This is a genomic window from Serratia sp. PF-27 (genome assembly GCF_030053255.1).
GTDB classification, from domain to species: domain Bacteria; phylum Pseudomonadota; class Gammaproteobacteria; order Enterobacterales; family Enterobacteriaceae; genus Serratia; species Serratia bockelmannii.
In genome coordinates, this window is the sequence record NZ_JASGBT010000015.1 from 987,385 (window position 1) to 1,045,055 (window position 57,671).

51 protein-coding genes (1 of these 51 running past the window's edge) are annotated in these 57,671 nt (G+C 59.8%); 38 read left to right on the plus strand and 13 right to left on the minus strand.

The window, feature by feature from the left end; translation table 11 throughout:
- From cheZ to flhD, 12 genes are all read right to left on the minus strand, one after another.
- Positions 1 to 570 (minus strand): protein phosphatase CheZ (gene cheZ / locus QMZ29_RS09590; protein ID WP_283225762.1); only part of this gene is annotated, 570 nt, incomplete at its 3' end.
- Positions 571 to 580: 10 nt separating this feature from the next.
- Entirely contained in the window at positions 581 to 970 is a 390-nt protein-coding gene (gene cheY / locus QMZ29_RS09595) for a chemotaxis response regulator CheY (protein ID WP_004934862.1), read from the minus strand.
- A gap of 102 nt (positions 971 to 1,072) precedes the next feature.
- On the minus strand, positions 1,073 to 2,122 hold the full coding sequence (locus QMZ29_RS09600) for a protein-glutamate methylesterase/protein-glutamine glutaminase (RefSeq protein ID WP_089195992.1): 1,050 nt from the start codon (positions 2,120 to 2,122) through the stop codon (positions 1,073 to 1,075).
- The gene (gene cheR, locus QMZ29_RS09605; RefSeq protein ID WP_025159837.1) at positions 2,122 to 2,994 is read right to left on the minus strand and encodes a protein-glutamate O-methyltransferase CheR; all 873 of its coding nucleotides are present in this window, start codon (positions 2,992 to 2,994) and stop codon (positions 2,122 to 2,124) included. Before cheR ends, QMZ29_RS09600 begins: the two co-directional genes overlap by 1 nt.
- A 37-nt stretch (positions 2,995 to 3,031) precedes the next feature.
- Complete coding sequence (locus QMZ29_RS09610; RefSeq protein WP_038629515.1) at positions 3,032 to 4,648, minus strand: methyl-accepting chemotaxis protein; 1,617 nt, start codon at positions 4,646 to 4,648, stop codon at positions 3,032 to 3,034.
- Positions 4,649 to 4,724: 76 nt separating this feature from the next.
- A complete protein-coding gene (gene tsr, locus QMZ29_RS09615; protein WP_164063083.1) occupies positions 4,725 to 6,395 on the minus strand; it encodes a methyl-accepting chemotaxis protein in 1,671 nt (556 codons plus the stop codon).
- 195 nt (positions 6,396 to 6,590) lie between these two features.
- Positions 6,591 to 7,091, minus strand: coding sequence for a chemotaxis protein CheW (cheW, locus tag QMZ29_RS09620; RefSeq protein WP_025303271.1), 501 nt, complete (start codon positions 7,089 to 7,091; stop codon positions 6,591 to 6,593).
- 32 nt (positions 7,092 to 7,123) lie between these two features.
- Entirely contained in the window at positions 7,124 to 9,145 is a 2,022-nt protein-coding gene (gene cheA / locus QMZ29_RS09625) for a chemotaxis protein CheA (protein ID WP_049295861.1), read from the minus strand.
- Complete coding sequence (gene motB, locus QMZ29_RS09630) at positions 9,142 to 10,218, minus strand: flagellar motor protein MotB (protein WP_043138656.1); 1,077 nt, start codon at positions 10,216 to 10,218, stop codon at positions 9,142 to 9,144. Before motB ends, cheA begins: the two co-directional genes overlap by 4 nt.
- On the minus strand, positions 10,215 to 11,105 hold the full coding sequence (gene motA, locus QMZ29_RS09635) for a flagellar motor stator protein MotA (RefSeq protein WP_015378266.1): 891 nt from the start codon (positions 11,103 to 11,105) through the stop codon (positions 10,215 to 10,217). The genes motB and motA overlap by 4 nt, the downstream gene beginning before the upstream one ends.
- 145 nt (positions 11,106 to 11,250) lie before the next feature.
- Positions 11,251 to 11,835, minus strand: a complete 585-nt coding sequence (gene flhC / locus QMZ29_RS09640; protein ID WP_016927281.1) for a flagellar transcriptional regulator FlhC — start codon at positions 11,833 to 11,835, stop codon at positions 11,251 to 11,253.
- Positions 11,835 to 12,185: a flagellar transcriptional regulator FlhD gene (gene flhD / locus QMZ29_RS09645; RefSeq protein ID WP_004934891.1), complete on the minus strand. Its 351-nt coding sequence runs from the start codon at positions 12,183 to 12,185 to the stop codon at positions 11,835 to 11,837. The genes flhC and flhD overlap by 1 nt, the downstream gene beginning before the upstream one ends.
- Before the next feature lie 1,338 nt (positions 12,186 to 13,523).
- On the opposite strand from flhD, the gene ydgT reads away from it, so the two are divergent.
- The 3 genes from ydgT to curA all read left to right on the plus strand — a co-directional run bounded on the left by ydgT (position 13,524) and on the right by curA (position 15,473).
- Positions 13,524 to 13,739: a transcription modulator YdgT gene (gene ydgT / locus QMZ29_RS09650; RefSeq protein WP_025303274.1), complete on the plus strand. Its 216-nt coding sequence runs from the start codon at positions 13,524 to 13,526 to the stop codon at positions 13,737 to 13,739.
- Positions 13,740 to 13,936: 197 nt separating this feature from the next.
- On the plus strand, positions 13,937 to 14,356 hold the full coding sequence (gene uspC / locus QMZ29_RS09655) for a universal stress protein UspC (protein ID WP_025303275.1): 420 nt from the start codon (positions 13,937 to 13,939) through the stop codon (positions 14,354 to 14,356).
- Positions 14,357 to 14,441: 85 nt separating this feature from the next.
- A complete protein-coding gene (gene curA, locus QMZ29_RS09660) occupies positions 14,442 to 15,473 on the plus strand; it encodes an NADPH-dependent curcumin/dihydrocurcumin reductase (protein ID WP_197769123.1) in 1,032 nt (343 codons plus the stop codon).
- Positions 15,474 to 15,507: 34 nt separating this feature from the next.
- Here the strand turns inward: curA and pcp are convergent, their stop codons facing one another.
- Entirely contained in the window at positions 15,508 to 16,155 is a 648-nt protein-coding gene (pcp, locus tag QMZ29_RS09665) for a pyroglutamyl-peptidase I (RefSeq protein ID WP_282981321.1), read from the minus strand.
- A 97-nt stretch (positions 16,156 to 16,252) separates the two neighbouring features.
- Here pcp and QMZ29_RS09670 point away from each other — a divergent pair, with 97 nt between their 5' ends.
- The 35 genes from QMZ29_RS09670 to QMZ29_RS09840 form a co-directional block, all read left to right on the plus strand.
- A complete protein-coding gene (locus tag QMZ29_RS09670; RefSeq protein WP_043138664.1) occupies positions 16,253 to 17,185 on the plus strand; it encodes a LysR family transcriptional regulator in 933 nt (310 codons plus the stop codon).
- A 512-nt stretch (positions 17,186 to 17,697) separates the two neighbouring features.
- The gene (locus QMZ29_RS09675; protein ID WP_025303279.1) at positions 17,698 to 20,037 is read left to right on the plus strand and encodes a type VI secretion system Vgr family protein; all 2,340 of its coding nucleotides are present in this window, start codon (positions 17,698 to 17,700) and stop codon (positions 20,035 to 20,037) included.
- Between the two features lie 10 nt (positions 20,038 to 20,047).
- Positions 20,048 to 20,437 (plus strand): DUF3592 domain-containing protein, encoded by a 390-nt coding sequence (locus QMZ29_RS09680; protein ID WP_025303280.1) that lies wholly within the window; start codon positions 20,048 to 20,050, stop codon positions 20,435 to 20,437.
- 100 nt (positions 20,438 to 20,537) lie between these two features.
- A complete protein-coding gene (locus tag QMZ29_RS09685; RefSeq protein WP_025303281.1) occupies positions 20,538 to 21,038 on the plus strand; it encodes a hypothetical protein in 501 nt (166 codons plus the stop codon).
- A gap of 171 nt (positions 21,039 to 21,209) precedes the next feature.
- Positions 21,210 to 23,762: a DUF2169 family type VI secretion system accessory protein gene (locus tag QMZ29_RS09690; RefSeq protein WP_261427401.1), complete on the plus strand. Its 2,553-nt coding sequence runs from the start codon at positions 21,210 to 21,212 to the stop codon at positions 23,760 to 23,762.
- Positions 23,759 to 24,826 carry a pentapeptide repeat-containing protein gene (locus QMZ29_RS09695; protein ID WP_282980958.1) on the plus strand — a complete coding sequence of 356 codons (1,068 nt, stop codon included), beginning with the start codon at positions 23,759 to 23,761 and terminating at the stop codon, positions 24,824 to 24,826. The genes QMZ29_RS09690 and QMZ29_RS09695 overlap by 4 nt, the downstream gene beginning before the upstream one ends.
- Before the next feature lie 30 nt (positions 24,827 to 24,856).
- Positions 24,857 to 25,492: a DUF3540 domain-containing protein gene (locus tag QMZ29_RS09700; RefSeq protein WP_025303284.1), complete on the plus strand. Its 636-nt coding sequence runs from the start codon at positions 24,857 to 24,859 to the stop codon at positions 25,490 to 25,492.
- A 16-nt stretch (positions 25,493 to 25,508) separates the two neighbouring features.
- Positions 25,509 to 25,901 (plus strand): DUF4150 domain-containing protein, encoded by a 393-nt coding sequence (locus QMZ29_RS09705; protein ID WP_004934933.1) that lies wholly within the window; start codon positions 25,509 to 25,511, stop codon positions 25,899 to 25,901.
- A gap of 48 nt (positions 25,902 to 25,949) precedes the next feature.
- Positions 25,950 to 26,450, plus strand: a complete 501-nt coding sequence (gene tagV, locus QMZ29_RS09710; RefSeq protein ID WP_025303285.1) for a type VI secretion system accessory protein TagV — start codon at positions 25,950 to 25,952, stop codon at positions 26,448 to 26,450.
- A gap of 29 nt (positions 26,451 to 26,479) precedes the next feature.
- Positions 26,480 to 27,010: a type VI secretion system lipoprotein TssJ gene (tssJ, locus tag QMZ29_RS09715; protein WP_049209066.1), complete on the plus strand. Its 531-nt coding sequence runs from the start codon at positions 26,480 to 26,482 to the stop codon at positions 27,008 to 27,010.
- A 40-nt stretch (positions 27,011 to 27,050) separates the two neighbouring features.
- On the plus strand, positions 27,051 to 28,397 hold the full coding sequence (gene tssK, locus QMZ29_RS09720; protein ID WP_025303287.1) for a type VI secretion system baseplate subunit TssK: 1,347 nt from the start codon (positions 27,051 to 27,053) through the stop codon (positions 28,395 to 28,397).
- A 21-nt stretch (positions 28,398 to 28,418) separates the two neighbouring features.
- The gene (locus QMZ29_RS09725; RefSeq protein WP_049272050.1) at positions 28,419 to 29,621 is read left to right on the plus strand and encodes a DotU family type VI secretion system protein; all 1,203 of its coding nucleotides are present in this window, start codon (positions 28,419 to 28,421) and stop codon (positions 29,619 to 29,621) included.
- On the plus strand, positions 29,621 to 33,256 hold the full coding sequence (gene tssM / locus QMZ29_RS09730; protein ID WP_025303289.1) for a type VI secretion system membrane subunit TssM: 3,636 nt from the start codon (positions 29,621 to 29,623) through the stop codon (positions 33,254 to 33,256). The genes QMZ29_RS09725 and tssM overlap by 1 nt, the downstream gene beginning before the upstream one ends.
- Positions 33,257 to 33,274: 18 nt before the next feature.
- Positions 33,275 to 33,994, plus strand: a complete 720-nt coding sequence (gene tagF, locus QMZ29_RS09735) for a type VI secretion system-associated protein TagF (RefSeq protein ID WP_025303290.1) — start codon at positions 33,275 to 33,277, stop codon at positions 33,992 to 33,994.
- A gap of 23 nt (positions 33,995 to 34,017) precedes the next feature.
- Entirely contained in the window at positions 34,018 to 35,049 is a 1,032-nt protein-coding gene (gene tssA / locus QMZ29_RS09740) for a type VI secretion system protein TssA (protein WP_261427405.1), read from the plus strand.
- A 120-nt stretch (positions 35,050 to 35,169) separates the two neighbouring features.
- Positions 35,170 to 35,706, plus strand: coding sequence for a type VI secretion system contractile sheath small subunit (tssB, locus tag QMZ29_RS09745; RefSeq protein WP_016927260.1), 537 nt, complete (start codon positions 35,170 to 35,172; stop codon positions 35,704 to 35,706).
- A 3-nt stretch (positions 35,707 to 35,709) separates the two neighbouring features.
- Entirely contained in the window at positions 35,710 to 37,215 is a 1,506-nt protein-coding gene (tssC, locus tag QMZ29_RS09750; RefSeq protein WP_016927259.1) for a type VI secretion system contractile sheath large subunit, read from the plus strand.
- A 57-nt stretch (positions 37,216 to 37,272) separates the two neighbouring features.
- Positions 37,273 to 37,779: a type VI secretion system amidase effector protein Tae4 gene (locus QMZ29_RS09755; protein ID WP_261427407.1), complete on the plus strand. Its 507-nt coding sequence runs from the start codon at positions 37,273 to 37,275 to the stop codon at positions 37,777 to 37,779.
- A complete protein-coding gene (locus QMZ29_RS09760) occupies positions 37,776 to 38,216 on the plus strand; it encodes a T6SS amidase immunity protein Tai4 family protein (RefSeq protein ID WP_261427409.1) in 441 nt (146 codons plus the stop codon). Before QMZ29_RS09755 ends, QMZ29_RS09760 begins: the two co-directional genes overlap by 4 nt.
- Before the next feature lie 195 nt (positions 38,217 to 38,411).
- Positions 38,412 to 38,894, plus strand: coding sequence for an Hcp family type VI secretion system effector (locus tag QMZ29_RS09765; protein WP_004961372.1), 483 nt, complete (start codon positions 38,412 to 38,414; stop codon positions 38,892 to 38,894).
- A gap of 81 nt (positions 38,895 to 38,975) precedes the next feature.
- Complete coding sequence (locus QMZ29_RS09770) at positions 38,976 to 39,770, plus strand: lysozyme inhibitor LprI family protein (RefSeq protein WP_043138771.1); 795 nt, start codon at positions 38,976 to 38,978, stop codon at positions 39,768 to 39,770.
- Positions 39,748 to 40,122, plus strand: a complete 375-nt coding sequence (locus QMZ29_RS09775) for a T6SS amidase immunity protein Tai4 family protein (RefSeq protein WP_049206018.1) — start codon at positions 39,748 to 39,750, stop codon at positions 40,120 to 40,122. The genes QMZ29_RS09770 and QMZ29_RS09775 overlap by 23 nt, the downstream gene beginning before the upstream one ends.
- Before the next feature lie 61 nt (positions 40,123 to 40,183).
- Positions 40,184 to 40,945, plus strand: a complete 762-nt coding sequence (locus tag QMZ29_RS09780; protein WP_043138696.1) for a DUF4225 domain-containing protein — start codon at positions 40,184 to 40,186, stop codon at positions 40,943 to 40,945.
- Between the two features lie 531 nt (positions 40,946 to 41,476).
- The gene (gene tagH / locus QMZ29_RS09785; protein ID WP_060433402.1) at positions 41,477 to 43,216 is read left to right on the plus strand and encodes a type VI secretion system-associated FHA domain protein TagH; all 1,740 of its coding nucleotides are present in this window, start codon (positions 41,477 to 41,479) and stop codon (positions 43,214 to 43,216) included.
- On the plus strand, positions 43,216 to 43,989 hold the full coding sequence (locus QMZ29_RS09790) for a PP2C family protein-serine/threonine phosphatase (RefSeq protein ID WP_025303297.1): 774 nt from the start codon (positions 43,216 to 43,218) through the stop codon (positions 43,987 to 43,989). The genes tagH and QMZ29_RS09790 overlap by 1 nt, the downstream gene beginning before the upstream one ends.
- Positions 43,990 to 44,017: 28 nt before the next feature.
- Positions 44,018 to 45,004, plus strand: coding sequence for a hypothetical protein (locus QMZ29_RS09795; RefSeq protein WP_060433404.1), 987 nt, complete (start codon positions 44,018 to 44,020; stop codon positions 45,002 to 45,004).
- Between the two features lie 15 nt (positions 45,005 to 45,019).
- The gene (locus tag QMZ29_RS09800; RefSeq protein ID WP_043138708.1) at positions 45,020 to 45,841 is read left to right on the plus strand and encodes a type VI secretion system accessory protein TagJ; all 822 of its coding nucleotides are present in this window, start codon (positions 45,020 to 45,022) and stop codon (positions 45,839 to 45,841) included.
- Between the two features lie 2 nt (positions 45,842 to 45,843).
- The gene (locus tag QMZ29_RS09805) at positions 45,844 to 46,419 is read left to right on the plus strand and encodes a type VI secretion system baseplate subunit TssE (protein WP_043138711.1); all 576 of its coding nucleotides are present in this window, start codon (positions 45,844 to 45,846) and stop codon (positions 46,417 to 46,419) included.
- A gap of 4 nt (positions 46,420 to 46,423) precedes the next feature.
- Complete coding sequence (gene tssF, locus QMZ29_RS09810) at positions 46,424 to 48,310, plus strand: type VI secretion system baseplate subunit TssF (RefSeq protein WP_060433406.1); 1,887 nt, start codon at positions 46,424 to 46,426, stop codon at positions 48,308 to 48,310.
- Positions 48,307 to 49,377 (plus strand): type VI secretion system baseplate subunit TssG, encoded by a 1,071-nt coding sequence (gene tssG, locus QMZ29_RS09815; RefSeq protein ID WP_049206010.1) that lies wholly within the window; start codon positions 48,307 to 48,309, stop codon positions 49,375 to 49,377. Before tssF ends, tssG begins: the two co-directional genes overlap by 4 nt.
- Before the next feature lie 56 nt (positions 49,378 to 49,433).
- Complete coding sequence (gene tssH, locus QMZ29_RS09820; protein WP_261427415.1) at positions 49,434 to 52,088, plus strand: type VI secretion system ATPase TssH; 2,655 nt, start codon at positions 49,434 to 49,436, stop codon at positions 52,086 to 52,088.
- Positions 52,089 to 52,137: 49 nt separating this feature from the next.
- Entirely contained in the window at positions 52,138 to 53,583 is a 1,446-nt protein-coding gene (locus tag QMZ29_RS09825; RefSeq protein ID WP_173890294.1) for a serine/threonine protein kinase, read from the plus strand.
- A 142-nt stretch (positions 53,584 to 53,725) separates the two neighbouring features.
- Positions 53,726 to 55,654, plus strand: a complete 1,929-nt coding sequence (locus QMZ29_RS09830) for a type VI secretion system Vgr family protein (protein WP_025303305.1) — start codon at positions 53,726 to 53,728, stop codon at positions 55,652 to 55,654.
- A 54-nt stretch (positions 55,655 to 55,708) separates the two neighbouring features.
- Complete coding sequence (locus QMZ29_RS09835) at positions 55,709 to 56,149, plus strand: DcrB-related protein (protein ID WP_261427418.1); 441 nt, start codon at positions 55,709 to 55,711, stop codon at positions 56,147 to 56,149.
- Positions 56,150 to 56,151: 2 nt separating this feature from the next.
- Positions 56,152 to 57,671: the start of an RHS repeat-associated core domain-containing protein gene (locus tag QMZ29_RS09840; protein ID WP_261427419.1), read on the plus strand. It continues 2,902 nt past the right edge of the window; 1,520 of the gene's 4,422 nt are visible here — the first part of the coding sequence; its start codon is at positions 56,152 to 56,154; the stop codon falls past the right edge of the window.

Sequence of the window (57,671 nt, forward strand, 5' to 3'; positions counted from 1 at the left end):
CTGCGGGCCGTTCAGCAGGCTGTCGTTCGGCCGTTTTTCCTTCACCGGCTGCTCCGGCATGTTTTCCATCAGCACCATCAGCAGCTGCTTTTCGATCTCCTGCACCACATCCATCATGCGCTTGATCACCTGACCGGTCAGATCCTGGAAGTCCTGCGCCATCATGATTTCCAGTAGCTGGGCATTGGTGAAGGCCGTATGGCCCGGCACCTGATCCAGATACTGGCGCGTGTCGTTGACCAGAGAACGCGCGTCATCCAGTTCGATGGGATTGGCGAACCACTCGTCCCAGCGCCCTTTCAACGCGTTGGCGCCGGATTCCAGCTCCGCCTGGCGCGGTTGCGCCGCTTCCACGCAGTTCAACGCCCGTTCCGCCGCCTGCGCCGTCATGGTTACGACATAGTCAAGACGGTCGCGCGCATCCGGGATCGCCTCTGCCGCCTGGGCGATCGCCTGATCGAGCCCCAGTTCGCGCATGCTGTCGCGCAGCATTCGGGTCAGTTGGCCGATGCGGGAAATGATCTCTCCCGCGGTCGCTGCATCGCTGGCAGGCATTGGAATGTCTCTCATCGCCCTCTCCTTACATGCCCAATTTTTCAAAAATCTTGTTGAGCTTTTCTTCCAGCGTCGCCGCCGTAAATGGTTTCACTACATAACCGCTGGCGCCGGCCTGCGCCGCCGCGATGATATTTTCTTTCTTGGCTTCCGCCGTCACCATCAGTACCGGCATCGCGGCCAGCGCGCTATCGGCGCGAATGGTCTGTAACAGTTCGAGTCCGTCCATGTTCGGCATGTTCCAATCGGACACCACGAAGTCGAAACCGCCGGCGCGCAGCTTGTTCAGCGCATCCGCGCCATCTTCAGCTTCTTCGACGTTGTTGAAGCCCAGCTCTTTCAGCAGATTTCTGACGATGCGGCGCATGGTGGAAAAGTCGTCCACAACCAGAAATCTGAGGTTTTTGTCTGCCATTGTTACTCCTGAAATAGTTAACCGTTTAATGATGCAAAACCGCAGGCCGCCGCGCGGCGAACCAGGGTCATATCGCCGCCGGGTAAACCCTGCGGACTAAAATTAAATGCGCAATGCCTGGCCGCCGGAAATCTGCGCCAACATGCGCTGGCTCATCCTGTCCAACTCGACCACTTCGCTGACGCCGCCGCTGGCGATCGCCTCGCGCGGCATGCCGAACACCACGCAGCTCGCCTCGTTCTGCGCCAGGGTATACGCCCCGGCGCGGTGCATCTCCAGCATCCCCGCCGCACCGTCGTTCCCCATGCCGGTGAGGATCACCCCCACCGCATTGCGGCCGGCATATTGCGCCACCGAACGGAACAGCACGTCGACAGACGGACGATGGCGGTTGACCGCCGGGCCGTCATGCAGCTTCACCTGATAGTTGGCGCCGCTGCGCGCCAGCTCCAGGTGGCGGTCCCCCGGTGCGATGTAGGCATGGCCCGGCAGCACGCGCTCGCCGTCCTCCGCTTCTTTCACCGTGATCTGGCACAGTTTGTTCAGCCGTTCGGCGAACGAACGGGTGAAACCGGGCGGCATGTGCTGGGTGATCAGCAGCGCCGGGCTGGTGGCCGGCAGCGGCTGCAGTACCTGGCGGATCGCTTCGGTACCGCCGGTGGAAGCGCCGATGGCGATCAATTTTTCACTGCTCAGCAGCGGCGCGTGGCTGAGGATCGCCGGCGCCGGGCTGTTGGAACGCTGCGGCAGGCGCGCTCTGGCGGCGGTGCGGATCTTCTCGGCAATCAGTTCGCTGTAGGCCAACATGCCCTCACGGATACCGAGCTGCGGTTTGGTGACGAAGTCCACCGCGCCCAGCTCCAGCGCGCGCAGCGTGATCTCAGACCCTTTACCGGTCAGCGAAGAGACCATCACCACCGGCATCGGTCGCAGGCGCATCAGCTTTTCGAGGAAATCCAGCCCGTCCATGCGCGGCATCTCGACGTCCAGCGTCAGCACCTGGGGATTAAACTTTTTGATCAGATCGCGCGCCACCAGCGGATCCGGCGCGGTCGCTACCATTTCCATGTCGGCGTGGCCGTTCACGATTTCCGTCATCAGCTGGCGCATCAGTGCCGAATCGTCTACGCATAACACTCTGATTTTACTCATTACCTCTCCTTGGTCAGCCCATACACGGTCTGCCCACGCAAGTAGAAATCCCGGCTGATCTGGCTGAAATTCTCGGAGTGGCCGGCAAACATCAGCCCCCCCGGCTTAAGCAAGGGAACGAAGCGGCGCAGGATGCGCTCCTGCGTCGCCTTATCGAAATAGATCATGACGTTGCGGCAAAAAATGGCGTCGAATTGCCCCGGCAGCGCCCACTCCGGCGCCAGCAGGTTCAGCGGCTGGAAGTTGACCCGCGCCGCCAGCTCCGGCCGCACGCGCACCAGCCCCTGATGCGGCCCGGTGCCGCGCAGGAAATAGCGCTGCATTTGGGTCGGCGTCAGGGTACGCAGATCTTCCTGGCGGTATACGCCCGCCTCCGCTTTTTCCAGCACCTGCGTATCGATGTCGCTGGCCCAGACCTGGCAACTGCCGGCCCGCTGACCCAATGCATCGCTCAGCGTGATGGCGATCGAATACGGTTCTTCGCCGGTCGAGGCCGCGGTGCTCCAGACGCTGTAGCCGTTCGGCCGCGAGCGCGCATGCTCCGCCAGGATCGGGAAGTGATGCGCCTCGCGGAAAAAGGCCGTCAGGTTGGTGGTCAACGCGTTGATGAACGCCTGCCACTCCGCGCTGTTCGGATCGCTTTCCAGCAGCGCCAAGTAGTCGCCGAAATCGTGCAATCCCAACAGCCGCAGCCGGCGCACCAGGCGGTTGTAAACCATCTCGCGCTTATGCTCCGCCAGCACGATGCCGGCGCGTTGATAAATCAACTGGCTGATACGGCGAAAATGCACGTCCGACAGCGGCAGACGCTGCACCATTTGCGTCAACATCGACGCTGTATCCCGGTTAGAAGTTGACGGCGCCTGTTTCATGCCGCCTCACCGGAGAAAAACGTGCTGCTTATGCGGTTTAACAATCTTGGGCTTCCTTTACCACGGGTGAAACTGCGTTGCTGCTGTTACCTGGCGCGACGAAGTTATCGTCCGCCAGACGGAATACCGCGACCGCGTCGGCCAGGGTAATGGCCTGCTCTTCCAGCGCGGTGGCGGCAGAAGCGGACTCTTCCACCAACGCGGCGTTCTGCTGGGTGACCTGATCCATCTGGGTCACCGCCTGCGTCACCTGCTCGATGCCGCGGCTCTGTTCATCCGACGCCGACGCGATCTCGCCCATGATGTCGGTCACGCGGGTCACCGAACGCACAATGTCCTGCATGGTGGCGCCGGAGTTTTCCACCAGCACCGAGCCGTGCTTGACGCGGCTGACCGATTCGTCGATCAGCCCCTTGATCTCTTTCGCCGCCTGCGCGCTGCGGCTCGCCAGGTTGCGCACTTCGCCGGCGACCACGGCGAAACCGCGCCCTTGTTCACCGGCGCGCGCCGCTTCCACCGCCGCATTGAGCGCCAGAATGTTGGTCTGGAAGGCGATGCCGTCAATCACGCTGGTGATGGCGCCGATTTTCTGCGAACTGTTGGCGATATCGTGCATGGTAGTCACAACGTCACCGGCCAGCTCGCCGCCCTTGGCCGCGGTGGCCGAGGCGTCACGTGCCAGCTGAGAGGCCTGCCGCGCATTGTCGGCGTTCTGCTTCACCGTCGCGGTCAGCTGTTCCATGCTGGCGGCGGTCTCTTCCAGCGAAGCGGCCTGCTGCTCGGTGCGGGAAGACAGATCGTTATTGCCTTCGGAGATTTCCTGCAGGCCGATCAGAATCGACTCCGCCCCGTCGCGCACCGCGCCGACGGTGCCGATCAGCGACTGCTGCGTGCGTTGCAGGCTGGCGAACAGCATGCTGATTTCATTGCGGCCGTACACCTGAATCGGCGTCGCCAAATCGCCGGCGGCGATGCGTTCAAAGTGGCTGCGGATTTGGTTCAACGGCTGTACCAACATGGTGCGCAACCACCACATGGCGCTGCCGGTCACCACGATCAGCATCAAGACCGCCCCCGCCAGCATCAGGCCCGCCAGCGTGAAGGAGAACTGGTTGGCGTCCCTGGCTTCGCTGATGTCGCCGTTGACCAACTGCAGGTACTGCACGAAGTCGGCCTCGAACAGGTCCTGGGTTTTCTGCGTCGGCTGATCCATAAACGCCTGCAGCTCGCCCTTTTCCAGGAAACCGATCAGTTCACGCAGCGCGCCGCGCAGCCGCTCGTAGCTGGCCTTGGTGGTGGCCGTCTGCTGGCTTTGCTGTTCACTGCTGCGTTCAACCGCCATGAACTGATTGAAATAGAGATCGGCCTTCTGCAGCGAACTGCGGGCGCTGCTCATCAGTTCGTTCACCTGCTCCTGCGGCAGCTTCAGCGCCGCGCGGGTGCCGGCGCGGTTCAGCGTATTGCGCGCCTGCAACAGCGACACCCAACTCAGGCTGAGCGAATCGCGCTGCTGGCTGCCGAGGGTGATGATGTCGAGGTTGTGGTTATCGGAGCGAAACGCGGAATACGACAGGCCGCTGCTGGCCAACTGCAGAACGCAGAAGGTCATCAACAACAGGAATAAGCTGGTAGAGATACGGATTCGGTTAAACACTGTGAACCTCCTTGCAGCCGGCCGGCGACCGGCCTACGTAGGGAAAAGGGCCCCTGCGAGAGAGGCCCGATACCGGTCAGAACGTTTCCCAGTTATCCTGCAGATCGCTGGCGTTCATTTTCTTATGATTGATTACCGGTGTTACCGTCGCCTTGCTGGTGACAGGCGCTTTAAACTCTTCCTGGCCTTCCGACCTCAGGCGGAATACCGCCACCGACTGGGTCAGCATGCTGGCCTGTTCTTCCAGCGCCGCCGCCGCCGAGGCGGATTCTTCCACCAACGAGGCGTTCTGCTGGGTGACGCGGTCCATTTCCGCTACCGCCTGTCCAACCTGATCGATACCGCGGCTCTGCTCGTCCGACGCCGAGGCGATTTCGCCCATGATGTCGGTCACGCGGGTGACGGCATTGACGATGTCGCCCATGGTTTCACCGGCGCTTTCGACCAGCACAGAGCCCATATCGACGCGGCTGACCGAATCTTCGATCAGGCCTTTGATCTCTTTCGCCGCCTGCGCGCTGCGCTGCGCCAGGTTACGCACTTCGCCGGCCACCACCGCGAAGCCGCGGCCCTGCTCGCCGGCACGCGCCGCTTCCACCGCGGCGTTCAACGCCAGGATGTTGGTCTGGAAGGCGATACCGTCGATCACGCCGGTGATATCGGCAATTTTCTGCGAGCTGCCGGCGATGTCATGCATGGTCTGCACCACGTTGGCCACAACCTTGCCGCCTTTCTGTGCGGTTTCGGAGGCGCTCAACGCCAGCTGTGAAGCCTGACGGGCGTTTTCGGCGTTCTGTTTCACCGTCGCGGTCAGCTGTTCCATGCTGGCGGCGGTCTCTTCCAGCGACGCGGCCTGCTGCTCGGTGCGGGAGGAGAGATCGTTGTTGCCCGCAGCGATTTCTGACGCGCCGCTGTAGATGGCATCCGCGCCCTGACGTACGCCGCTGACGGTTTCAATCAGTTCGCCTTGCATGTGTTTCAGGCTGGCCGCCAGCACGCCCATTTCGTTGCGGCTGTTGACGACGATCTGCTGAGTCAGGTCGCCGGCGGCGATCTGTTTGATGTGATCGATCATGCGGTTCAGCGGGCGCACCAGGATGTGATGGATACCGGTCCAGACCAGCACGATCACCGCCAGCACCACCACCAGGATCACGATCAGCGTCCAGATGGCCGAGTTATAGGAGCTGTTGCTGCCGTCGACTGCGATTTGATAGAGCTTGCCGTTTTGCTCCAGGTAAACGTTGTAGCTCTGCTCAAAGTTGTCCTGGTAGCTCTGCGTAGGCTGATCGAAGAACGCGTTGATCTTGCCTTCGCCCAGCAGTTGGATCAGCTCGGAGAGCGCACCGTACAGAATGTCGTATTGCTGTTTAACGCGTTCCGCCGACTGGGGGTCCTGACGCGGATCCTGCGGGATTTTTTCGTACGCGGCATAGTGTCTTTCCGCTTCGCCCAGCTCTTCTTTCGCCTTGGCCAGCAGTTCATCAATGGTGGCGCCGCTGCCGATCTTGTTGGTATCCATCATGTAGCGAATACCGGCACGGTTCAGGGAGTTGCGCGCCTGCAGCAGGTCAACGCGGCTTTCACTCAGCTGCAGCTGCTGCTGGCGGATAGTTTGCAGGACGGTAAAGTTTTCCTTATCGCTTTTCAGCGAGGAGAAAAAGAGTCCGCCCGAAATCAACTGCAAGGCGCCAAACAGCACCAACACCAGCAACAGGCTGGTGACCACCTTCATACGATTTAACATGATTTCCCTTGTTGAAGCCCGCGCAGACAGGCTCTGATGACGTTGAATGTGAGAGTTATCGGCGCCGCGCGGCAAAACTTTATGCGGGAAAGTAACTATTTTTAGTGGGGGTTACAGGTACGGTCTGCGGCATCGCGACAGGTCAGGAAGAGTGATGGATGAAGGGGGCAGCGCCCTGCCCCCTGGGATCATGAATCAGACGCTTTTCGCCACGCTGTCGACCAGCGACATCTCTTCGCTGCTCAGCAGCTTTTCGATATCCACCAGGATCAACATGCGCTCGCCCAGCGAACCGAGGCCGGTCAGGTATTCAGTCGCCAGCGTCACCGCGAACTCCGGCGCCGGACGGATCTGCTCGGCGGTCAATGACAGCACGTCGGAGACGCCGTCAACCACGATGCCCACCACGCGCTGGCCAAAGTTCAGTACGATCACCACGGTGTTCTCATCGTAAGACACGCTTTGCTGCGAGAATTTCACCCGCAGATCGATGATCGGGACGATCACGCCGCGCAGGTTAGTGACCCCCTTGATGAACGCCGGGGTGTTGGCGATGCGGGTCACCTGATCGTAGCCGCGAATTTCCTGCACCTTGAGGATATCGATGCCGTACTCCTCGTTGCCCAGGGTGAAAATCAGAAACTCTTGCCCTACCGTTTCGCCAGCCAACTTGCTGACGGCTGCCAATCCTGCCATATCATTCACCTTTTAAATCAATAAACTCATTATTATGCGGCGGCGTCCGTCAGACGCTTTTCACGGTTCAAGGTTTGCAACGCCGAGACATCGACGATCAAGGCTACGCTGCCGTCGCCCAAAATGGTCGCGGCGGAGATGCCCGGCACTTTGCGGTAGTTGCTTTCCAGATTCTTCACCACCACCTGATGCTGGCCGATCAGCTGATCCACCAGCAACGCATAGCGGCGGCCGGCACTTTGCAGGATGACGACGATGCCCTGCGTGGCGTCGGTTTTGGCGCCTTCCACTTCAAATACCCGATACAGTTCTACCAGCGGCAGGTATTCGCCGCGCACCTGCAGCACGCGTTCGCCGCCGGCCAACGGATGAAGATCTTCCGCCTGCGGCTGCAGCGATTCCATCACCGCGTTCAGCGGCAGAATGAAGACTTCGTCGTTCACCTTGACCGACATGCCGTCAAGGATCGCCAGCGTCAACGGCAGCAGGATGCGGATGGTGGTGCCTTTACCGGCCTGTGAACGGATCTCGACGTGGCCGCCCATCTCCTGAATATTCCGTTTCACCACGTCCATGCCGACGCCACGGCCGGAAACGTCGGTCACCTGCTCGGCGGTAGAGAAGCCCGGAGCAAAGATCAGCATGCCAACCTCTTCGTCGCTCATGCTGTCGCTCACCGCCAGCCCTTGCGACGCGGCCTTGGCGAGAATTTTTTCGCGGTTCAGGCCGGCGCCATCGTCGATGACCTCAATACAGATGTTGCCACCCTGATGTTCGGCCGACAGCACCAGATTGCCCACCGCCGATTTACCGGCGGCGATGCGGGTGGCCGGTTCTTCGATACCGTGATCGAGGCTGTTGCGCACCAGGTGCGTCAACGGATCGATAATCCGTTCGATCAGGCTCTTGTCCAGTTCGGTGGAGCTGCCCTGCAGCGTCAGTTCCACCTGTTTGTTCAGCTTGCCGGCCAAATCGCGCACCAGGCGCGGGTAGCGGCTGAAGACATATTCCATCGGCATCATGCGGATCGACATGACCGACTCTTGAAGATCGCGCGCGTTACGCTCCAGCTGGCTCATGCTGTTCAGCAGATCGCCGTGGTTCACCGGATCCAGCGTGCCGGAGCGTTGCGCCAGCATCGACTGGGTGATCACCAGTTCGCCCACCAGGTTGATCAGCTGATCCACTTTTTCCACCGCCACGCGAATGCTGGTGGATTCGCTCGCCTTGGCGCGCGCTTTTGGCGCTTCCGCCGCTGCGGCGGCCGGTTTAGTGGCAGGCGGCACGGCGCTGGCGACCGGCGCTGGCGCAGGTTCCGGCACGGCGAGCGCTTCCGGTAAGCTCGCTTCCACGGCGGCCGGTTCGCTCTGCGTCGGCGTCGAGAAGCTGATTTGTTCCGGTTCCAACACGAAGCACAGCACGGCGCTGATGTCGTCTTCGCTGGCGGAGGTGAGCAACGTCACGTCCAGACTGTGTTCCGTCTGATGCGGGTCTTTAACCTCGCCGAGGTTGCCCAGCTCTTCCAACATCAAGGGGATTTCACTGGCTTTTAGCCCGTTCAGGCTGATGCGCATGCCGCCTTCGATCGCCGCCGGCGCGGCTGCGTGCTGAACAACGGGCTGCTGAACGGCCGGTTGAACCGCGGGCGCCTCCTGCTGCTGTTGCGCTTCCAACGCCAGCTGGCGCAGCGCCTGGCAAATGTATTCAAAGCTTTCGGCGTCAGGCTGTTGCGAGGTTTTATAGGCGTCCAGTTGCTCCTGCATAATGTCTTTGGTTTCCAGAAACAGGTTGATAATCTCGGTGCTCAGGCTCATTTCCTGGCGTCTTGCACCGTCCAGCAGGTTCTCCAGCAGGTGGGTAGTTTCCTGCAGCACCGAAAAGCCAAAGGTCGCCGCACCGCCCTTGATCGAGTGTGCCGCGCGGAAGATGGCGTTCAACGGCTCGATATCGGGGGCCAGCGGATCCAGCTCCAGCAGGTGTTGCTCCATGTCGGCCAGCAACTCGTCCGCCTCATCAAAGAAGGTCTGATAAAAATCGCTAATGTCCATGCTCACGGGGTCACCTCTGGCTGTGAGTCGCGGTTAGTCGGTGCGGGCGCAGCCGCCGATTGTTCCGGCGTTTGGCCGGCCGGGGCTATCGCCGGGGATGTCTGCGATTGGGCGGCAGGGTCCATCGCCGGCGGCGTCGCTTGATCGGTCGGCGTTACCGCCTGGGGTTCCGGCGTTTGGCTGGCCGGCGCAGTCGCCGACGGCGCCAGCTGCTTCAGGCTATCCGGCTGGGCGATATCCATCGCGTTGCTTTCGGCATTTTCGTGTTCGATGCCCTCTTGCGTTTGCTTGTTCAGCACCAGCACGGTGATACGACGGTTGATCGCATCATCGGCGCCGTGCTGTTTCAGGCTCATGGTGGCCGCCATGCCCACCACCCGCAGCACCTTGCCTTCCGCCAGGCCGCCGGCAATCAGCTCGCGTCGGGAGGCGTTGGCGCGATCGGCCGACAGTTCCCAGTTGCTGTAGCCGCGCTCGCCGGTGGCGTAAGGAATATCATCGGTGTGGCCGGACAGGCTGATCTTGTTCGGCAGGTCGTTGAGGATCGGCGCTATCGCCCGCAGAATATCGCGCATATAACTCTCGACCTGCGCGCTGCCGGTTTTGAACATCGGCCGGTTCTGGCTATCGATAATCTGAATGCGCAGCCCCTCATCCATCATGTTGATCAACAGATGCGGACGCAGCGCCTTCAGGCGCGGATCGGACTCAATCAACTCATCCAGCTTTTCGCGCAGCTTGTTCAGGCGCAGCTCTTCGGCGCGCGAGTCCGGCGAGTCGACCTGCTTTCTCACCAGGCCATGCTGTTGCGTAGGATCGTCGCCGCCGCCCGGGATTGGGCTGCTTTCGGAACTGCTCTTGTCGCCGCTGGTCAGGGCAACCTTGAGCGGCGTGCGGAAATATTCGGCGATTTGCGTCAGCTCCTGCGGGCTGGCGATCGCCAGCAGCCACATCACCAGGAAGAACGCCATCATCGCCGTCATAAAGTCGGCATAAGCGATCTTCCAGGAGCCGCCGTGATGGGCGGCATGATGCGACTTGCGCTTTCTGACCAGAACGACCGGATGATTCTGTTTCATGCTTCTTCTTCTTCCGTCGCCTGCTGCGCCGGCGCTTTCACGCGGCGCACGTGTTCTTCCAGCTCAACGAAAGAAGGACGTTCGGTGGTATACAGCGTTTTGCGGCCAAACTCGACCGCGATCTGCGGTGCGTATCCGTTCAGGCTCGACAGCAGCGTGACCTTGATGCACTGCATCATCTTGACGTTTTCGGCGCTCTTCTGGCGCAGCAACGTGGCCAGCGGCGAGATGAAGCCGTAGGCCAGCAGAATACCGAGGAAAGTACCAACCATGGCGTTAGCGATGAGCGCCCCCAGTTCCGCAGCCGGCCGATCGGCAGAAGCCAGGGCGTGTACCACCCCCATCACCGCCGCGACGATACCGAACGCAGGCAAGGAGTCACCCACCATCGCCAAACTGCCGGCGGGCACTTCGCTTTCCTGCTCGTAGGTTTCGATCTCTTCGTCCATCAGCGCTTCGATCTCGAACGCATTCATATTGCCGCTCACCATCAGCCGTAAATAGTCGGTAATGAACTCCACCAGGGTGTTATCGGCAAGGATGCGCGGATAATTAGAGAAAATTTCACTTTCTTGCGGATTATCGATGTCGAACTCGAGCGACAGCATGCCTTGCTGACGCGATTTGGCCAGCAGGCGGAACAACAGCGCCATCAGATCCATGTACAGATCTTTGTTGTATTTGGAACGGCGCATCAGCCGCGGCAGCGCTCGCAGCGTGGCCTTGATCGCCTTGCCGTTGTTGCCGACGATGAAAGCGCCGACACCCGCCCCGCCGATAATCAGAAACTCCGCCGGTTGGTATAACGCACCGAGATGACCGCCCACGATCAGGTAGCCGCCAAACACCGCACCCAATACCACGAGATAACCCAAAATAACTAGCACACGCATTCCTTAAATTAACAATGTGGATGGAAGGTGGGGCAAACGCGCCCTGGCGCGACAGACCAGGCTGCGTGTCTGGGGGCGGCATGCCGCCCCTGCGTATCACACGTCGGTATTCATTGCCGAGAGCCGGCAACGTGGCGGCTCAAATGGCGCGTTTGACCTGCTCGTCCAGCAGTTGAGGAATAATATCGGCCAGTTGCGGCGAAAGTTTACGTCTTTTTACGGCGCGGGATGGAGGTTGGCATAAACTGCAGATGAAACCATTCAGCGGCTGATGCGCATGAGTGATAAATGCGCCGCCGCAGCAGCTGCAGGCGGAGAGCTGCAACATGCCGCTATCGACGAAACGCACCAGCGTCCAGGCACGGGTCAGCGCCAGCAGCGGCGCCTCGCCGGCCTGCTGCGGGCACTGTTCCAGGTAGAGGCGATAGGCTTTGATCACCGCCTCCACTCCGCTGCACTGCCCGCTTTTCATCAGAAACAGGTAGGCGTTGTAAAACATCGACGAGTGAATATTTTGTTCCCAGGTCATAAACCAGTCGGTTGAGAACGGTAACATTCCTTTTGGCGGCGGGCTGCCGCGTAACTCCTTGTAAAGTTTAATCAAGCGCCCACGGCTGAGCTGAGTTTCACTCTCCAGCATCTGCAGTCGGGCTCCCAGCGAAATCAGCTCCATAGCGAGCTGAATGTCCTTGGCTTCTTGAACGATACTTTTCTCAACCATCATCAGGCTCTTTTCTTCGTCGGGCTAGCGTCTTTACTCGATAGCTCTTGCAGTAAATGGCTTGATAGCAAAATGCCGGTATGGATTTGTTGCAGATCGTCGACGCGCGACTCTTTGGTCAGGCGTTCGATGGTCTGGCTTTCGTTAAAGCGGAAGTGGCAAACCAGCTGGTTGGTCTCGGCCAGTTTGACCATTTGCGGCAAAGTCAGCTGCGCCAGCGCATCGGCCATGGTTTCATCAATACCCAGGCGGAACATCGCGGACGCTTTTTCATCGTTGATCAAACGCTGTGCTAAAAGTAAATATGACAAATTGATGTCATAAATATGCTTAAGTAATTCAGACGTACCCATATTCCCCATCCCGACAGACTATGTTTAAAAACATACGCTGGGTGATAAATTTTATCGCCCGTGACTTGGGTTGTTTCCCAAAGTTGGCAAATTAATCTCTCAAAAACGACTGCTATAATTTTCTACAATCGCTAAATTCGACCACTGTTCAGTATTTGCTACGAGCGTAAACCTACGTGTATGGATGTACAGCATTCTGCTTCGATAGTGTTTAGTCACCATGAAACTATTTTTACAAATTTAATAAGATTATTCCTAAAGCAGCGCAACTCTACCCCCGAACCATTAGCACACACAATGTAAGTGAGAGGCAATTTTAAATACAATGTGACATAGATCACAAAAATAAAAAATAATTAAGCCAAATACCCCCAAATACGCTCACTTATTGACCGCCATTTTGTACACAAAACAACCATAGGTAAAAAAACGTCTTAAAAACAATGTTTATCCGCCAAAAAATTATCTTTTTTAGATCAATTCGAACAAAAGCATCACCAAACCAAAATAACAGAACAAAAATCTGTATATAGGCAACAAACTCAGTATAAATAACCATTTGAGTTACTAAAAAATATCCAAGCTGAAAAATAACCAGTGTAAACTATAAGGTTATTAGCTATCGGATTTGACTTAAGCCCCCAGCCTGAGGCTGTTTTAATTTTCAACATCAGGTGATTATGGCTTATCAATGATTCGCGGGCGTAGTGAACAAGCTCACAGACGTAACGATATGTTTCCGTATTAGCACGATGCAAGAATACTTTTTTTTGCGTTAAATTCCGCCAAAACGATATATCGGCAGCACGCCATAAAACTTTAATGCTTTTTATTTCTTTTTTGTCGTCGTGATAATTTCCCCTCATCCCCAGATGATTATTTACATGGCTTACGATTTCATCCCCTTATGGTCATAAAATAAAACGCAGTTTTGTTTTACTCTTCATATTTCTCCATCGAGAAAAACGGCGTTTTAACGTCAGCGGCGGCGAAAAACACCACCCAATGCCGCGGCCGGGTGAAAAAATCACTGCAGAATGAGGCCTGGCACGGCAGCGCGTGCTTGTGCACAGCAGCGACGACGACGCGTCTGCCGTCAGCCACCCTGAGACTTTCCCTATTTCTCCATTTATCAGCAGGATGAGATTGCTGACGGCGCACGGGCATATTATGATTTATCAAAGCGCCGCTACGGGCGGCGTGACATCATTACCCAGTGCAATTTATCTACTTGAAATGATTTTTGTCAGGTCGTACATCGCTACCTCGACGGCGTCGCCGTGAGCCGCCGATGTGTTATTCACCCGGCTTTAACTATTAACAGGCTATATTTTAATCATGACCGATACGCTCGAATATCTGCTGACATTCCGTAAATGCTCCTCTTTGGACAGCCTGGAGAAGGTGTACGACAAACTGAACTACTCCATTGAAAATGATACAGAAATGAGCAATATGTACCGCGCTGCCGACCACCGTCGCGCTGAGCTGGTTGCCGGTAAACTGTTCGATCTGGGCAAGGTGCCGAAAACGCTGTGGACGCAGGTGCTTTAATTCAGTGAAATTACGTGCGGCAACGGTTTTATCTTTTATTGCTATATAACCGGTGCAAATTCAGCTTTTATTGCCGCGCGTGATGCGAAACACATTTATTCCACCCGCCAGGTTCTACCCTTTATCCGACGCAAGACTTCCACCAAGGCCACCGATGCGGCAGCCTGAAACACGATGGATACAACAAGGAGTAGGATATGGGGTATCAAAACGTTCTGGTCACCGTTGCCGTTGCCCCTGACAGCCACCGTCTGGTGGAAAAGGCCGTCTCCATCGTCCGCCCTTACAGCGGCAGCATCACCTTGCTGAGCACGCTCGCCAACCCGGAAATGTACAATAATTTCGCCGGGCCAATGCTGGGCGATTTACGCACGTTGATGGAGGAGGAAACCCGGCTGTTTATGGAGGAACTGCGTCAACGCGCCGGTTACCCGATCGCCGATACGTTGATCGTGCACGGCGAGCTGGGTGATAGCCTGGAATACGCCAGCCGCCGTCAGCCGTTCGACCTGCTGCTCTGCGGCAACCATCGCGACGGCATGATGAATAAGGTCTCCTGTTCCGCCGCCCGCTTTATCAATATCAGCCATATCGACGTGCTGATCGTTCCGCTCTAAGGCTAAGCACATTCGGTAACGTTGCCTTGCCGCCCCTGGACTAGGCTTAACGAATCTTGTTTGTCGCAACGCAAAGGAGCTTTCGATGTCCCCTTCTCAACAGAACCGCCGCTTCCTGCTGGCTTCGCGTCCGCACGGCGAACCGACGGCGGCCAACTTCCGTCTCGATACCGTCCCCGCACCGCAGCCCGCCGCCGGGCAGCTGGTGCTGCGCACTGTTTATCTGTCGCTGGATCCTTATATGCGCGGGCGCATGAGCGATGCCCCCTCCTACGCGCCGCCGGTGGAGATCGGTCAGGTCATGGTGGGCGGTACGGTATCGCGCGTGGCGGCTTCACAGCATCCCGATTTCAACGTCGGCGATTGGGTGTTGGGTTATGACGGCTGGCAGGATTACGCCCTGTCTGACGGCAGCGGCCTGCGCAACCTAGGCCCGCACCTGCCGCATCCTTCCCGCCTGCTGGGCGTGCTGGGCATGCCGGGATTTACCGCTTACATGGGGTTGCTCGACATCGGCCAACCGCAGGCAGGTGAAACGCTGGTGGTCGCCGCCGCCAGCGGTGCGGTCGGTTCGGTGGTCGGCCAAATCGGGAAGCTGAAAGGCTGCCGCGTCGTCGGCGTCGCCGGCGGTGCGGAAAAATGCCGCTATGTGGTGGAAGAGTTGGGTTTCGACGCCTGTCTCGATCACCGCGCCCCTGACTTTGCCGAACAGCTGGCGGCCGCCTGCCCAAAAGGCATCGACATCTATTACGAAAACGTCGGTGGGGCGGTGTTCGACGCCGTGCTGCCGCTGTTGAACACCAAAGCACGCATTCCGGTGTGCGGCATCATCGCCCATTACAATGCCACCGGATTACCTGCGGGGCCGGACCGCTTGCCCCAGCTGGAAGGGCTGATCCTGCGCAAACGCATCCGCATGCAGGGCTTTATCATCTTCGACGACTACGGCTCACGCTTTGACGAATTCTTGCAACAAATGAGCAGTTGGGTCGAACAGGGGAAAATCAAGTTCCGCGAGGACATCGTTGATGGGCTGGAGCAGGCGCCGCAGGCGTTTATCGGCCTGCTGCAGGGCAAAAACTTCGGCAAACTGGTGATCCGCGTCGCCGACGAATAACCCGTAGCAGGGCGTGGTACACCACGCCCTGCTTTTAATATACGGCGCCGTCGCCGAATCGCACATCTTCCACTACCGTCAGCGTCACCTGTACGACCGTGCGCACCGCTTCCACCATCGTCGCCAGCGCCATGCTCGGCTTGCCCGGATGGGACGCCGCCAGTTCATGACTGTACGGAATATGTATGAATCCACCCCTGACACTCACGTGCTGCGTCTCCAGATAGTGCCGCAGACCGTAAAAAATATGGTTGCAGTTATAGGTACCTGCCGTATAAGAGACCGCCGCCGGGATCCCCTGTCGGCGCAGCTGCTGCACTGCGGCCTTCACCGGCAACGTGCTAAAATACCCTACCGGCCCGCCCGCCACCACCGGTACGTCGATCGGCTGTTTACCGGCATTGTCGGGAATGCGGGCATCGATCAGATTGATGGCCACCCGTTCCAGCGAAATCTCGGCCCGGCCGCCGGCCAGGCCCAGACAAATCACCGCCAGCGGCTGCAGCGCCTCAATCGCCGCGATCAATTGCTGATTGGCCACGCCCAATACGCAGGGCAGCTCGAGCACCGCGATCTCCGCGCCGGCAATATGTTCACCGGCCAGCGCCTGCGCAATTTGCCAGGAAGGATTCACCGCATCACCATCGAACGGCTCAATGCCGGTGACCAAGACTTTGTTCATCATTTCCCCTGATTGAAGGCTAAATTCGTGTGCTTTCAGCCTAAAGAACACAGTATGATTCTGGAAATGGATTATCTGTATATAGAGTATTCATAAAATGAATTTAGCCAGCGTCGATCTCAACTTGCTGGTGGTGTTTGAGGCGTTGTATCAGACGCGCAACGTCACCGCCGCAGGCCGGCGTCTTAACCGCGCTCAGCCCTCCGTCAGCAATGCATTGGCGCGGCTGCGCATTCTTCTCAACGATCCCCTGTTTGTGCGCAGCGGCGGCGGCATGTCACCCACGCCGCGCGCCCACCAATTGATGCCGCAAATACAGCAGGTGCTTGAACAGATCCATCTGGCGTTGGCCCCCCCTGCCCGTTTCGATCCGGCCACCGCCGGGCAGCGGCGTTTTACGCTGGCGGCCGGCGACTATGCCGATATCTTGCTGCTGCCCACCCTCATCAGCCGGTTGCGTCAGACTGCCCCCGGCATCGATATTCGCGTTTCGCGTCTGGATCGCCGCAATATTTACCGGCAACTGGATCGCGGCGAGGTGGATATCGCGCTGGGAGGGCACCTTTCCGGTGCGGAAAGCCACTATGTGCGCACGTTGTTTGAAGAGCACCTGGTGTGTATCGCCAGCCGTTCACACCCACAGCTGGCGGATGGCCGCTGGGATCTGGCACGCTACCTCAGCCTGCCGCATGGGCTGTACGCACCGGCAGACGATGGCTCTGCCAGAGGGCTGGTCGACCGGCGTCTGGCGGAAATCGGCGGTCAGCGGCGCGTCGCCGTGACCTTTTCACATATTGCCGCTCTGCCGGCCGTGGTCGCCGACAGCGATCTGATCGCCACGCTGGCCGCCAGCGCGGCCCGGCATTTTTCCGATCCGCAACGCGTACGCATTCTCCCGCTGCCTGACGAGTTGGCCATCGCGCCTTTCCCCATTGAGCTGATCGCCGGCCGGCAGGCGCAACGCGACCCGGCGTTAATCTGGCTCTGCGAGCTGGTAGGTCAACTCTCCTTCGACTCCTCTCCACGTTAACGACGGTATTCGCTGCATTTTCAACCGTTCAAACGCATGTTCCCAGGCCCGTCGGTGGGCCCTGGGACGCCCACCAAATAGGAATCATCCGAATTAACATTCGCCAAATTTATATATTTGATCATCTTTAACTGGCAAATGGTAAGGATAAAAAACAGTCAGCGACTTTTTTTACGAAAAAAAAGAGTTGTTTTATAAGCACGTTGACTTATGTGTTACACATTTATTCTTTGGTATTACCAATTTCCCAATAATTTGAGATAAAAAATGATCTGCTCGCATCTATATGTTTTAGATAATAAAAAACAAGATCGTGAGCAAGTTAACGAATTGAGCATTGATCCACAAGGCTATTTTGCAAATGCAGAGCTCTATTGTAGACTGCACAAATCGTGCCTTTGTGTAAACTTTGTTAAATCTTTCGTCAGTTCCTGTCTCTATTCGTGACAGATACGCCATCGGGATCGCGCGTCAATTCTCGTGCGGTAGCTATGCCTAAAGCGGGGAATAGTATGGATCGTCTTATCATTGCGCACACGCCCTTGCCCTCCCATCAGCTGTTGTTCAGAAGCCTTTCCGGCGAGGAAAAACTGGCCGGATTGTTCGAGTTCGACGTCGAGTTGCTCAGCCCCGACAATCGGCTCGATCTGAAAGCGCTGCTGGGACAAAAAATCACGCTGGAGCTGCGGGGCAATCCGTTGGCACCGCGTTATCTCAACGGCAATATCACGCGCATGACCCTCTCCGGCCGAGAAGCTGGCGGCAACCGTTACTATATCTACCGCGCCGTGCTGCGCCCCACGCTGTGGTATCTGACGCAAAACCGCGATTTTCGCATCCACCAGGAAAAAACCGTTCCCGACATCCTGACTCAGGTGCTGGGGCAGTATCAGGTGAAAATCGATAACCGCCTGAGTTACGACTACCGCATCTGGGGATACTGCGTGCAGTATCAGGAGAGCGATTTCGATTTCATCAGCCGTCTGATGGAACACGAAGGCATCTATTATTATTTCACGCACCAGCAAGACGGCCATACGCTGGTGCTGGCTGACGCGCCGGCGGCCCATCAGGAACTCGCCGGCTACGCCAGCATTCCCTACCAGCTCGCGGAAGGTGGCCTGGTGGAAAACAAGGACAGCATCAATAGCTGGAGCGTTTCTGACGCCATCACGCCCAGCCTCTATAGCCTGGATGACTACGATTTTCGTAAGCCACGCGCGCGGTTGCTGGAGGCCCGGCAGAATCCCGCCTCGTTCGCGCAGGACAAAGCCGAGGTGTTCGACTGGCCCGGTCGCTATACCGATCACGCCCACGGCCAGTTTTACGTCAAGGTTCGCCAACAGGAGTTCGAAGCGCAGCACGAGCAGATGAGCGGCGAAGGCAATTCGCAGGGCATTGCGCCCGGCTACCGTTTTCAACTGACCCAGGCGCCGCGTATGGAAGACAACCGCGCCTACCTGGTGGTCAGCGCGCAGTACTTCATGCAGGAAAACAGCTACGCCAGCAACGATAATGATGTTGGCGAGCAGCGAACCGAATTTCAGGTCGTTCCGGCGGACATCAATTGGCGCCCGGCGCGCACCACGCCTTGGCCGAAAACCCACGGCCCGCAAACTGCCGAAGTAGTGGGCCCGGAAGGCGAAAGCATCTGGACCGATAAATATGGCCGGGTGAAACTCAAATTCCGTTGGGATCGCCACGGCAGCGGCAATGAAACCAGTTCCTGTTGGGTGCGCGTCTCGAGCGCCTGGGCCGGCTGGAAATACGGTGGGATCCAGATCCCGCGCGTGGGTGAGGAAGTGGTGGTCGACTTTATCAACGGCGATCCGGATCGCCCTATCATCACCGGCCGCGTTTACAACGAAGACAGCATGCCGCCGTGGGATCTGCCCGGCGACGCCACTAAAATGGGCTTTATGAGCCGCAGTAAAGGCGGCGGCGCCGACAACGCCAGCTTCCTGTTCCTGGAAGACTCGCCCGGCAACGAATCGTTCGACATGCATGCCGAACGCAACATGAACATGACGGTGGAAAACGACAAGAACGTCAATATTGACGGCAGTCGCACCACCACCATCGGGCGCCAGCAGGACGACACCGTCACCGGCGACGCCACGTTCCTGTACAAAGCGAAACGCACGACGACCGTCAATGGACTGGACACCGCCAACCTGAACGCTCACCAGACGGTGAACATCAAAGGCGGCCGCGACCTGACGATTATCGACGGCGGCGATAAAATCGACATCACCGGCAATCAGTCTTTCAAGCTTGACGGCGCGCAGACGCAAAACATTACGCAAACCCAGCATGTCACGGTGAAAGGCAACCAGACCCTCGACATTACCGAAGGGCAACAGACCAGCACCATCAAGCAGGGGCAGACCGTCAACATCACCGCCGGCGGTCAGCACACCACCATTACTGCCGGCGGGCAAGTCCTGACGATTGAAGCGGGCGGCCAGACCGCTACCGTGACCGGGGATGTCACCGAAACCTATAATAATAACCAGAACACGACGATCACCGGCACGCTGACCATCAAGGCGAAAACCATTGATATCACCAGTGCGGACGGCGTCTCGGTACAAACGCCGAACTGGAAAGATAACTGCCACGGCTGGAAATGGGTGGCGACCGGGGCCAATTTTGCCTTCTACGGCTCCAATCTTTCGTTGACGGCGACCAGCCTTAAACACACGATGCTGGATATCTCGCATAACCCGCTGTCGATCAGCAAAACCAATTTCAAGCTCAGTAATGATCCCATGACGTTCACTCAGCTTGGCGCGCTGGTCACCAACGGTGCCTTACGATTGAGCACCAAGGCGCTGGCGATCTTCTTGTAAAGGGACTCCCATGTCGAAGGCCAAAAATGTTTTCACCGTTATCGGGTTGATTTTATTGGCTCCCATCCTCAGTCTGGTGGGTTTTTTCAAATTCATCACGGTCGATATCTGGGGTTATTTCAAACATATCGGTTCTTCCCTCAGCGTGATGGAGAACGGTATTTCCGCTTCCGGGCAAATCGTCAGCATTCGCCAGACCAACCTGTGGGACGGAAATCGGCCGGTCTGCGAAGTCGAAGTCAAGTACATCGCCCAAGACGGAAAAAACCATACGGCCGTGGCGAAAGGCCCGATCAGCGTCGTGGATCTGCCGCGTTATCAACCGGGCCATTTCACCGCGATAAAGTACGACCCGAAGAACCCCAAAAAAGCGGTGATCGAAGAGCTTTCCCGGCTTTAAGCGAAAAGGATCCCTCAATCACGCGATCCGATTTCAACGTTCTGCAAACGGCTTATCGTTCATCAGTTCGCTAAATCACCTTGCATAAGGAAGTGTCACGATGGGCGCGTTCATTGCCTTTTCGACGCAGGACAGCCTCTGGGGACAGATCCTGTTTACCGTCTTTGGCATCCTGGTCGGCTGCGTATTGCTCGCTGCGATCGGCAAAACCTTTTTGTCGGCAAGCCGAGCGGCCGCCTTACCCATGCGGTTGCTGATCTTTGTCGCGCTGATGCTAGCGCTCCTGAAATACAATCAGCAGGTGATGTCTGCGGTGAATGCTCCCGCAGAGCTGATCGGGTTCCTGATTTTGCCCGGTTTTTTGATGCGTTACCTCGGTGCGGCGACACCCGGCAGACTGACGCTGGCGATAGAGTTGCCCTGTTTTGCGGCGCTCGTCGCGCTGCTGGTTCTGAGCACCGCTGGCGTCGGATTTTTTGCGCCCTATCACCTGGAGAGCACCGGCCAATTTACCGCCAAGGCGATCGCCGCGTCATTGTCCGTCGCCGCCGTGCTGCTGGCTCGCGGAATAAACGGGAAGGACAACGCACTGTCCTCTTGATCATCCATTTCGAAGTGGGACTCTCCCCGCATTAGCGATCGGCGCTGAACGCCGCATCGTTTTCTTCATCTGTTGTGACATAGCCTGATATCTATTAAACCGAAAAACGGATTGTTTTTGAGCAAGCAGCCTGGCTGCCGGCTGATATCCACAGGAAGCTTTACACACACAATGAAAGTCGTAAAACCTCTGCGCCTCAGCGCGCTTCATCGCCCCTTCTCTTGGCAAGGGCAAAATCATCTGGGCGTTTCCGTTTTGGCCTTGGCCGACATGGGGGCCTCCCCGCGTCTGCGCCCCGAACCGGAACTGTGGCAGTTGGCCGCCGACGAACTTACGTTAAGTGGCGGCGTGCTCGATCTGGCTATCCCAAAAGCCTGTGCGGAGTTTCTCGCCACTGGCAACGCCTACACCCACCATCAACAAGACAAAACCGCCTGCGCCGTGAAGATCCAGTTTGATTCGCTGGAGAAAACGCTGGTGGTTTTCGGCGATCGCCATTGGATCAACGATCGTCCCTCCACGCCTCTACCCTTTGCAGAAATGCGTCTGGACTGGCGCCGGGCTTACGGCGGTACTCAGTTCGCCGATAATCCGCACGGCATCGGCGCTACTCCCGAAACATTTCCGCAGGGCCGCATCCATCGCCTACCCAATGTTGAACCGCTGCAGGGACGCCTTGCGTCTCCTCGGCAAAGCGCCCAGCCGGCAAGCTTTGACGCGCTGGATATCACCTGGCCGCGTCGCTTCTCCCGCATCGGTAAAAACTACGACGCCGACTGGTTGAAGCACGGCTTTCCCGGCTTCGCCAACGATATCGACTGGCGCCTGTTCAACATGGCAGAAAGCGATCAGCAGTTTCCTCAACGTGATAGCTTGCCGCCGCGGGCTGCCTATCGGATTTGGAATATGCACCCTTCAGAACCGGTGCAGCAAGGGCATTTACCGCCGTGGCGCGCGCGCTGCTTCATCAACCGACTGCGCGGCGGTGAAACGCATTTCGAAGAGATCGCGATGCGCCATACCACCGTCTGGTTCTTCCCGCATCGGGAACAGATGCTGTTGATCTATCAGGGTAGCGCGCGCATCAATGAGGACGATGCCGCCGACGTGATGCAACTGATGCCGGCCCTGGAAACCGAAGGGGAGCCCCGTTCCACCGCGCATTATCGGCAGGTGTTGGCCCAGCGGCTGGATAAAGAACAGGGTGCTTTGCACGCTTTTCGCGAACAAGAATTGCTGCCGGAGGCGTGCATCGGTGCCTGGCTGGATACGGAAACGCCGACGCAGCAAAGCCCAATGGCGGAAAATATCGCCGCCTACGAGCACCAGCAGCGCGAAGAGCATCGCCAGCGCCTGCTGCGTGAAGGCCAGGACATCGATGAACTGTTCCCGCTACCGTCGCAAGAAGCGCCGCCGAAGCTGGACCAACTCGCCGAATTCGTCGAGCGTCTGGAAAGCCAGGCCGAGGTGCAGTATCAGGACATGCTCAAGCTGGCGCACGCCGAGGGTATCGATCCGCTTAACCCCGGAGGGGATCACGTGTCGCCCTCCGGTGCGGAAAGCTACCAGCAGCAGCGCGATCTGCTGTTCCAGGAGGCGCGCCAGCATCCCGACGCGTTCAGCGAGAAGCAGCTGGGGGAAAGCGAGCGCGCGCTGCACCAAATGTATTTAATGTCAGCGCAGGCGCAAAGCCCTGCACTGCGCTTAAGTGGCGATCTGGCGCAAATCATTCGCCAACGCGTCGCCGCCGCCATGCTGCGCGATAAAGATCTCAGCGGCCTTGATCTCACCGGCGCCGATCTGTCCGGCATGGATCTCTGCCAGGCTAACTTACGCGGCGCTTTATTGGAAAACGCCAATCTACGCCAAACCCGACTGGTGGGTTGCGATCTTCGCGAGGCGATGTTGGCGCGCGCCGATCTCAACGGCGCCGTCTTGCAGCAGGCCGATCTGAGCCACGCCTCTTTGGCCCTGGCGAAATGCGAAGCGACAGATTTCGGCGGCGCGCAGCTGCATGAGACCAATATTCAGCAAACGTTGTTTCAACGCTGCGATTTCACGATGGCGTCATTACGCGATTTGCTGGGATACGAAACCTTGCTCGGACAATGTGATTTCAGCCGCGCCACGCTGGCCAACATTACCCTGATGGAACTGCAGCTGGAGCAGCTGACATTCAGCCACGCCCGGCTCGACAAAGTCAGCTTCGTCAAATGCCGGTTGCTGGCGGTGAACTTCAGTCAGGCGCGGCTGGAAAGTTGCGCCTGGGTTGACACCGAGACGCAAAGCCTCAGCTTCCACGCCGCACGTCTCACGGCCTGCGCCTTTGCAGCGAAGACACTGTTGCCGCAGGCGGATTTCAGCGACACGACGCTAAACCAGTGCAATTTACGCCAGATGCCGTTGCAGCGGGCCAATTTTAGCCGGGCGCGTCTCAATAATTGCGATCTGTCGGAAACCCGATTGAACGAGGCCGATTTCCGCCAGGCCAACGGCAGTGGCAGCCTGTTCATCCGCAGCGATTTGTCTCGCGCCAGCCTGCGCGATGCCAATTTCATTGCAGCTATCCTGCAAAAATGCGTGCTGTCAGGCGCCGACCTGCAGGGCGCCAATCTGTTCCGGGCTGACCTGTCGCAGTCGCAAGTGGATCAGGCAACCCGGCTAGAGAGAACCTATACCGCCAGGGTGAAAACATTGCCTCGCCACAACGGGAAGGAAGTATGACCTCAAAACCAGAGCAGATACGCCAGCGCGTAAAACGCGGCGAGCCGATCGCCGGAGAGGACTTGCACGGCCTGTCATTCGCCGGTCTGGATTTGGACGGCGGCATGTTCAACGAACTGAACCTGAACGGCGTGAACTTCTCTGACTGCGATCTGCGCGACAGCGTTTTCAGCGATTGCCAGCTCGAACACGCACAATTTACGCGGGCGGATCTGAAGCAAACGGCCTTCAATCAGTGCGCCATGTCGGCCAGCCGCTTCAGCGAGAGCCATATCGAACTGACGATGTTCAACGATTGTCGGCTTGAACAGAGCGACTTCAGCCGGCTGTCGCTCAACCAAAGTCACTGGATGTCGTGCCAATTGGCCGGCGCGAATTTTTCCGCCACTCAGCACGATCGCACTACCTTTTACGAAAGTCCGCTCGACGGCGCCATGTTGAATCAGGCGCGCTTATGCCTTGTCACGTTCTTTCGATTAAATCTCTGTAAAACGCAGTTTGAAGGCGTGAACTTCGACCGCGTCACGTTTTTCGAATGTGACCACCGCGGCAAAAGTTACGCCGGGCAGAGCCTGATCGCCTGCCAGTTTACCGATAACCAATTGGACGACGTCGACTTCAGCCAGGCGACGCTGCGCCAGAGCAATTTCAAGGGCGCTTCGCTGCGGCGCGCCAACCTGACCAGCGTACAGGCGCAGCAGTCGCTGTGGCTGGAGGCCAATCTGACTCAGGCGCAGTGTCGCGGCGGGCAGTTCGATCAGGCGATCTTCAGCGAAGCGACGTTGGATGCCGCCAACTTCAGCCAGGCGCGCCTGTATCAATGCGTATTTCAGCACAGCCGATCGGCGCGCTGTGATTTCAGCGACAGCGACCTGACCTACGCCGACTTCTGTTATGCCGACATTGGCGCCGCCGATTTCCGGCGCGCGCGCTTTATGCGCACCCGTATGCATCGCGCCCACCAGCAGCAAACGCGCTGGAGCGATCGCAGCGGGATCCTCGAGAGCGACGAAGAGCTGTACGCCGCCGAAACCTGGAGCGCACAGCGCCAGAGCCGAATCTGAATGCATTGACCACTTCACGAGGGGATCACCATGAGCGTTGCCAACACAACTCGCGCCGTCAACATCGCACCGCCCCAACAGGCCGCTGGCCAGGTCGTCAACCTGTTGCCGGACGGCAGTCTGGTGGTGGAATGTGAAGGTCGTGGCTGGCATTGTCGCCGGGCGGCGAGCTGCCTGCTGACGCCGGCCCTCGGCGATAACGTGCTGGTCGCCGGCTGCGGCCACCAGCTGTGGGCGATCGCCGTCCTCGAGCGGGCAGAGCCGCAAAGCACGGCGCGGCTCTGCGTCGCAGGCGATCTGCAGATTGAAACGCCGAACGGCTCGCTGTCGTTGCACAGCGCGCAGGCGCTGAAACTGAGCGGCGACGCCATGACGCTGCAGGCGAACAGCGGCGACTGCCACGTCGACAAGATGAAATACAGCGGCGAAGAGCTGTCGGCCTTCGTCAGCATCAGCCGTTTGGTCGGTAAACGCTGCGAGTCGCTGTGGCATTCGGTCAGCCAGATCAGCCATTCGCTGTTCCGCAAAGTGCGCCAAACCGAGCACGTACGCGCCGGGCAGCTGGATTATCAGGCGGAAGATTACGCCCGCATTCATGCCCGCAACACGCTCATTACCTCAAAAGACATCACCAAGCTGGATTCGGAACAAATCCACGTCGGATAACCTGCGGAGGCCTTTTATGTTTGCCAACAGCCAAATGATCGGCGTGGACCTGGCGTTTCCCGACGTCTGTCTGACGCCAAGCCCGGCGCCGGTGCCCGTGCCCTACCCGGATATCGCCCTCGCGCCGACCGCCATCCCGAACGCGTTCAACATTCTGTTCGTCGGTACCCCGGCGCACAACATGGCGACGGTAACGCCCCTGACCAACGGCGACAACCCCGGCGTAGCCACCGGTGTCGCTTCCGGGACGGTGATGGGGCCATCCCGCCACCTGACCGGCGCCTTTACCGTGTTGCTCAAAGGCACTCCGGCCACCCGGCTGACCAGCCTCAGCCTGCAGAATTCCACCAACGCGCTCGGCATGCGCATCGTGCCGAGCCAATTAAAAGTGTTGCTGCTTGCGCCCTGATGACGGCGCCTTATTACACAGCCATTCAATCAAGAAAAAGAGGACATTGTGAAAACACGGATTACCCTGACGCTACTGACCGCCCTGACGCTTGCCGGTTGTTCCACCCCGCCGCCACCGCCGCCGGCGCTCAATAACGACGCCCTCATCAGCAGTGAAGTCAACGGCGTCACCCTGCAGCACCGCGCCGCGGTAAGCGCGCCGAAACAGTTCAAGCCGATCGGTGAGGAGTACCGCAGTCTGTATGCCGCCAGCATCATGAGTAGCCCGAATTATACCGGCACCGCCGTCGGCAGCCTGGACAACGCCGCCGCGTTCTACGCGCTGGGCGAAGTGGAAAACAACTGGCTGGCAATCTCCGCCATCCGCGGGGGCGATCTGATGGGGTATATCCAGGCCAACGCTGGCGTGCCGGAAGCGCGCTACAAATCAACGCTGCGCAAAGATCTGCCGCGTCGCGCGCGCGCCGCCAAACAGGACTGCGTCAAAGTCGGCGGCGACAGCAAGGCGTGTAAAAACGCCGGCTCAGCCACCTGGATCCTCCAGTAGTCAGCACGCCTGCGGGCGACGAGATTCCTATGATGACGACCCCTATCGCTTCCCGCTGGTGCGGGATGCTGTTTCTGCTGCTGGGCGCGCTGGCGCTCGGCGGCTGCATGTCTTCCGCCAAAAGCGTGCCGTCGCGTTACAGTCTGGTGTTTGACGCTGACCGCCAGGTCAACGCCGCCGCCGGCGCGCAACCGGCGCCGATCAAAATTCGCGTGCTGCTGCTGCGTTCGGATGCGGAATTCATGGATGCCGACTTCTTCAGTCTGCAAAACGACGCCAAAAGCGTGCTCGGCAACAGCCTGCTGGACAGCGATCAGTTCTTCCTGACGCCGGGCCAGACCGGCAAGAAGCTCGGTGGGCAAAGCGCGTTGGACGCACGTTACATCGGCGTGATCGCCGAATATCAAAATCTGGACGGCAAGACCTGGCGCATGTCACTGCCGCTGCCGGAACCTACCGAAACCAATTTCTACAAGGTATGGCAATTCTCGCCGGATGAGCTGGAAGCGCATATCGTCGCGGGCGTGAGTGGCCTGCGCCCCGTAAAAAAGGTCGACTGACCTACCGCTGCGCTGAAGCGAAGTAACTATAGGTGTGATGATGAAAGATGCTCATAAGGTTGTCTGGACTGAGGGGATGTTTTTGCGCCCTCACCATTTCCAGCAGGCGGAAAACTATCTCGAAGGCTATATGCGCAACTGGGGCCAGGCCCACAGCGGCTGTTTCTGGGGGTTCCTCACCCTGGATCTGGACCAAACGCTGCTGCGCCAGGGCAAGATTGCGCTCAACGCCGCCAGCGGCATCATGCCGGACGGCACGCCGTTTCGCTTCTCCGGCGCCCAGCAGGCGCCCGCGCCGCTGACCATCGCTGAAAACAAGACCGGTGAAAACGTGGTGCTGGCTCTGCCGACCTACCGCGCGGGGCGTGAAGACGTGATCTTTCAGGAAAGCCCGGAGGCGTTGGCGCGCTATCTGGCTTATGAGAACGAAGTCGACGATCTCAACGCCGTCTCGGTGGGCAGCGCGGCCTTGCAGTTCGGTCGCCTGCGCCTGCGGCTGATGCTGGAGAGTGAGCTCAACGCCGAATGGACGGCGCTCGGCGTGACCCGCGTGCTGGAAAAGCGCGGCGACAACAGCCTGCGTCTCGATACCACGCAGATCCCGCCGATGCTGAACTGCCAGGGCAACCCGGTACTGAAAACCTTCATCAACGATCTGCAGGGCCTGCTGCAACAGCGCAGCCAGCAGATGAGCCAGCGCCTGCTGCAGCCGGGCCGCGGCGGCAGTTCCGAAATGGTCGATTTCATGCTGCTGCAGCTGATCAACCGCCATCTCGGCCAGGTGAGCCACGCCTACCACCTCGATCATCTGCACCCGGAGCGCCTGTTCGCCGATTGGCTGCAGTTCGCCACCGAGCTCGCCAGCTTCTCGGCGCAGCGCACCCCGGAAGGCCGCCTGCCGGTGTATGACCACGACAACCTGGCGCTGTGCTTCGGCAAGCTGATGCTGCTGCTGCGTCAGGGGCTGTCGGTGGTGCTGGAAGACAACGCCATTCAGCTGACGCTGGTCGAACGCTCCCACGGGCTGAACGTCGCCACCGTGCAGGACGCCAAAATGATGCGCGATTTTGGCTTCGTGCTGGCAGTGCGCGCCGACGTGGCCGCCGAGGTGTTGCTGACCCATTTCCCGGCGCAGATGAAGATCGCCCCGGTCACGCGCATCCGCGATCTGGTGCAGCTGCAGCTGCCGGGCATCGGTCTGCGCACCATGCCCGCTGCGCCGCGCCAGATCCCCTATCACGCCGGCTACACCTACTTCGAGCTGGAAAAAGGCGGCGACCTGTGGAAGCAGATGGAAAAATCCAGCGCCTTCGCCCTGCACCTGGCCGGCGAATTCCCGGGGCTGGACATGGAATTTTGGGCGATTCGCAGCCATACGGACCGGTAACCTATGACTCAGGAAAATAGCATGGCGCCGGCGGCCAACCCGCTGGTAGACGCCGCCAACCCGCTGCTGAACGCCATTTCGCAGATCCGCCAATCGGCCACGCACGCCAACCCGGCGCAGCTGCGCCAACAGCTGATTGACGAAATGCGCCGCTTCGAGATCCGCGGCCAACGCGCCAACCTGCCTTACGAGGTGATCATCGGCGCGCGTTATTGTCTGTGCACCGCGCTGGATGAAGCGGCGGCGCTGACCCCGTGGGGCAGCAACAGCGTGTGGTCCGGCAGCGGGCTGCTGGTGACTTTCCATAACGAAACCTGGGGCGGCGAGAAGTTTTTCCAACTGCTGGCCAAGCTGTCGCAAAGCCCGCGCGAGCACATCAACCTGCTGGAGCTGATCAATTATTGCCTGCTGTTGGGCTTTGAAGGCCGCTACCGGGTGATGGAAAACGGCCGCTCACAGCTGGAAACCATGAAGCAGCGCCTGCTGCAACTGATCCGGTCGGTTCGTGGCGGCTATGCCCCGCCGCTGTCGCCTCATGCGCTGGATCTGCCGGTACAGCAGAAGCTGTGGCGGCCGCTGGTGCCGCTGTGGGCCTGCGTGGCGCTGACCGGCTTCCTGGCTTCGCTGCTGTTCATCGCCCTCAACTGGCGACTGGGCGACAACACCAGCCCGGTGCTGGCGGCGATTTACCAAACCAATCTGCCGCAGGTGGCGATCGGTAACCCGGCGCCGGCTGCGCCGCCGACGCTGAGCCTGAAAAGTTTCCTGCGCAAAGAGATCGCCGAGGGGTTGGTGGTGGTGCGCGACGAAGCGCAGCAAAGCGTGGTGATCCTCAAAGGCGACGGGCTATTCGACTCTGCCGCCACCACGGTACGCGCCAACTATATTCCGGTCATCGACCGCATCGCCGCCGCCATGAACGGCGTCAGCGGCAAGATCCTGGTCACCGGTTACAGCGACAACGTGCCGATCCGCAGCGCCCGTTTCGCCTCCAACTGGGAGCTGTCGCTGGCGCGCGCCGAAGCGGTCAGCGCCCGCTTGCAAAAACACCTCGCCAACCCGCAGCGGGTCAAGGCCGAGGGCCGCGGCGAGAGCAACCCCGTCGCGCCGAACGATAACAAAGTGAACCGCGCGTTGAACCGCCGGGTAGAAATTACGCTGTTGGTCGCCCCTGAAAATACCCAGGCGGAAATCAACGGCTTGCCGCAAGGAACCGGAAAGTAATGCTCAGTACGTTATTCTCCATCATCACCAGCCGCCTGCTGTGGGGCTTTGTCGGCATCACCGCGCTGGCGTTCATCATCTGGACGATCGGCCCGCTGGTGGCCATCGGCGACTATCGCCCGCTGGAGCCGGAACTCAACCGCCAGATCGCCATCGGCGTGATTTACCTGATCTGGTTCCTGTGCCGCCTGATCCCGCGCCTCTACAGTGCCTGGTTCAACAGCCGCCTGCTGAGCAATCTGCGCGCCGCCGAAGCGGTGCCGGCGGAAGACGGCAAGCCCGAGGTCAAACAAGACGATCAGTTGGCGCAGCGTTTCGACGAAGCGGCGCAACTGCTGAAAAAGGCGCGCTTCGCACCGGGCCAGGGCGACGGTAAACATCGCTGGATGACCCGCTTCAGCCGTCAATATCTGTACCAGTTGCCGTGGTATGTGATCATCGGCGCACCCGGCGCCGGCAAAACCACCGCGCTGGTCAACTCCGGCCTGCACTTCCCGCTGGCGGATCGCTTCGGCAAAGCCGCGCTGCGCGGCGTGGGCGGCACCCGCAACTGCGACTGGTGGTTTACCAACGACGCCGTGCTGCTCGACACCGCCGGCCGCTACACCACCCAGGAAAGCCAGCGCGAAGAAGACGCCGGTGAATGGCAAAGCTTCGTCGCGCTGCTGAAAAAATACCGCACCCGCCAGCCGATCAACGGCGTGATGGTGACCATCAGCGTCGCCGATCTGCTGAGCGACAGCGCCGAAGCACGCGCCGCCCAGGCCAGCGCACTGCGCAAACGCCTGATTGAACTGCACGAACAGTTGGGCATTCACTTCCCGGTCTATGTGCTGGTGACCAAAACCGACCTGCTCAACGGCTTTATGGCCTACTTCGGCAGCTTCGATAAAGCGCAGCGCGACCAGATCTGGGGATTCACCTTCCCTTACGAGCGCTCACGGCAGCCGGACTTCAACCTGAACGCCGCCTTCGAACAACAATACGCCCTGCTGCAACAACGGCTGGATGCGGCGCTGCCGGATACGCTGCTGATGGAGCACGACGCGCGCCAACGCGCCGAAAGCTACCTGTTCCCGCAGGAGTTCGCCGCGCTGCGCCCGCTGCTCGGCCAATATCTGGAACAGGTGTTCGCCACCTCCAGTTTTGAAACCCGCTTTACCCCGCGCGGCATCTATTTCACCAGCGGCACGCAGGAAGGTCTGCCGTTTGACCGGGTGATGGGCGAACTGAACCGCTACCTGCAGCTGCCGACGGCCAACTCAGGGGTGCAGGCCAACGCGGCCTGGGACAGCGTGGGGCAGGAAACGCCGATCCCGGCAGCCAAAGGCCAGAGCTTCTTCCTGAAAGAGACGCTGGAATCGGTGGTCTTCCAGGAGTCCGGGCTGGCGGGCAGCAACCGCTGGTGGGAATACCGCAACCGCGCCCTGCACTGGGCAGGGTACATCGCGCTGGCGGTGATCCTGGCGGTGCTGGCGATGTTGTGGTTCACCAGCTACGGCAACAACAAGGCCTATCTGGCGGAAGTGGCCGCCAAGGTGCCCGGCGTCGAGCGACAGGGGCAAAGCCTGACCCAGTTGGGCAACGGCGACATGTTCTCGCTGCTGCCGTTCCTCAACAGCCTGCTGCATCTGCCGGACAGCCAGAACTTTTCGCTGGACGATCCGCCGTTCACCTACCGCATGGGGCTGTTCCGCGGCGATCAGGTGGGCGACGCCGGCAATGCGTTGTACCAAAAAGCGCTGAAAGAGCTGCTGCTGCCGCAGGTGGCGCAACAGATCGCCACCACGCTGCGCAACGACAACCACGGCGACGCGGACTTCAGCTACGAAGCGCTGAAGGCCTATCAGATGCTGTATCTGCCAAAGCAGTACGACGGTAAATTCCTGCGCGCCTGGGTGATGCTCAACCTGCAACGCAACCTGCCGCAGGGCAGCACGCAGAAACAGCTGCAGCAGATCGAATGGCACCTCAGCCAACTGCTGGATGCGCAGATCCAGGCCTCGCCTTACGCCAAAGACGAACAGCTGGTGGCGCAGGCGCAGGCCGCACTCAATCGGGCGCCGCTGTCGCAGCGCGTCTATGGCCGCCTCAAGCGCCTGCTGCTGAAACAGACCGACATCAAGCCGGTCAGCCTGGTCGATTTGGCCGGCCCGCAGACCGAACTGGCGTTCAGCCGCAAAAGCGGCAAACCGGTCACCGACGGCGTACCGGGCCTGTTCACCTCACAAGGGTACTGGAAAGCGTTCAACGACAACATCGACCCGGTGACCGACACCTTGCGCAAGGAAGACGTCTGGGTGTTGAACAGCCAGACGCCGGAGCAGAAAAGCGCCGATCTGACCAAGACCATCCGCCAGCTGTACATGCAAGATTTCATCAGCGCCTGGGATGAGCTGCTGGGGGATATCCAACTGGCCAACATCGGCAACCTGACCCAGCGCATCAGCAGCGCGCGCCTGCTGTCCGGCAACCCGTCGCCAATGCGCAATCTGCTGGTCAACGTCAGCAAAAACGTCACCCTGCGCGACGAAAAAAACGACGCCGATTCGCGCTCGCTGCTGGCAAAAACCGAAGATAAGCTGAACCAAAATGCCAACCGCACGCTGGAAGCGCTGTTCACCAACCGGCCGGCCAACGCCGACGGTGACGTGTCGGCCCAGCCGGAACAGCTGGTGATGGCGCACTTCGCGCCGCTGCTGGAGCTGGCGCAAAGCCAGGGCGAAGGCAATAAGGCGATCCCTTTCGACAGCGTGCTGAAACAGGTCGATGAACTGTACAGTTACCTGACGGCGGTGCAGGGCGCGGCCAACAGCGGCATGTCGGCGCCGCCGAGCGACATTATCCCGCGTCTGCAGGCCGAATCCGGCCGCTTGCCGGTGCCGTTCAAACAGATGCTGCTGTCGCTGGCGATCGGCGCCAGCAGCGATACCCAGCGCAAAGAGATGGAGAACGTGAAAAAGCGCATCAGCTTCGAGGTCGGTAGCTTCTGCCGCCAGGCGATCGCCGGCCGTTATCCGCTGGTGGCCCGGGCGCGGCAGGAAGTGACGCCGGACGATCTGGCGCGCATGTTCGCGCCGAACAGCGGGCTGATGGACAGCTTCTTCCGCGACAATCTGCAGGGCAAGGTCGATACCACCCGCGCCAACTGGCGTTTCACGCCCGGCGTGGACGGCAAGACGCTGCCCGGCGGCGAAGGCATCCTGCGGTCGTTCCAGCAGGCGCAGCGCATCCGCGACGCCTTTTTCGCCAACGGCACGGCGACGCCCTCCTACCGCGTGACCGTGCGGCCGGTGCGGATGGATAACGACATCCTCAACCTGACGCTGGATATCGACGGGCAGCTGTTCAAATACAGCCACGGCCCACAGGTACCGCTGGTGGTCAGTTGGCCGGGCACCCGCAATACCAACCAGGTGCATCTGCAGCTGGCGCTGGCCAACGGCACCACCGCCAGCCTGGTGACCAGCGGACCATGGGCGCTGAATCGCCTGGTCGACATGGCGCAATCGTCGGGCACCGGCGGCCTCGGCCGCCAGGCGACGTTCAATCTCGACGGCCACCGCGTCACGCTGGAGTTCACGCCCAACAGCATCCGCAATCCGTTCCAACTGCCGGCCTTCTCGTGCCCGTAGCCCCGAAAGGACATGACCATGAGCACTGATTCAAGCGCCCCGACGAGCATCGGCTGGTACGGCAAACTTCCTTCCGCCGGTGACTTCCTGCAACGCCGTTTGCCTGACCCGGTGGTCAACAACTGGGCCCACTGGTTCCATAACGGGCTGGTGAATTTACAGCGCGATGCACAGGGGCCGAACGGCCACCCGTTCAGCAACGCACCGGTGTGGAACTTCGTGATCCCCGCCACGCTCGGCAGCCCGTACGTGCAGATGGGTTGCCTGTTGCCGGCGCGCGATCGCGTCGGGCGGCGCTACCCCATCTGCGCACTGCGCCTGTTCAGCCTGCAAGAATGGCGCCCGCAACAGCTGAACATGGCGGCGAGCTGGTATCAACAGCTCGGCCATACCCTGCTGAACGGCGTGCGCAACGGTTTCTCCGCCGAGCAGATCGACCGCACGTTGCAGGCGATCCCGGCGCTGCCCAGCCCACCGGCGGAAGCGGATTCCGAGATATTGTCGATTATCGGTTTCCAGCATCCGGACGTACCGGGCCTCGGCTGGCAACAGGCCGCCGACTGCTTCGATCCGGCGCAGTACACCAGCTTCTGGTGGACCAATCAGGCCGACGGACATCCGCTCTACACCCACGTGCACAGCGGCAACCTCACCGTGCAGCTGTTTTCACTGCTGTTCGAACCCAACGGCTGGGCGCGCCCCGGCCGCGGCGGCCAGTACCCGCAAATGTTTGATTAACATCGTTCGTTGAAGGAAATTCTATGGCTATCGATACCGATACCCTGCTGGCCCCGGTTGACGCGGACAATCCCTGCGGCGACAACCTGGAATACGACGCCGACTTTCTGGCGATGGAACAAGCCGCCACCGGCAAGGCCGAACAACAGTTCGGCAGCACCATCATTCCGGAAGAAGCGCCGGATTGGGTGCAGGTCGAGCGCCTCGCGACCTCGCTGCTAACGCGCACCAAAGACCTGCGCGTCATGCTGTATCTCACCCGCGCCTGGACCCAGCTGCGCGGGTTGCCGGGCTACGCCGACGGGCTGACGCTGGTCCACCAGTCGATGACCCGTTACTGGAACACCCTGCAGCCGCCGCTGGAGTTCGATGGAGAAGCCGATCCGCTGTTTCGCATCAACGCGCTGGCCGACCTTGGCGACAAAGCGGCGCTGGCCGCCAGCGTACGCGCCGCGCCGCTGCTGAAAAGCGCCGCCGGAGAAATCTCGCTGCGCGATGCCGGTGCCCTGCTCGACGGCAGCAAACAGGAGTGCCCCAACTTTCCCGGCGGCCGCGCGCGGCTGCAGGATGAACTGGCGCAGCAGGATCGCCCCGAAGGCGCCCTGGTGAAGCGCATCGCCAACACCCTGAGCGCCATTCGCAGCGAAGTGACCCGCCATCTGGGGGAAAGCGCGCTGCCGGAAATGAGCGCGCTGACCAAGGTGTTTTCTCTGGTGGCGCTCGCCGGCCAGAGCGATGCCCCGGCCGCCGACGAACCAGACGCGACGCCTGAAGCGGCTGCCATGCAGCAACCGGCCGCCGTACAGAGCGCCACCGCTCCACTCAACTGGCGCAGCGCGCAGATCCAGTCGCGCGACGACGCCCAGTTGATGCTGGACAAGGTGAAAAACTATTTTCGTCTTCATGAACCGAGCCACCCGGCGCCACTGATGATCGATCGAGTCCAGCGACTGATTACGCTGGACTTTATGCAAATCGTCCGCGATTTGGCGCCCGATGGGCTTAACCAACTGGAGACCATTCTCGGTCGCCCCGACAACGAGGAGAACAGCTAGCCGCCGACCTTTGTTCTCTTGACGCATCCGATACCGTCTGCCCTGCGCAGACCCGAATCAGAACCTGACTCTCCCAGCCGGACGAGGCGCGTTCCCAATCGCCATTAGATGGAGTAAATCATGTCAAACTCGAAATCCCGCAGCGGGCAGAAATTCATCGCCCGCAACCGCGCGCCGCGCGTACAGATTGAATACGATGTCGAAATTTATGGCGCAGAGCGCAAAATCCAGCTGCCGTTCGTGATGGGCGTGATGGCGGATCTGGTGGGGAAAGCGGTCGACCCGCAAGCCAGCGTGGAAGAGCGCAAATTCATGGAAATCGACGTCGACAACTTCGACGAGCGTATGAAATCGCTGAAGCCGCGCGTCGCTTACCAGGTCGACAACACCCTGACCGGCGAAGGCAAGCTGAACATCGATCTGACCTTCGAAAGCATGGAAGACTTCTCCCCCGCCGCTATCGCCCGCAAGGTCGACGCGCTGGACAATCTGCTGGACGCCCGCACCCAGCTTTCCAACCTGCTGTCCTACATGGACGGCAAGAACGGCGCCGAAGAGCTAATCTCCAAGATCCTGCAAAACCCGGCGCTGCTGCAATCCCTGACCGACGCGCCGAAGCCGGCGGTTAACGACGACAACAACGAGCGTGAGGATTAATCGATGAGCAACTCGCCTCAGCAACAGAATGCGTTGCAAACCACCGAGACTTTTTCCAGCGATGAGTTCAGCGCGCTGCTGAACAAAGAGTTCCGGCCGAAGACCGATCAGGCCAAAGAAGCGGTCGAGAACGCGGTGAAAACCCTGGCGCAGCAGGCGCTGGAAAACACCGTCACCGTTTCTTCCGACGCCTATCGCACCATCCAGGCGCTGATCGCGGAAATCGACGAAAAGCTGTCGCAGCAGATCAACCAGATCATTCACCACGACGACTTCCAGAAGCTGGAAGGCGCCTGGCACGGCCTGCATTATCTGGTCAACAACTCCGAAACCGACGAGATGCTGAAGATCCGCTTCATGAGCATTTCCAAGCAGGAGCTGGGCCGCACGCTGAAGCGCTATAAAGGCGTGGGTTGGGACCAGAGCCCGATCTTCAAGAAAGTCTACGAAGAAGAGTATGGCCAGTTCGGCGGCGAACCGTTCGGCTGCCTGGTGGGCGACTACTACTTCGATCACAGCCCGCAGGACGTGGAGCTGCTGGGCGAAATGGCCAAGATCGGCGCCGCCTCGCACTGCCCGTTCATCGCCGGCACCGCGCCGAGCGTGATGCAGATGGAGTCCTGGCAGGAGCTCTCCAACCCGCGCGATCTGACCAAGATTTTCCAGAACACCGAGTACGCCGCCTGGCGCAGCCTGCGCGAATCGGAAGACGCGCGCTACCTGGGGCTGGTGATGCCGCGCTTCCTGGCGCGCCTGCCGTATGGCATCCGCACCAACCCGGTAGACGAGTTTGACTTCGAAGAAGACACCGACGGCGCGACCCACGGCAATTACACCTGGACCAACGCCGCCTACGCCATGGCCGCCAACATCAACCGTTCGTTCAAAGAGTTCGGCTGGTGCACCGCCATTCGCGGGGTGGAATCCGGCGGCGCGGTGGAGAACCTGCCGTGCCACACCTTCCCGAGCGACGACGGCGGCGTGGACATGAAGTGCCCGACCGAGATCGCCATCAGCGATCGCCGCGAAGCCGAGCTGGCCAAAAACGGCTTTATGCCGCTGGTGCACCGCAAAAACTCCGACTTTGCCGCCTTTATCGGCGCGCAGTCGCTGCAGAAGCCGGCGGAATACTACGATGCCGACGCCTCCGCCAACGCCCAGCTTTCCGCGCGCCTGCCGTACCTGTTCGCCTGCTGTCGCTTCGCGCACTATCTGAAGTGCATCGTGCGCGACAAAATTGGCTCCTTCCGCGAGCGCGACGACATGGAACGCTGGCTGAACGACTGGATCATGAACTACGTGGACGGCGATCCGGCCAACTCCTCGCAGGAAACCAAGTCGCGCAAACCGCTGGCCGCGGCGGAAGTGCAGGTGGAAGAGATCGAAGACAACCCGGGCTATTACAGCGCCAAGTTCTTCCTGCGCCCGCACTACCAGCTGGAAGGCCTGACCGTCTCCCTGCGCCTGGTGTCGAAGCTGCCTTCGCTGAAGCAAAACGACGCGTCCTGATGGGCTGAAGTCAGGCCGCGGTAGTGCGGCCTGATAAATAAAACATGGAGGTAAATCATGGGAACAAGACCCCGTTTTCTGGCTGCCTGGACTGCGGCTAAAAATATTTACGACCCAAACGATCCTCTGGAAAAAGTTAAAAATACGATTGGCGGTGCCGTAAAACGAAACTTTGAGATACCCGCCGAATCAGGCGGCTGGGAAAACAGCTGTGCCGTAAGGATGAGTTACGTGCTCAATTACACAGGCCATCCGGTTCCCAGAATAGGTCAGTTAACCGTCTCAGGCGCAGATAAAAAATGGTACTTTTTCCGCGTGCGAGATTTGATTCCCTACCTGACTAAAACGTGGGGAAAACCTGACATGATTGTTAATTACCCTCAATTACCTGTTACGCAACTGGCCAACAAAAAAGGATTAATACTTTTTGAAGTATCAGGTTGGGGAAATGCGGGCGGGCACGCCACTTTCTGGAACGGAGCCAGTTGTTCAGATCATTGCTATTTCAATGAGCCCGGAACCAATTACTCTACTCCGCGAGCCAATTTTTGGGAGTTGCCATGAACAAGTTAACTACAATCGGATTGGCAACTACCTTGTTGGGCCTCTCGCAGTCATCACTCGCCAAGGACATTCAAGATCCGGTGGCATTTATCAAACAGATGCCTTATCACCAAGTCGTAAAAGAACTGGCATTGTCACGCTGCCTGGCACAGGTCTCCGATTCGGATAAAGCATTCTCTCTTGATGCAGCCAGAACGGCGAATGCGATGAGAGAATGGATGCCATTCGATATCGAATCAGGTGATGAGAAAATCAATGTTCTCATCGACAAATATAAATCCAGAATCAATGAGTTTCACAGCGAAACTAAAGACAAGAGTCAAGGTGTCACCCTAAACTGCCTGCGGTTGTACCATAGCCCTGAATTGGACAAGCTTTCTCGACAGCTCATAGCAGGCAACCCAGATCGCACGTGGAATCAAGATAACGCGAAATAATTAAGCATTGAGCCATTAGCACTTAATAGTGGCTCGGTAACCCGTACCGATAGTTTTCGGTATTTAAGAAGGTGCATGGCACAAGGATATAAATTGGTAATGCATTACCACACTTGCAATTCCTGCTGCTATTACCTGAGTTTTTCAACGTAACGTTAATACTACTGTTAACCCTTAATAAAGAGTGAAGAAACTATGGCTATTGATATGTTCCTGAAAGTTGAAGGTGCCAGCGGCGAATCTAAAGATTCGAATCACAAAGGCTGGACCGACATCACTTCTTTCTCCTGGGGCGCTTCTCAACCGGGCAATATGGGCGTTGGCGGCGGCGGTGGCGCCGGTAAAGTGTGCTTCAACGATCTGCACGTTAACGCGCTGGTCGACAAGTCAACCCCGGCGCTGCTGAAGCACTGCTCCAGCGGTAAGCACCTGACCAAGGTTGAGTTGTCTGTCTGCAAGGCGGGCGGTACTCAGGTTGAGTACGTTAAAATCACCCTGGACGACGTGCTGGTCACCGCCGTGCAGTACACCGGCGCAGGCGGCGAAGACACCGTGGGCGTCACCTACTCCTTCCAGGCGGCGAAAGTGAAACAGCAATACTGGGAGCAGAGCGACAAAGGCGGCAAAGGCGCCGAAAGCAGCGCAGGTTGGAACATCAAGGAAAACCGCGAAGCTTAATTGTTATACAACCTCCCCGTTATGGGGAGGTTTATTAGCAAGCAAAGGACAGTTCTCTGCAGAAAGAAGGGCATCACTCTATTGAAAAAAAATAAACTTCTAATCAGCGGCGTCTTATTATCGTTCAGTGCATATGCAGCAGAAAAAAACGTTAATGCCCCAACATCATCAACTATTGATGGCTTATGGCAAGTAACTCAGGTCAACATAGACAATGAGACTACCCGCACACTTAACTATCAACTCAACGACCCTCGATTACTAGGAAGGGTAATCACTATTTCCACTAAATCAATAGAAAACAATCTGCCGGAAAAAGACGTCTGCACAGCGCCAACCTTAAGTATTGAGAGAAGCACGCTAAATCAATTCATCGGCAAGTCGATGGGCGGAGATAAAAGCATCTCGGCTAAAAACTATTCATTGAAAGAAAACGGCCAAGCAGAAGTCTCTCTTTTCAAGATCGCGTGTCACTCCGGATCATTCGGCCCATCCGATAATGGTGTAGGCTCCAGTTTTGCTGCTCTCAATCCACAAAAAATGCTGGTTAATTGGTACGATGGCTCGCTACTGCAATTAGAACGGTTACCGAAAGCTCCTAAACCTGCAGCGTCTTTCGACTGCGCTAAATCTAAAAGTATTGTTGAAAAAACTATCTGCTCAGATTTCAATTTATCCGCCTATGACAAAAGCGTTTCCCAAGCTTGGCTGTTGGCAAAAAAGCAGGCGACCGATGCAGGAGATAAAAAGCTGGCAGCCTCTTTAAACAGCACGCAAAAATCTTGGTTACTGCAAAGGGATAAATGCCGAGATGACAAAGACTGCCTGGCCGATACGATGCAAAAACGAATCGATGAACTCACATCATACGATTAAAACTGTATTCCTACTCACGTTGGCGGTATTGAATACTGAAGCTTCCGCCAACGGAAAGTACTCCTCTGCCGAGTACCTCAAAAACTACGCGCTTAGCGTTTGCATCGCCGAGGGGTACTCAGCAAAAGAAGTCAAAAACGATGCCGCCGCCGCCGCTCGGGGTTACACGGAATTCGGCGATTATTCTCTGGAAGCGCATACCGCCGTCAGGGCGCTGGCAAAAGAATTTCTGGCAAAGCCCTATGACAGTATGTCAGGGGAGCCGATGACGATGGCCAAGTGCATCGATCTTGTACACAGCCAAGCGCTGCAAGCCATCATCAAGAAATACCAAGGGAAAGACGACAACTGAGAGTAAATCCGCATCCCTTCACAGAGTAAATATTGGTATAAAGAATAGGAAAGGAATCCTTATGCAATACAAAACAAAAGTAGATCTGGATAGATCTATCGATGAACTCAAAAAACTATCAAGAACGTTTTCACGACAGTATCTATACACCAACGAATCAAGAGCTAATTTCTCACTGGAAATAGACCAACTTATTCAGTTTGCAAAAAGGGATATCAGTATACACTGCACATCCTACGCTGGGGCAATCAGTATAATCGAAGAAGAAATCAACAACCTCAGACGACAAGAATTCAACATTAATACAGGTAAAGCCAAGCTCTTTGTCGCAATAAAAAAAGAAAAAAGAGAAAGATTTTCAAACCTGGTGATGAAACAAGTTGGTTTTGTCAGTGGCGGCTCTCAGATATTTGCCGGAATCGGAACCTGTGCACTTTCTGCAGGCATGGCCTGCGGGGGCGTTGGCGTACCGTTAATGGCTCAAGGAGCAAATAATTTTTACGAAAGTGGCTATTATTTACTTTTCAGAAAAGATAAGGTTGGCAGTATAAGAGAGGCATACCACTACGCGGCTAACTATCTAGGCTATAATAAAAATGAAGCTGACATCGTTTATAGTTCCGTTGACATCTCACTATCTGGGTACGGTATATTTAGCAAGTCATTAAGACCAGACTCTTGGCGGTTGTTTAAACACATAAATAGCGATTATATTATTGGATGGAAAAAGCTTGGCACGGTTCCATTAGGCACAGAGGTTTTTTCCAATGCCATAACCGGCTATGGAATTTACAAATTAATCGATGAGGAAACAAAACAGTGAGCGATGACGTCACGCTTTCCACCTACTCTTACTCATTTGTGTTTTTATACTTTTTCCTGTCAGTTGTAGTTTTTGTCGGGCTGTATCACCTAAAAAAGAAAGTTAACAATAAAAAATCTTATTCTCTTTTTGTGATAGTTACCATAGTAAATCTATTTACAAGCATCACCCAAGGTTTAATATTTAACTATGGTTCTGAGATACTGGATTCAATGCTCAATATAAAATTCCAAGATTATGACGAGGTATGGTACGCCAGTATTATATTCGCCCTAATTTACTTATCTCAACTACCGACTAATCTCTATTACAAGAAAAAGGGTAAGAATAATGCTAGCAATAGCAAAGGCATCACCTGACACATACAGCCTCACGTTATTACATTGAAGTTTTCGACCATATAATGCGTTAACCAAAAAAAATTTAGTCACTCACGTTCAAAGTTCTCTCTTAGGAAAGAAATAAAGTCGAACTCATCCCGTTATTGAGTTCCACTGTCTAGCCATAAGATCTTATCAGCAGGAATGCCTTATGCGATTTTCCATTGTAAAAAATAAAAGCGGCCAGGTTCCGCCGCAGAGCAGTTGCGATTTTCTGCCGCCGGGCGGCACCATCGGCCGCAGCGTGGACAACAACCTGGTGCTGCCGGACGAAGAGCGCGCCATTTCCCGCCTGCAGGCGATCGTGCACATTTCCGCTGACGGCGAATGCCGCATCACCAATCGCGGCAACGTTACCCGCGTGCTGCTGAACGACATTCCGCTGGAACGTGGCCGCCAGGTTGAACTGCAGGACGGCGACGTGCTCGGCATCGACGATTACCAGATTGAAGTCAGCGCGCTGCAACAGCACGCCGCGCCGCAGGCTCAGCCGGTGGCCAAGGCCGTTGCCGTTGCCGCGGCTGCGGCCCCTGCAGCCGCCGCCAAAGAAAAATCCGCCGCGCCGATCCCCAACGAAATCTGGGACAGCCTGGTGGAAGAATTTACGCCGAACGCGCCGGCCGCCGTCATACCGCCGCCGATCACCAATCCGGACAATCATCCGCTGCTGGAGACCCCCGCTCGCGAGCTGAACCCGGCCGATCCGCTGGCGCAGCTGGCGGGCGAGGTCGATCTGCGCCAGCTGCAGCAGCAACAAACCGATCCGGCGGCGCTGTTCAACACCGACACCACCTTTGAGCGTGAGCATATCCTGGCCGACACCACCCCCAGCGCGCTGCTGGCGGAGCAGGCTGCGCCGACGCGCCCGGCTCCCCCCGTCCAGAATGCGCAGCAACCGGAGCAAGAGCTGGATCCGCTGGCGCTGTTCGGCGGTTCATCCGCGCCCGCTTCGCCAGAGACGTTAAACAGCAACGATCCGCTGGGGCTGCTGATGGGCGGCGCCGTGCCGCTGGCTCAGCCGGAGGAAGCGGTACAGCCGCCGTCCCCGCCGCCAGCACCGGCTCCGGTCGCCGCACAGCCGGTAGCGCCGCGCCCACAGCCGACGCCGCCGCCCGTGCAGACGCCTGATCCACAGCCCCAACCTGCGCCGCAGTTCAGCCAGCAGGAACCGCCTGCACAGCCGCCGCGCCCGCGCCAGGGCAACCGCCTAGGCATCGATCCGGTCGCCTACCAATCCGCTCAGCGGCAGCACGCCGCCGCGCCAAGTGGCGACGCATTGGAAGGGCCGTTGCTGGCGGCGCTGCTGCAAGGCATCGGTCTCGACGATCTGCAACCGCAGCCGCACTTTGACGAACAACAGATCCGCCAGGCCGGTCGCCTGCTGAGCCTGTTCTCGCAAGGCACCGTCGCCCTGCTCTCATCCCGCTCGATCCTCAAGCGCGGCGTGAAGGCCGAGATGACCATGATCCTCGACGAAGCCAACAACCCGTTCAAGCTGCTGCCTTCGGGAAAAACGGTGCTGATGCAGATGTTCGGTAGCCAGATGCCGGGCTTTATGCCGCCGGAACAGGCGGTGCGTGACGCGCTGATCGACCTGCAGGCGCACCAGCTGGGGATGATCGCCGGTATTCGCGCCATCATCGCCGCCATGCTGCAGTCGTTTAACCCGGAGCGTCTCGAAGAAGAAGCGCGCAAGGAAGGCGTGGCGCCGCGTCTGTCGCTGCCCGCCAACCGCAAAGCTGCGCTGTGGGACTACTTCGTGAAGAACTATCAGCAAACCTCCGGCGAGATCGAGGACGATTTCCACACCCTGTTCGGCGAAGCCTTCCTGCACGCCTATGACGTTGAAGTGAATCAATACAAAGACTCACAGACCAAACCGGACGCGTAATGAATATCACCATAGCCTCTACCTCCAACCAGGGCGGCCGCGCCTCCAACCAGGATCAGACCGGCGAGGTGCTCGGCAACCGCGCCGCCTGCTTCGTGGTGTGCGACGGCATCGCCGGTTTTCCGGGCGGCGATATCGCCGCCAAACTGGCACGCGACACCATTTTGCAAAACTTCGACGGCGAAAAGCACCTGAACGCCCAGAGCATTCGTCAGCACATCACCAGCGCCAACGCCGCCATCCACCAGCAGCAGCGGCAGTCGGACGAATACAGCAAGATGGGCACCACGCTGGTCAGTCTGTTTATCGATCGCGATTACCAGCTGGCCTACTGGGCGCACGCCGGCGACAGCCGCCTGTACCTGTTCCGCCGCGGCTACCTGCATACCGTCACCACCGACCACAGCCTGATCCAACAGATGCAGGACGCCGGCTACCAGACCAACGGCATCAACAGCAACCTGCTGTATTTCGCGCTGGGGCTCAACGAAGAGCGCGACGCCACCTACAGCGACGTGCTGCAGCTGGAAGACGGCGACGTTTTCCTGCTGTGCACCGACGGCTTCTGGCACAGCTTCAGCCAGGCCGAACTGGAACAGTCGCTGCATATGGTCAACTCCCCCAGCGAGTGGATCGCCCTGATGCAGCAGGCATGGAAGAAAAACAATAACAGCGATAACTACAGCGCTATCGCCGTCTGGATTGGCTCACCGCAGGAAACCACCCTGCTGCATTCGCTGGCGGATGCGGAGCGGTTTCTGAGCCGCGACTGAGCAGCGCACATTCACAGCAAGGTTCACTATGAAATATTGGATGCCGGGGCTCGTCGCCCTGATGGCGGTGCCGACCGCGCAGGCGATGAACTATCGCCTGGTTTACTCCCCCAGCCAGAAGCTGGAAGTGTTTATCGATGACGTCAAAAACAGCAATCCGGCAAGCTGGTGCGGCAAGAGCATCCCGCTGCGCATCGTCTCGGCGCAAAGCCAGGATCCGGCGGTGCTGAACGACTTCCTGCCGCGCGTCGGCAATCTGTTGGAAAAGCAGTGCCCGAAAGCCGGCCACCTGCCCTGGACGCTGACCGACAAGCGCGGTGAGAAGCTGGCCAGCGGCGAAGCCGCCAAAGTGCGCGGCTGGAAACCGGTGGTCAAACAGGAGGCCGTCGAGCAGGCGCAAACCCCGCCGCCGCCGACCATTCCTGCGGCGGTGGCCGTCACCTCTCCGCAGGCGGACACCGCGCCGCCTCAGCGTTTCAGCCTGCCGCAGGGCTGCCACTTCCGCACCTTCTGGGGTGACGAAGCCAACGGCGGCGCGCTATTCATTCCCGCTGGTGAGGCGCTGCGCTGCGGCGAGGACGGCTGGCTGCAGGGCAGCGGCGCGGTCACGCTGCAACAGGGCGGCCAAACCCTCTCGCCGACGCTGTGGTTCCTGCAAGGTTACCCGCTGGCGAAGGTGAACGGCGGCGATCGCGCGCTGACCGTCGTCAGCGCCAACGCCCAACGGCTGGTTTTGGGCGGCAACCCGCAGGCGCCGGGCAGCTTCCTGCTGCTGAGCTTCGAACCGAAGCTGCACGCCTGGGCGTTCAACGGTGAAGCGATCGTTGAAATGCCGCGCGTCGATGCCGCCGACGAGAACAAGGTCAAACAGCGCGTACAGCAGGCGCAAACCGCCTGGCAGCCGCTGCTAAGCGCCCCCGCCCCGCTGACCTTCAAGCTGGTGGAAAAGCTGGCCGCAGACCGCGTCGATCCCGCCAGCGGCAGCTACCTGTCGGTTAACGGCGCCACTCACTGATTATAAGGAAAGCCTGTGAAATCATTAGCAAGCATGCTGCAAGGCCAGTCGATCGCCGCGGCCATCACCGCCGTCGAAAACGATATCAAGGCGAAACCGGCGGATGCCGACCTGCGCGCTGCGCTGGTGCAACTGCTGTGCCTGAGCGGCAACTGGACGCGCGCCAACGCGCAGCTGAAATCCTGGCAGGCGCTGAAACCGATCGCTCAACCGACCACGCTGCTGCTGATGCAGTCGGTCAACGCCGAGCTGCAACGCCAGGCGGTGTTTGCCGGCGCGGCCGCGCCGGCGCTGCTGCGGCAGGATCAGCCCTGGCTGCAACTGCTGGTGCAGGCGCTGCATCAGGATGCGCAAGGGGCGGCCGAACAGGCCCAGACGCTGCGCGACGAAGCGCTGGAGGCCGCACCGGCCGGCGCCGGGCAGTTAACGCTGGCTGAAGGGAACCAAGAGCGGCAGCTGAGTTTCGACTGGCTGACCGACGGTGACGGCCGCCTCGGGCCGGTATGCGAGCTGGCGCTGAACGGCGTTTACTACTGGCTGCCGTTCGCCGATATCGCCGCGATCCAGTTCCAGGCGCCGCAGAGCGCCATCGATCTGGTGTGGAGCCATGCACTGGTGCGTCTGACCGACGGCCGCGAACAGGTATGCCAACTGCCCGCCCGTTACCCGCTGGCCGAAGGCAGCGACGACGCGCTGCTGCTGGGCAAACGCACCGAATGGCAACCGCTGGGCGACGGCACCCACTATGCGGGGCTAGGCCTGAAGACCTGGCTCAGCGAAAGCGACGAATTCCCGCTGCACAGCCTGCGGCAGCTGAGCTTCGACGCGAGCGCCTGAACATGAACGATAAACGCCCACCCCACTACGACGGCGGCGATCTGCGCCGCCAGGGCTATCGCAATCGTCAGGACAGCGAGCGCCTGACGTCGCGCGACAAAATGCAGCCGGTGCTGCTCGACATGCTGACCGACGACGAACCGCAGAAAAAACAGGAGGCGCAGGTGCGCAACCTGGTGTCGCACAGCGAGCTGCGCCGTCGGGTGCTGCGCGATTTGCAGTGGCTGTTCAACTGCGTCAACAGCGAATCCAATCTGGATCTCGGCGATTTTCCGCAGGTGCGGCGCTCCACGCTGAATTACGGCATCGCCTCGCTGGCGGGCAAGCGCATGTCGGACATCGAATGGCTCGACATTCAGCGCGCGCTGACCGATTCCATCCTCCATTTCGAACCGCGCATTCTGCCCGAAGGACTGCAGGTGCGCTGCATTTCGGACACCGGCTCGCTGGAGCTGCACAACGTGCTGTCGATCGAAATCAAGGGCCGCCTGTGGTGCGTGCCCTATCCGCTGGAGTTTCTGTTCCGTACCGACGTGGATCTGGAAAACGGCCACTTCGATCTGAAAGACATAGGGTAAGGCGATGGACAGTAAACTGTTAGATTATTACAACCGCGAGCTGGCCTATCTGCGTGAGATGGGCGCCGAGTTCGCCGAACAGTACCCGAAGGTCGCGGGCCGTCTCGGCATGCGCGGCATCGACGTGGCGGACCCTTATATCGAGCGCCTGATGGAAGGCTTCGCCTTCCTCACCTCGCGCGTGCAGCTGAAAATGGACGCCGAGTTCCCGCGCTTTTCTCAGCGCTTGCTGGAGATCATCTACCCCAATTACCTGTCGCCGACGCCGTCGATGGCGATCGCCGAGCTGCAGCCGGACAGCAGCAAAGGCGACATCAGCAACGGTTTCGTGGTGCCGCGCGGCACCATGATGGACAGCCAGACGCTGAAGAAAAGCGGCATCACCTGCAGCTACACCACCGCCCATGACGTCACGCTGCAGCCGGTGCGCATCGCCGGCGTCGAGCTGGGTGGCATTCCGGCCGATATCCCGCTGGCCTCGCTGGGGCTGCAGCACAGCGGCAGCGTCAGCGCGCTGCGCATTCGGCTCGAGTGCTACGAAAGCGTAACGCTCAACAACCTGCAGTTGGACCAATTGATGTTTTACCTGGCCGGGCCGGACATGCAGGCGCAGCAGCTGCTGGAGTTGCTGATGCAGCACAGCGTCGGGCTTGTCTGCCAAACGGTGGAGGCGCAACCGCAGCGGCGGGCGCTGGCGCTGGACGGGCTGCGGCAGGAGGGCTTCGCCGCCGAGCAGGCGCTGCTGCCCAACGACCTGCGCAACTTTGAAGGCTACCGGCTGCTGCAGGAGTATTTCGCCTTCCCGGCGCGCTTCCAGTTTTTCAGCGTCAACGGCCTGCGTCCGCTGCTGCAGAGCGTGCGCGAAGGGAAAAAAGCGCTGCGCCAGTTCGAGATCGTGGTGCTGCTGGATCGGCACGACGCCGCGCTGGAACGGGTGGTCGACGTTGCCCATTTGGCGCTGCACTGTACGCCGGTGATCAACCTGTTTCCGAAGATCGCCGAACGCATCGCGATCAACGAAAAAAACCACGAATACCATCTGGTGGTCGACAATATCCGGCCGCTGGATTACGAAGTGTTCTCGGTGCAGCGGCTCGGCGGCAGCGCCAGCGAAAAACGCTACGAGCAAGAGTTTCGGCCGTTTTACAGCACCCTGAGCGCGGACGACGGCAACTATGGCGCCTACTTCTCGCTGCGGCGCGAACAGCGCACCCTGTCGGAACACGCCCGCCGCTATGGCACCCGCACCGGCTATGCCGGTTCGGAAGTGTTCGTATCGCTGGTGGACGAACGGCAATCGCCGTGGCACAGCGATCTGAAATACCTCACCGCCGACGTGTTGTGCACCAGCCGCGACCTGCCGTTGATGTTGCTGCAGCAGGATCAGGGCAACTTCGTGATGCCCGATTCAATCCCGATCAAGCAGGTCTCGCTGCGCAAAGGCCCCACCCCGCCACGCCCGGCGCTGGCCGAAGGGATGATCACCTGGCGGTTGATCAGTCAGCTGCAGCTGAATTACCTCAGCATGATGGACGGCGATCCGGAACAGGGCGCCGCCAGCCTGCGCCAGTTGCTGGGGCTGTATGGCAACCTGAGCGAGCCGGCGATCGCCAAACAGATCCAGGGCGTGCGCCACTGTAACCTGCGGCCGGTCTATCGGCGAGTGCCTGAACCCGGCCCCATCGTGTTCGCGCGCGGCATCGCCATCGATCTGACGGTCGATGAGCAGGCGTTCTCGGGCAACAGCCCTTACCTGCTCGGCAGCGTGCTGGAGCGCCTGTTCTCGCGCCTGGTGGCGATGAACACCTTCACCGAGATGACGCTCTCCAGCCAGCAACGCGGCGAAATCGCCCACTGGCAGGCGCGCATGGGCAAAAGGACGCTGATATGAACGCGGAGATGATCGCCACCGAACTGGCGCCGCCGCAGATCAACGCGCTGTATCGCCTGCCGGACGACTTTTGGCCGCGGCTGCGCAGCGCGCCTTACAAGCACGATCTGTTTCAGCTGCTGCGCCGCATCGACGCCCAGGGCGGCCAGCCCTACCTGCTGGGACGCGCGCCGCTGCCGCGCCACGAGATGCTGCGCCTGGGGCAGGAACCTTCGCTGTCGTTCGCACCCTCCACGCTGGCGCAGGTGACGCCGCGCGCCAACAGCCCGCTGCACGACGTTTCGATCTTCAGCTTCGGTCTGTTCGGCCCCAACGGGCCGCTGCCGCTGCACCTGACCGAATACGTGCGCGAACGGGTGTATCACCATCAGGACACCACCCTGCTGGCGTTCACCAATCTGTTCCATCACCGGCTGACGCTGCTGTTTTACCGCGCCTGGGCCGACGCGCAACCGACGGTATCGCTGGATCGCCCGGACAACCGGCGCTTCGACGAGTACCTGTCGAGCCTGATCGGCCTCGGCCAGCCGGCGCAGCAGGAACGCGACAGCATCAACGCCCACGCTAAACATTTTATGGCCGGTCATCTGATTCGCCACAGCCGCGATCCGGAAGGCCTGAGCAAGATTTTGCAGCAGTATTTCAAGGTGCCGGTGCGCATCGTCGAGAACGTGCCGCACTGGCTGCGGGTAGAACCGCGCGAGCAGGCGCGGCTCAAGGCCGGACGCGGCGCGCCACGGCTCGGCGAGTCGGCTTTTCTCGGCATCGCGGTGCGGGATATCCAGCACAAGTTCCGCATCGAGCTGGGGCCGATGCCGCAGCGGGACTATGACCGCTTTCTGCCCGGCGCCGATCTGTGCCGGCAACTGCGCGACTGGGTGCGCCAATACCTGGGCATCGAGTTCGTCTGGGAAGTGCGCCTGATCCTGGCGAAGGAACAGGCGCACGGCATCCAGCTCGGCGGCGCGCAGCGGTTGGGCCTGAGCAGTTGGCTGGCCGACCATCGGCGACAGCGCGATCTCGACGATCTGATCTTCAGCCCTGAACCGCTGGAAAACCCGTTCTGACCCTATTTCGGCCGGCGCCCTGCGGCGCCAGGCCACTCTGAGACCTGAGGAAAACCATGTCTGAAATCAGCCGCTCGGTATTATTTGGCAAACTGGATAGCCTGTTATTCACCTCTCTGGAAAGTGCGACGGCGTTTTGCAAGCTGCGCGGTAACCCCTACGTCGAACTGGCGCACTGGCTGCATCAGCTGATGCAATCGCCGGACGGCGATCTGCAGCAAATCGTTCGCCACTTCGCGCTGGACGAGGCGCAATTGGCGCGCGACATCGTCGAGGCGCTCGATCGCCTGCCGCGCGGCGCCAGCGCCATTTCCGATCTGTCCGAGCACATCGACAGCGCGGTAGAACGCGCCTGGGTCTATGGCTCATTGAAATTCGGCGCGGCGCGCATCCGCGGCGGCCACCTGCTGCTCGGCATCCTGAAAACCTACAGCCTGCGCCATCTGCTGAAGGCCATTTCCCCGCAGTTCGAGCGCATCAACGCCGATCTGTTGATGGAGCAGTTCGCCGCCATCACCGCTCACTCGGCGGAAAACGCCCAGGATGCGCCGGCGGAAAGCGGCGCCGAGAACGTATCCGGCGCGCCGCGCAGCGGTGAAAGCGTGCTGGCGCAGTATGCCCAGGATCTGACCGCCAGAGCGCGCAACGGCGAGATCGACCCGGTGGCCGGCCGCGATGAGGAAATCCGGCAAATCATCGATATCCTGATGCGCCGCCGCCAGAACAACCCGCTACTGACCGGCGAGGCGGGCGTCGGCAAAACCGCGGTGGTAGAAGGCCTGGCGCTGCGCATCGTGGCCGGCGACGTACCGCCGCAGCTGCGCGACGTGAAACTGTGCCTGTTGGATATCGGCATGCTGCAGGCCGGCGCCGGCGTCAAAGGCGAGTTTGAAAAACGGCTGCAGGCGGTGATCGACGAAGTGCAGTCCAGCCCGACGCCGATCATCCTGTTTATCGACGAAATTCACACCCTGATCGGCGCCGGCGGCACCCAGGGCACCGGCGACGCCGCCAACCTGCTGAAACCGGCGCTGGCGCGTGGCCAACTGCGCACTGTCGGCGCCACCACCTGGTCGGAATACAAGAAATACATCGAGAAAGACCCGGCGCTCACCCGCCGTTTCCAGGTGGTGCAGGTGCACGAGCCAAGCGAAGACAAGGCGCTGCTGATGCTGCGCAGCACCGTCAGTCCGCTGGAACAACACCACCGCGTGCTGCTGCTGGATGAAGCGGTGGACGCCGCGGTGCGGCTGTCGCATCGCTATATTCCTGCCCGCCAGCTGCCGGACAAAGCGGTGGCGCTGTTGGATACCGCCTGCGCGCGCGTGGCGGTCAGCCAACACGCCGAGCCTGCCCAGGTCGAAGACTGCCGCCACCGCATCGATGCGCTGCAGATAGAGTTGGATATCGCCCGCCGCGAGGCCAAAGTCGGCATTGGCGATCCCCTGCGCCCGCAGGAAATTGAAACCCAGCTGACCGCGCTGCGCCAGGCGCTGGAACAGCTGACCGACCGCTGGCAGCAGGAGCTGGCGCTGATCCAAGAGATCATCACGCTACGCGCCCAGTTGCACCAGCAGGAAGCGGAGCCTACCGGCGAAGAAACAGAGGCGGCCCCTGACGCCGACGCGCTGCGCGCCCAGCTGGGCGAACTTCAGCAGCAGCTGAGCGCGCTGCAGGGCGAAGCGCCGCTGATCTTCGCCGCCGTCGACGCCAACATCGTGGCGGCGGTAGTGGCCGACTGGACCGGCATCCCGCTGGGCCGCATGGTGAAAAACGAGATTGAGGCGGTGCTGCAGCTCTCCGACACCCTGAACCAGCGCGTGATCGGCCAACGCCATGCGCTGGATCTGATCGCCCGCCGGGTGCGCACTTCGCGGGCGCGGCTGGACGATCCGAACAAGCCGGTCGGGGTGTTCCTGCTGGCCGGGCCGTCCGGCGTCGGCAAGACCGAAACCGCGCTGGCGCTGGCGGAAACCCTGTACGGCGGCGAGCAGAACGTCATCACCATCAACATGAGCGAATTCCAGGAGTCGCACACCGTTTCGACGCTCAAAGGCGCGCCCCCCGGCTATGTCGGCTACGGCGAAGGCGGCGTGCTGACCGAGGCGGTGCGCCGCCGCCCTTACAGCGTGGTGCTGTTGGACGAAATCGAGAAGGCGCACCCGGACGTGCATGAGATCTTCTTCCAGGTGTTCGACAAGGGCTGGATGGAGGACGGCGAAGGCCGCCATATCGATTTCCGCAACACCATTATCATCCTGACCTCCAACGTCGGCACCGATCTGATCGCCGGGCTGTGCAGCGATCCGGAGCTGCTGCCGGAGCCGGAAGCGCTGAGCGGCGCGCTGCGCCAACCGCTGCTGTCGGTGTTCCCGGCCGCCTTGCTCGGCCGCCTGCTGGTGGTGCCGTATTACCCGCTGACCGACGCCACGCTGGGCAACATCGTGCGCCTGCAGCTGGGCCGCATCCAGCGTCGCCTGGCGGAGAATCACGACATCGTCTGCACCTTCGACGACGCGGTCATCGAGCAGATCGTCAGCCGCTGCACCGAGGTGGAGTCCGGCGGCCGCATGGTCGACGCCATCCTGACCAACACCCTGCTGCCGCAGATCAGCCACACCCTGCTGACCGGCAGCGCCAACGACCAGCGCTATCGCCAGCTGCATATCGCGCTGCAGAACCACGAATTCATTTGTCAATTTCAGGCATAACGCCGCGGCCGCCGAGACGGCGGCCCTTTGAACACAGAGAGTCATCACTATGTCGGGAACCGGGATAACCAAACCGAATTCGAACAGCCTGCCGAGCGGCTATCGATTCAATGAATTCGAGATCCAGGAAGCGATCGGCGAAGGCGGCTTCGGCATCGTCTACCGCGCCTACGATCACCAACTGGAACGCACCATCGCCATCAAGGAGTACATGCCAACCTCGCTGGCGAAACGCAACGACGATCTCAGCATCGGGCTGCGCGGTGAACGCTTCAGCAAAACCTTCCAGGCCGGGCTGAACAGCTTTATTCAGGAGGCGCGTCTGCTGGCGCGCTTCTCGCACCCCGGCCTGCTGCACGTGTTGCGCTTCTGGGAAGAGAACGGCACCGCCTACATGGGCACCCAGTTTTACAGCGGCACCACGCTGAAGAACCTGCAGGCGCAGCAACCGGAGAAAATCGACGAGGCGTGGATCCGGCGGCTGCTGCCGCCGCTTTTCAGCGCCATCAACACCATCCACCAGGAAGGCTATCTGCACCGCGACATTTCGCTGGATAACATCCAGATCCAGGAAAGCCAGCTGCCGGTGCTGCTGGACTTCGGATCGGCGCGTAAAGAGATCGGCAACCTGTCAGACGAAACGGAGATCATGCTCAAACCGGGCTTCGCGCCGATCGAGCAGTACACCGAGAACAGCGACGGCGAACAGGGGCCCTGGACCGATATCTACGCGCTGGGCGCCGTGCTGCACACGCTGATCGTCGGTTCGCCGCCGCCGGTCAGCGTGGTGCGCAGCATCGAAGACAGTTACCAGCCGCTGGCCGAGCGCCGCCCCGCCGGCTACTCGCCGGAGCTGCTGCGCACCGTCGATCGCGCGCTGGCGCTGAAGCCGGAAGACCGCCCGCAGACCATCGATGAAATGGCCGAGCTGCTGCATCTGCCAATCGCCGATGAAAACGAAATCATCAGCACCCCTGCGGCTGCGCCGGAGAACCTGCTGGTCGCCGCCAACCCGGCTGCCGCTGCAGCCGCCGCCGGCGCCGTTACCGCGCGCAGCACCCAATTCTCGCGGCCGATGATGGCCGGCGCCGGCGTCGCGGCGCTGCTGGTGATCGGTGCCGTCGCCTGGCTGAGCGGCGGCGAGGACGATACCCAGGCCGTGGCCCAAAACACTGAGGCGTCGCCGGCGCAGAAAACCCTGACGGAGCAGCCGAGCGCGCCACAAACCGCGCAGCCTACAGCCGCGGAACCTGAAAAGGTGGCACCGCCACCGCAGCCGGTGGCGTTGGTGTACTTCAAACTGCAACCGGGCGAACAGGTCAGCCTCGACGGCAAGCCGCAGCAGGTGACGCCGGGCGCAAACGGCTTCGCCAGCCTGAACCTGGCGCCAGGCCGCTATCAGCTGGAAATCCGCCACGACGATCGACTCCGCCGGCAGCAACTCAGCATCGACACCGCCGGCACCTGGCTGGTCAATCCGGCCACCGCCGGTTAATCCCGTTCTGAAACTCCGCCTCGGCGGGGTTTCCCTATTTCATGAGACTGACGCACCACTGCCCATCCTCATTGGCCGCGCGGCAAGGCCGCTGCAACGCCGGAGTATGCAGGGCATGACGTCAATCACAGAGGACGTTCTCATGTTGGACCGCATTATTGCGCACACGCCGCTGGGCCAGGAGCAACTGTTGTTCCGCTCACTGGACGGTATCGAAGCGCTTTCCACCCCTTTTGACTTCTCTATTGAATTGCTGAGCACCGACGCGCGGCTCGATCGCAAAGCGCTGCTCGGCCAACCGCTGACGCTGGAGATCCCAACCCAGGGCTTCCTCAGCGCCCCGCGCTACCTGAACGGCAAGATCACCGCCATCGCCGTCAGCAGCGAAGAGATCGGCGGCACGCGCTACGCGGTGTATAACCTGCACGTGCAGCCGGATCTCTGGCCGATGACCAAGGACCGCAACTTCCGCATCTTCCAGGAACAGACGGTGCCGCAGATCGTCAAGACCCTGCTGGCGGAGCACAACGTGCAGCTGGAAGATCAGCTGACCGGCGACTATCGCCTGTGGGGCTACTGCGTGCAGTACAACGAAAGCAGTTTCAACTTCATCAGCCGCCTGATGGAGCTGGAGGGCATCTATTACTATTTCAAACACGAGATGGGCAAACACACGCTGGTGCTCGGGGACGCCCCCCACCACCACCAGCCCTATCCCGGCTATGAGATGATCCCCTACCACCTGACGCCGTCCGGCGGCAGCACCAGCGAGGAAGGCATCAGCCAGTGGACGTTGTCCGATCGCGTCACGCCGGGTATCTACAGCCTGGACGACTACGATTTCCGCAAGCCGAACGCCTGGCTGTTCCAGGCACGGCAAAACCCGGTCTCGCCGACGCCGGGGCAGATCGACGTTTACGACTGGCCGGGCCGCTACACCGAGCATCAGCAGGGGGAGTTCTACGCCCGCGTGCGCCAGGAGGCCTGGCAGGCCGAACATCAGCAGATCCGCGGTACCGCCACCGCGCTGGGCATTGCTCCCGGCAGCACCTTTACGCTGTATAACGCCCCGCACGCCGACGACAACCGCGAGTACCTGACGCTGCAGGCCAACTACCATCTGAAAGAGAACCGCTATGCCAGCGGCGACGATCAGAGCAGCGAACACCGTATCGACTTCATCGTGCTACCGGCGGACGTGCCCTGGCACCCGCCGCAGCAGGCCACCTGGCCGAAAACCCACGGGCCGCAGACCGCCCGGGTGGTCGGCCCGGCCGGCGAATCGATTTGGACCGACAAATACGGCCGTATCAAGGTGAAGTTCCACTGGGATCGCTTCGGGCCGAAAGACGACGGCAGCTCCTGCTGGGTGCGCGTCTCCAGCGCCTGGGCCGGCCAAGGCTACGGCGGCGTGCAGATCCCGCGCGTGAACGACGAAGTGGTGGTGGACTTTATCAACGGCGATCCGGATCGGCCGATCGTCACCGGACGTGTCTATAACGAAGCCAGCATGCCGCCTTGGGCGCTGCCGGCCGCCGCCACCCAGATGGGCTTTATGAGCCGCACCAAGGACGGCACCGCCGACAACGCCAACGCCCTGCGTTTCGAAGACAAGGCCGGCGCCGAACAGGTGTGGATCCAGGCGGAGCGCAACATGGACACCCAGGTGAAAAACGATGAAAGCCACACCATCGCTAACGACCACACGCATCTGGTGGGCGGCAACCAGATCAAACGGGTGGTGCTCAATCAGGCAACCGGCGTCAAAGGCGAATCCTCCGCGCTGACCGGCAAAACGCGCAGCGACGCCGTGGTTAACGCCTTTACCCTCGGCTCCGGCGAATCGCTGCGGCTCGAGTGCGGCGAAAGCGTGATCGAGCTGCTGGCGAACGGCCAAATAAACATCACCGGCACCAGCTTCAATATCACGGTGAAAGAGGACGGAGAGATCAATACCGGCGGCCAGCTGGATCTCAACCAGCCTGGCGGCGCCGCGCGCACCGCCGCACCGGGCGGTGGCCATCAGGCGGCAATCCAGAGCGCCGTCGATCAGCTGTTCCCGAAATCCTGATGCCGACGCGGCCCTGCGCCGCGTCCTTTCCCCTGATTACTTGCAAGGACATCCATGGATTACCTTTTCCAGGAAGGCCATTTCACCCTCCCCGCCATCACCTGGCAGGACTGCACGGTCAATATTCTCAAAAACCCGCAAACCGGCGCCTCGCTGGTCATCACCCGCGGCATCATTCCGCAAGGTGCCACGCTGGAGGACGAATTCGAGAAGCAGTGGCAAGCACTGCTGCCACAGATCAGCGATTTGCAACAGTCGCCGCGCCGGCGCATCAGCGCCGGGCCGCAGGGCCATCTCAAGGCGATTGAAGTCACCAGTCGCTTTATCCGCGCCGGACACCACCATCATCAGCATCAGTTGGCGGTGCAGCCGGACGAGAGCCAGACGTTACTGATCGTCACCTATGCCGCCATGCGCCCCTTCACCCCCGAGGATGACGCTCACTGGCAGCAGGTGAAAGCGTCGCTGGTCTTGACCGAACACAGTGAACAATAGCCATGGCTGAGATCTGGGCAGCAAGAAAGGATGATGAACTGATCCACACCAGCGCGTTGGCGGACATCGCCAGCGCCGTCGCCGAAGTCGCGGTGTATGCGGTGGCGACCGCCGCCGTGTCCGCAGCAGCCGCCGCCGCAGCGCCGGCATTGGCAGGGGTGGCGGTGCTCGGCGCAGCGGCGACGGCGGCCTCCGGCTGCGTCGGCGCCGGGCTGATCGTCGGTTTTGCCACCAGCCTGACCGGCGTCGGAGAACATATCAGCAACGGCTGCGACGCCGTGGCCAACTGGCTCTTCCCGCCTTCCGTCTCCGGCGTCATTCTCACGGGCTCCCCCAACGTCTTCACCAACGCCAAACCGGCGGCACGCGCCGCAGGTCGTTTACTCACGCCCGCAGAGATCAAAGCGTTACCGGCGCCACAGCCGCCGCAAAGCTTCTGGGATTATGGCGCCGAGCTGCTGGCCGCCGGCGGTAATATCCTCTCGCAGCTATGGCAGCCCGGCGTCGCCGGCCCCAGCCAGCCCAGCCAACCGCTGGAAGAAGATAAAATCAGCTGCGACAAACACCCGCTTCCGCAATACCTGGCGGAAGGCTCCAGTAAAGTATTTATCAACGGCCAACCGGCCGTACGCAGCAATGACCGTTCAACCTGCGAGGCGAAAGTCTCGACCGACGTCTCCAAAAATGTGCAGATCGGCGGCGGCACGGTGGTGGTACGCGACATCAAGAGCGGCAAGCTGCCGGGTATCGGTTTGGCGCTGACCGTGCTGCCGCTGCTGCTCGGTAATCCGGCCAAGCTGGTTAAGAACCTGCCTTGCATGATCGGCGGCGGTCTGGCGGCGGCGGGCGTTAACGCCCTCGGCGAAGCGATCCACGCCGCCTTTAACCCGGTGCATGCCGCCACCGGCGCCAAGGTATTGAACGACGAAGAAGATCTGGATCTGTTGCTGCCGGCGCGCTTTCCGCTGATCTGGCAGCGCAATTACAACAGCCGCAATGGCTATCAGGGACTGTTTGGCCACGGCTGGCGCACGCCTTTTGAAATTTGGGTCGATCTTAACGACCGGGACGGCGTCATTGAGTGTTGCCTGCATGATGAAACCGGTCGTGAGCTACGCTTCCCGCTGCCTGAGGTGAACCAGCCGAGCTTCAGCGCCGGTGAAGGGCTGATGTTCCGCCGCGGTGAAGAGGGACAGCTGCTGATCGCCGACACCGACGGCAGCGTCTGGCGGCTGTTCGTGCCGCTGCCGCAGACCCCTTCCCGCCTGAGGCTGGTGTCGTTGAGCGATGAGTACGATAATGCGCTGCTGCTGAACTACGACGAACGACAGCGCCTGAGCCACATCGTCGACAGCGCCGGCACCATGACATTGCGGCTGGAATACGGCGATCCGCGCTTCGACGATCGCGTCACCGCCTTGCGGCATAACGACGAACCACGCGTGCGCTACCGTTATGACGACGGCGGCGATCTGCATCAGGTGATCGACGCCGGCGGCCTGGTCACACGCGAATTTCACTA

What these genes read in the sequence shown, in the direction of transcription:
- cheY (WP_004934862.1), bottom strand. Translation starts at nt 970, where the DNA reads ATGGCAGACAAAAACCTCAGATTTCTGGTTGTGGACGACTTTTCCACC.
- QMZ29_RS09600 (WP_089195992.1), bottom strand. Translation starts at nt 2,122, where the DNA reads ATGAGTAAAATCAGAGTGTTATGCGTAGACGATTCGGCACTGATGCGC.
- cheR (WP_025159837.1), bottom strand. Translation starts at nt 2,994, where the DNA reads ATGAAACAGGCGCCGTCAACTTCTAACCGGGATACAGCGTCGATGTTG.
- tsr (WP_164063083.1), bottom strand. Translation starts at nt 6,395, where the DNA reads ATGTTAAATCGTATGAAGGTGGTCACCAGCCTGTTGCTGGTGTTGGTG.
- cheW (WP_025303271.1), bottom strand. Translation starts at nt 7,091, where the DNA reads ATGGCAGGATTGGCAGCCGTCAGCAAGTTGGCTGGCGAAACGGTAGGG.
- motB (WP_043138656.1), bottom strand. Translation starts at nt 10,218, where the DNA reads ATGAAACAGAATCATCCGGTCGTTCTGGTCAGAAAGCGCAAGTCGCAT.
- flhC (WP_016927281.1), bottom strand. Translation starts at nt 11,835, where the DNA reads ATGATGGTTGAGAAAAGTATCGTTCAAGAAGCCAAGGACATTCAGCTC.
- flhD (WP_004934891.1), bottom strand. Translation starts at nt 12,185, where the DNA reads ATGGGTACGTCTGAATTACTTAAGCATATTTATGACATCAATTTGTCA.
- ydgT (WP_025303274.1), top strand. Translation starts at nt 13,524, where the DNA reads ATGACCGATACGCTCGAATATCTGCTGACATTCCGTAAATGCTCCTCT.
- uspC (WP_025303275.1), top strand. Translation starts at nt 13,937, where the DNA reads ATGGGGTATCAAAACGTTCTGGTCACCGTTGCCGTTGCCCCTGACAGC.
- curA (WP_197769123.1), top strand. Translation starts at nt 14,442, where the DNA reads ATGTCCCCTTCTCAACAGAACCGCCGCTTCCTGCTGGCTTCGCGTCCG.
- pcp (WP_282981321.1), bottom strand. Translation starts at nt 16,155, where the DNA reads ATGAACAAAGTCTTGGTCACCGGCATTGAGCCGTTCGATGGTGATGCG.
- QMZ29_RS09670 (WP_043138664.1), top strand. Translation starts at nt 16,253, where the DNA reads ATGAATTTAGCCAGCGTCGATCTCAACTTGCTGGTGGTGTTTGAGGCG.
- QMZ29_RS09675 (WP_025303279.1), top strand. Translation starts at nt 17,698, where the DNA reads ATGGATCGTCTTATCATTGCGCACACGCCCTTGCCCTCCCATCAGCTG.
- QMZ29_RS09680 (WP_025303280.1), top strand. Translation starts at nt 20,048, where the DNA reads ATGTCGAAGGCCAAAAATGTTTTCACCGTTATCGGGTTGATTTTATTG.
- QMZ29_RS09685 (WP_025303281.1), top strand. Translation starts at nt 20,538, where the DNA reads ATGGGCGCGTTCATTGCCTTTTCGACGCAGGACAGCCTCTGGGGACAG.
- QMZ29_RS09690 (WP_261427401.1), top strand. Translation starts at nt 21,210, where the DNA reads ATGAAAGTCGTAAAACCTCTGCGCCTCAGCGCGCTTCATCGCCCCTTC.
- QMZ29_RS09695 (WP_282980958.1), top strand. Translation starts at nt 23,759, where the DNA reads ATGACCTCAAAACCAGAGCAGATACGCCAGCGCGTAAAACGCGGCGAG.
- QMZ29_RS09700 (WP_025303284.1), top strand. Translation starts at nt 24,857, where the DNA reads ATGAGCGTTGCCAACACAACTCGCGCCGTCAACATCGCACCGCCCCAA.
- QMZ29_RS09705 (WP_004934933.1), top strand. Translation starts at nt 25,509, where the DNA reads ATGTTTGCCAACAGCCAAATGATCGGCGTGGACCTGGCGTTTCCCGAC.
- tssJ (WP_049209066.1), top strand. Translation starts at nt 26,480, where the DNA reads ATGATGACGACCCCTATCGCTTCCCGCTGGTGCGGGATGCTGTTTCTG.
- tssK (WP_025303287.1), top strand. Translation starts at nt 27,051, where the DNA reads ATGAAAGATGCTCATAAGGTTGTCTGGACTGAGGGGATGTTTTTGCGC.
- QMZ29_RS09725 (WP_049272050.1), top strand. Translation starts at nt 28,419, where the DNA reads ATGGCGCCGGCGGCCAACCCGCTGGTAGACGCCGCCAACCCGCTGCTG.
- tssM (WP_025303289.1), top strand. Translation starts at nt 29,621, where the DNA reads ATGCTCAGTACGTTATTCTCCATCATCACCAGCCGCCTGCTGTGGGGC.
- tagF (WP_025303290.1), top strand. Translation starts at nt 33,275, where the DNA reads ATGAGCACTGATTCAAGCGCCCCGACGAGCATCGGCTGGTACGGCAAA.
- tssA (WP_261427405.1), top strand. Translation starts at nt 34,018, where the DNA reads ATGGCTATCGATACCGATACCCTGCTGGCCCCGGTTGACGCGGACAAT.
- tssB (WP_016927260.1), top strand. Translation starts at nt 35,170, where the DNA reads ATGTCAAACTCGAAATCCCGCAGCGGGCAGAAATTCATCGCCCGCAAC.
- tssC (WP_016927259.1), top strand. Translation starts at nt 35,710, where the DNA reads ATGAGCAACTCGCCTCAGCAACAGAATGCGTTGCAAACCACCGAGACT.
- QMZ29_RS09755 (WP_261427407.1), top strand. Translation starts at nt 37,273, where the DNA reads ATGGGAACAAGACCCCGTTTTCTGGCTGCCTGGACTGCGGCTAAAAAT.
- QMZ29_RS09760 (WP_261427409.1), top strand. Translation starts at nt 37,776, where the DNA reads ATGAACAAGTTAACTACAATCGGATTGGCAACTACCTTGTTGGGCCTC.
- QMZ29_RS09765 (WP_004961372.1), top strand. Translation starts at nt 38,412, where the DNA reads ATGGCTATTGATATGTTCCTGAAAGTTGAAGGTGCCAGCGGCGAATCT.
- QMZ29_RS09775 (WP_049206018.1), top strand. Translation starts at nt 39,748, where the DNA reads ATGAACTCACATCATACGATTAAAACTGTATTCCTACTCACGTTGGCG.
- QMZ29_RS09780 (WP_043138696.1), top strand. Translation starts at nt 40,184, where the DNA reads ATGCAATACAAAACAAAAGTAGATCTGGATAGATCTATCGATGAACTC.
- tagH (WP_060433402.1), top strand. Translation starts at nt 41,477, where the DNA reads ATGCGATTTTCCATTGTAAAAAATAAAAGCGGCCAGGTTCCGCCGCAG.
- QMZ29_RS09790 (WP_025303297.1), top strand. Translation starts at nt 43,216, where the DNA reads ATGAATATCACCATAGCCTCTACCTCCAACCAGGGCGGCCGCGCCTCC.
- QMZ29_RS09795 (WP_060433404.1), top strand. Translation starts at nt 44,018, where the DNA reads ATGAAATATTGGATGCCGGGGCTCGTCGCCCTGATGGCGGTGCCGACC.
- QMZ29_RS09805 (WP_043138711.1), top strand. Translation starts at nt 45,844, where the DNA reads ATGAACGATAAACGCCCACCCCACTACGACGGCGGCGATCTGCGCCGC.
- tssF (WP_060433406.1), top strand. Translation starts at nt 46,424, where the DNA reads ATGGACAGTAAACTGTTAGATTATTACAACCGCGAGCTGGCCTATCTG.
- tssG (WP_049206010.1), top strand. Translation starts at nt 48,307, where the DNA reads ATGAACGCGGAGATGATCGCCACCGAACTGGCGCCGCCGCAGATCAAC.
- tssH (WP_261427415.1), top strand. Translation starts at nt 49,434, where the DNA reads ATGTCTGAAATCAGCCGCTCGGTATTATTTGGCAAACTGGATAGCCTG.
- QMZ29_RS09825 (WP_173890294.1), top strand. Translation starts at nt 52,138, where the DNA reads ATGTCGGGAACCGGGATAACCAAACCGAATTCGAACAGCCTGCCGAGC.
- QMZ29_RS09830 (WP_025303305.1), top strand. Translation starts at nt 53,726, where the DNA reads ATGTTGGACCGCATTATTGCGCACACGCCGCTGGGCCAGGAGCAACTG.
- QMZ29_RS09835 (WP_261427418.1), top strand. Translation starts at nt 55,709, where the DNA reads ATGGATTACCTTTTCCAGGAAGGCCATTTCACCCTCCCCGCCATCACC.